The 57,671-nt window shown below is 36.6% G+C and carries 64 protein-coding genes, 1 pseudogene and 1 other annotated feature (1 of these 66 only partly in view); of the genes and pseudogenes, 58 read left to right on the forward strand and 7 right to left on the reverse strand.

The window, feature by feature from the left end; genetic code table 11:
- On the forward strand, positions 1 to 1,380 hold the 3' portion of the coding sequence (gene lepA, locus BM137_RS04410) for a translation elongation factor 4 (RefSeq protein ID WP_092479953.1). The gene continues 444 nt to the left of window position 1, outside the view; the window shows 1,380 of its 1,824 coding nt (coding positions 445-1,824); the start codon falls outside the window, past its left edge; its stop codon occupies positions 1,378 to 1,380.
- Positions 1,381 to 1,552: 172 nt separating this feature from the next.
- Here the strand turns inward: lepA and BM137_RS04415 are convergent, their stop codons facing one another.
- The gene (locus BM137_RS04415; protein ID WP_092479954.1) at positions 1,553 to 1,789 is read right to left on the reverse strand and encodes a DUF1883 domain-containing protein; all 237 of its coding nucleotides are present in this window, start codon (positions 1,787 to 1,789) and stop codon (positions 1,553 to 1,555) included.
- Between the two features lie 371 nt (positions 1,790 to 2,160).
- Here BM137_RS04415 and BM137_RS04420 point away from each other — a divergent pair, with 371 nt between their 5' ends.
- The 7 genes from BM137_RS04420 (at position 2,161) to dtd (ending at position 8,675) form a co-directional block, all read left to right on the forward strand.
- On the forward strand, positions 2,161 to 2,772 hold the full coding sequence (locus BM137_RS04420; protein WP_092479955.1) for a DNA-3-methyladenine glycosylase: 612 nt from the start codon (positions 2,161 to 2,163) through the stop codon (positions 2,770 to 2,772).
- A gap of 45 nt (positions 2,773 to 2,817) precedes the next feature.
- Complete coding sequence (locus BM137_RS04425; protein ID WP_092479956.1) at positions 2,818 to 3,306, forward strand: DUF3013 family protein; 489 nt, start codon at positions 2,818 to 2,820, stop codon at positions 3,304 to 3,306.
- Positions 3,307 to 3,339: 33 nt separating this feature from the next.
- Positions 3,340 to 4,287 (forward strand): 50S ribosomal protein L11 methyltransferase, encoded by a 948-nt coding sequence (gene prmA, locus BM137_RS04430; protein WP_092479957.1) that lies wholly within the window; start codon positions 3,340 to 3,342, stop codon positions 4,285 to 4,287.
- A gap of 3 nt (positions 4,288 to 4,290) precedes the next feature.
- On the forward strand, positions 4,291 to 5,046 hold the full coding sequence (locus tag BM137_RS04435) for a 16S rRNA (uracil(1498)-N(3))-methyltransferase (RefSeq protein WP_092479958.1): 756 nt from the start codon (positions 4,291 to 4,293) through the stop codon (positions 5,044 to 5,046).
- 74 nt (positions 5,047 to 5,120) lie between these two features.
- Complete coding sequence (gene deoC / locus BM137_RS04440; protein ID WP_092479959.1) at positions 5,121 to 5,804, forward strand: deoxyribose-phosphate aldolase; 684 nt, start codon at positions 5,121 to 5,123, stop codon at positions 5,802 to 5,804.
- A 108-nt stretch (positions 5,805 to 5,912) separates the two neighbouring features.
- Positions 5,913 to 8,126: a RelA/SpoT family protein gene (locus BM137_RS04445; RefSeq protein ID WP_092479960.1), complete on the forward strand. Its 2,214-nt coding sequence runs from the start codon at positions 5,913 to 5,915 to the stop codon at positions 8,124 to 8,126.
- 102 nt (positions 8,127 to 8,228) lie between these two features.
- Positions 8,229 to 8,675, forward strand: a complete 447-nt coding sequence (gene dtd / locus BM137_RS04450) for a D-aminoacyl-tRNA deacylase (protein ID WP_092479961.1) — start codon at positions 8,229 to 8,231, stop codon at positions 8,673 to 8,675.
- 42 nt (positions 8,676 to 8,717) lie between these two features.
- Here the strand turns inward: dtd and BM137_RS04455 are convergent, their stop codons facing one another.
- A complete protein-coding gene (locus BM137_RS04455) occupies positions 8,718 to 10,040 on the reverse strand; it encodes an N-acetylmuramoyl-L-alanine amidase family protein (protein WP_092479962.1) in 1,323 nt (440 codons plus the stop codon).
- 255 nt (positions 10,041 to 10,295) lie between these two features.
- Positions 10,296 to 10,509 (forward strand) — a binding site (T-box leader).
- Between the two features lie 68 nt (positions 10,510 to 10,577).
- Between BM137_RS04455 and hisS the strand changes: the two genes are divergently transcribed.
- The 3 genes from hisS (at position 10,578) to BM137_RS04470 (ending at position 14,705) form a co-directional block, all read left to right on the forward strand.
- Entirely contained in the window at positions 10,578 to 11,906 is a 1,329-nt protein-coding gene (hisS, locus tag BM137_RS04460) for a histidine--tRNA ligase (protein WP_092479963.1), read from the forward strand.
- Positions 11,907 to 11,941: 35 nt separating this feature from the next.
- Entirely contained in the window at positions 11,942 to 13,732 is a 1,791-nt protein-coding gene (gene aspS, locus BM137_RS04465) for an aspartate--tRNA ligase (RefSeq protein ID WP_092479964.1), read from the forward strand.
- Positions 13,733 to 13,802: 70 nt separating this feature from the next.
- Positions 13,803 to 14,705: a deoxyribonuclease IV gene (locus BM137_RS04470; protein ID WP_092479965.1), complete on the forward strand. Its 903-nt coding sequence runs from the start codon at positions 13,803 to 13,805 to the stop codon at positions 14,703 to 14,705.
- A gap of 104 nt (positions 14,706 to 14,809) precedes the next feature.
- Here the strand turns inward: BM137_RS04470 and BM137_RS04475 are convergent, their stop codons facing one another.
- Positions 14,810 to 15,661, reverse strand: coding sequence for a pyruvate, water dikinase regulatory protein (locus tag BM137_RS04475; RefSeq protein ID WP_425248174.1), 852 nt, complete (start codon positions 15,659 to 15,661; stop codon positions 14,810 to 14,812).
- Between the two features lie 158 nt (positions 15,662 to 15,819).
- Here BM137_RS04475 and BM137_RS04480 point away from each other — a divergent pair, with 158 nt between their 5' ends.
- From BM137_RS04480 to BM137_RS04625, 31 genes are all read left to right on the forward strand, one after another.
- On the forward strand, positions 15,820 to 16,242 hold the full coding sequence (locus BM137_RS04480; protein ID WP_092479967.1) for a Fur family transcriptional regulator: 423 nt from the start codon (positions 15,820 to 15,822) through the stop codon (positions 16,240 to 16,242).
- Positions 16,243 to 16,424: 182 nt separating this feature from the next.
- Positions 16,425 to 16,598, forward strand: a complete 174-nt coding sequence (gene rpsU / locus BM137_RS04485; protein ID WP_092479968.1) for a 30S ribosomal protein S21 — start codon at positions 16,425 to 16,427, stop codon at positions 16,596 to 16,598.
- Between the two features lie 35 nt (positions 16,599 to 16,633).
- Positions 16,634 to 17,077, forward strand: coding sequence for a GatB/YqeY domain-containing protein (locus BM137_RS04490; protein WP_092479969.1), 444 nt, complete (start codon positions 16,634 to 16,636; stop codon positions 17,075 to 17,077).
- A 306-nt stretch (positions 17,078 to 17,383) separates the two neighbouring features.
- Positions 17,384 to 18,361: a PhoH family protein gene (locus BM137_RS04495; protein ID WP_092480201.1), complete on the forward strand. Its 978-nt coding sequence runs from the start codon at positions 17,384 to 17,386 to the stop codon at positions 18,359 to 18,361.
- Positions 18,362 to 18,380: 19 nt separating this feature from the next.
- Positions 18,381 to 20,570, forward strand: coding sequence for an HD family phosphohydrolase (locus BM137_RS04500; protein ID WP_092479970.1), 2,190 nt, complete (start codon positions 18,381 to 18,383; stop codon positions 20,568 to 20,570).
- Positions 20,571 to 20,607: 37 nt separating this feature from the next.
- The gene (gene ybeY / locus BM137_RS04505) at positions 20,608 to 21,087 is read left to right on the forward strand and encodes an rRNA maturation RNase YbeY (protein ID WP_092479971.1); all 480 of its coding nucleotides are present in this window, start codon (positions 20,608 to 20,610) and stop codon (positions 21,085 to 21,087) included.
- The gene (locus tag BM137_RS04510) at positions 21,068 to 21,463 is read left to right on the forward strand and encodes a diacylglycerol kinase family protein (protein WP_092479972.1); all 396 of its coding nucleotides are present in this window, start codon (positions 21,068 to 21,070) and stop codon (positions 21,461 to 21,463) included. The genes ybeY and BM137_RS04510 overlap by 20 nt, the downstream gene beginning before the upstream one ends.
- A 50-nt stretch (positions 21,464 to 21,513) precedes the next feature.
- On the forward strand, positions 21,514 to 21,924 hold the full coding sequence (locus BM137_RS04515) for a cytidine deaminase (RefSeq protein ID WP_092479973.1): 411 nt from the start codon (positions 21,514 to 21,516) through the stop codon (positions 21,922 to 21,924).
- A complete protein-coding gene (era, locus tag BM137_RS04520) occupies positions 21,924 to 22,829 on the forward strand; it encodes a GTPase Era (RefSeq protein WP_092479974.1) in 906 nt (301 codons plus the stop codon). Before BM137_RS04515 ends, era begins: the two co-directional genes overlap by 1 nt.
- Positions 22,830 to 22,854: 25 nt before the next feature.
- On the forward strand, positions 22,855 to 23,655 hold the full coding sequence (recO, locus tag BM137_RS04525; RefSeq protein WP_092479975.1) for a DNA repair protein RecO: 801 nt from the start codon (positions 22,855 to 22,857) through the stop codon (positions 23,653 to 23,655).
- Between the two features lie 296 nt (positions 23,656 to 23,951).
- Positions 23,952 to 24,860, forward strand: a complete 909-nt coding sequence (gene glyQ, locus BM137_RS04530; protein ID WP_092479976.1) for a glycine--tRNA ligase subunit alpha — start codon at positions 23,952 to 23,954, stop codon at positions 24,858 to 24,860.
- Position 24,861: 1 nt separating this feature from the next.
- The gene (glyS, locus tag BM137_RS04535; protein ID WP_092479977.1) at positions 24,862 to 26,931 is read left to right on the forward strand and encodes a glycine--tRNA ligase subunit beta; all 2,070 of its coding nucleotides are present in this window, start codon (positions 24,862 to 24,864) and stop codon (positions 26,929 to 26,931) included.
- Between the two features lie 90 nt (positions 26,932 to 27,021).
- On the forward strand, positions 27,022 to 27,387 hold the full coding sequence (locus BM137_RS04540) for a DUF488 domain-containing protein (protein ID WP_244887649.1): 366 nt from the start codon (positions 27,022 to 27,024) through the stop codon (positions 27,385 to 27,387).
- Between the two features lie 30 nt (positions 27,388 to 27,417).
- Positions 27,418 to 29,133 carry an ABC transporter ATP-binding protein gene (locus BM137_RS04545; RefSeq protein ID WP_092479978.1) on the forward strand — a complete coding sequence of 572 codons (1,716 nt, stop codon included), beginning with the start codon at positions 27,418 to 27,420 and terminating at the stop codon, positions 29,131 to 29,133.
- Positions 29,134 to 29,224: 91 nt separating this feature from the next.
- Positions 29,225 to 29,755: a transcription repressor NadR gene (locus tag BM137_RS04550; RefSeq protein ID WP_092479979.1), complete on the forward strand. Its 531-nt coding sequence runs from the start codon at positions 29,225 to 29,227 to the stop codon at positions 29,753 to 29,755.
- An 87-nt stretch (positions 29,756 to 29,842) separates the two neighbouring features.
- A complete protein-coding gene (locus BM137_RS04555) occupies positions 29,843 to 30,415 on the forward strand; it encodes a hypothetical protein (RefSeq protein ID WP_092479980.1) in 573 nt (190 codons plus the stop codon).
- A 227-nt stretch (positions 30,416 to 30,642) separates the two neighbouring features.
- Complete coding sequence (gene dnaG / locus BM137_RS04560; RefSeq protein WP_244887650.1) at positions 30,643 to 32,517, forward strand: DNA primase; 1,875 nt, start codon at positions 30,643 to 30,645, stop codon at positions 32,515 to 32,517.
- Positions 32,518 to 32,592: 75 nt separating this feature from the next.
- Positions 32,593 to 33,699 carry an RNA polymerase sigma factor RpoD gene (gene rpoD, locus BM137_RS04565; RefSeq protein WP_092479982.1) on the forward strand — a complete coding sequence of 369 codons (1,107 nt, stop codon included), beginning with the start codon at positions 32,593 to 32,595 and terminating at the stop codon, positions 33,697 to 33,699.
- A gap of 617 nt (positions 33,700 to 34,316) precedes the next feature.
- Positions 34,317 to 35,549: a S41 family peptidase gene (locus tag BM137_RS04570; protein WP_092479983.1), complete on the forward strand. Its 1,233-nt coding sequence runs from the start codon at positions 34,317 to 34,319 to the stop codon at positions 35,547 to 35,549.
- 25 nt (positions 35,550 to 35,574) lie between these two features.
- On the forward strand, positions 35,575 to 36,321 hold the full coding sequence (locus tag BM137_RS04575; protein WP_092479984.1) for an alpha/beta fold hydrolase: 747 nt from the start codon (positions 35,575 to 35,577) through the stop codon (positions 36,319 to 36,321).
- A 69-nt stretch (positions 36,322 to 36,390) separates the two neighbouring features.
- Entirely contained in the window at positions 36,391 to 36,942 is a 552-nt protein-coding gene (locus BM137_RS04580; protein WP_092479985.1) for a GNAT family N-acetyltransferase, read from the forward strand.
- 101 nt (positions 36,943 to 37,043) lie between these two features.
- Positions 37,044 to 37,493, forward strand: a complete 450-nt coding sequence (locus BM137_RS04585) for a GNAT family N-acetyltransferase (protein ID WP_092479986.1) — start codon at positions 37,044 to 37,046, stop codon at positions 37,491 to 37,493.
- 32 nt (positions 37,494 to 37,525) lie between these two features.
- Positions 37,526 to 37,969: an ASCH domain-containing protein gene (locus BM137_RS04590; RefSeq protein ID WP_092479987.1), complete on the forward strand. Its 444-nt coding sequence runs from the start codon at positions 37,526 to 37,528 to the stop codon at positions 37,967 to 37,969.
- Between the two features lie 15 nt (positions 37,970 to 37,984).
- Positions 37,985 to 38,830: a GNAT family N-acetyltransferase gene (locus BM137_RS04595; RefSeq protein ID WP_092479988.1), complete on the forward strand. Its 846-nt coding sequence runs from the start codon at positions 37,985 to 37,987 to the stop codon at positions 38,828 to 38,830.
- A 60-nt stretch (positions 38,831 to 38,890) separates the two neighbouring features.
- A complete protein-coding gene (locus BM137_RS11375) occupies positions 38,891 to 39,235 on the forward strand; it encodes a hypothetical protein (RefSeq protein WP_244887651.1) in 345 nt (114 codons plus the stop codon).
- A 44-nt stretch (positions 39,236 to 39,279) separates the two neighbouring features.
- Positions 39,280 to 39,453 (forward strand): hypothetical protein, encoded by a 174-nt coding sequence (locus tag BM137_RS11380; RefSeq protein WP_244887652.1) that lies wholly within the window; start codon positions 39,280 to 39,282, stop codon positions 39,451 to 39,453.
- A gap of 130 nt (positions 39,454 to 39,583) precedes the next feature.
- Positions 39,584 to 40,063 carry a hypothetical protein gene (locus BM137_RS04605; protein ID WP_092479989.1) on the forward strand — a complete coding sequence of 160 codons (480 nt, stop codon included), beginning with the start codon at positions 39,584 to 39,586 and terminating at the stop codon, positions 40,061 to 40,063.
- A gap of 66 nt (positions 40,064 to 40,129) precedes the next feature.
- A complete protein-coding gene (locus BM137_RS04610; RefSeq protein ID WP_092479990.1) occupies positions 40,130 to 41,377 on the forward strand; it encodes a S41 family peptidase in 1,248 nt (415 codons plus the stop codon).
- A 159-nt stretch (positions 41,378 to 41,536) separates the two neighbouring features.
- Entirely contained in the window at positions 41,537 to 43,435 is a 1,899-nt protein-coding gene (locus BM137_RS04615; protein ID WP_092479991.1) for a S41 family peptidase, read from the forward strand.
- A gap of 32 nt (positions 43,436 to 43,467) precedes the next feature.
- Entirely contained in the window at positions 43,468 to 43,950 is a 483-nt protein-coding gene (locus BM137_RS04620; protein WP_092479992.1) for a GNAT family N-acetyltransferase, read from the forward strand.
- Between the two features lie 89 nt (positions 43,951 to 44,039).
- A complete protein-coding gene (locus tag BM137_RS04625) occupies positions 44,040 to 44,507 on the forward strand; it encodes a hypothetical protein (protein ID WP_092479993.1) in 468 nt (155 codons plus the stop codon).
- A 149-nt stretch (positions 44,508 to 44,656) separates the two neighbouring features.
- Here the strand turns inward: BM137_RS04625 and BM137_RS04630 are convergent, their stop codons facing one another.
- Positions 44,657 to 45,418 (reverse strand): hypothetical protein, encoded by a 762-nt coding sequence (locus BM137_RS04630; RefSeq protein WP_092479994.1) that lies wholly within the window; start codon positions 45,416 to 45,418, stop codon positions 44,657 to 44,659.
- A gap of 336 nt (positions 45,419 to 45,754) precedes the next feature.
- Between BM137_RS04630 and BM137_RS04635 the strand changes: the two genes are divergently transcribed.
- Genes BM137_RS04635 through BM137_RS04645 form a run of 3 tightly spaced genes read left to right on the forward strand, consistent with a single transcriptional unit; the run spans position 45,755 to position 46,759 of the window.
- Positions 45,755 to 45,982, forward strand: coding sequence for a hypothetical protein (locus BM137_RS04635; protein WP_092479995.1), 228 nt, complete (start codon positions 45,755 to 45,757; stop codon positions 45,980 to 45,982).
- Positions 45,983 to 46,015: 33 nt separating this feature from the next.
- A complete protein-coding gene (locus tag BM137_RS04640; RefSeq protein ID WP_092479996.1) occupies positions 46,016 to 46,309 on the forward strand; it encodes a hypothetical protein in 294 nt (97 codons plus the stop codon).
- A 39-nt stretch (positions 46,310 to 46,348) separates the two neighbouring features.
- The gene (locus BM137_RS04645) at positions 46,349 to 46,759 is read left to right on the forward strand and encodes a hypothetical protein (protein WP_092479997.1); all 411 of its coding nucleotides are present in this window, start codon (positions 46,349 to 46,351) and stop codon (positions 46,757 to 46,759) included.
- Positions 46,760 to 46,838: 79 nt separating this feature from the next.
- On the opposite strand, the gene BM137_RS04650 is transcribed toward BM137_RS04645, so the two are convergent.
- A complete protein-coding gene (locus BM137_RS04650; RefSeq protein WP_177192497.1) occupies positions 46,839 to 47,603 on the reverse strand; it encodes a helix-turn-helix transcriptional regulator in 765 nt (254 codons plus the stop codon).
- Between the two features lie 579 nt (positions 47,604 to 48,182).
- Here BM137_RS04650 and BM137_RS04655 point away from each other — a divergent pair.
- The 5 genes from BM137_RS04655 (at position 48,183) to BM137_RS04675 (ending at position 52,132) form a co-directional block, all read left to right on the forward strand.
- Complete coding sequence (locus tag BM137_RS04655; RefSeq protein ID WP_092479999.1) at positions 48,183 to 49,130, forward strand: nucleoside hydrolase; 948 nt, start codon at positions 48,183 to 48,185, stop codon at positions 49,128 to 49,130.
- 86 nt (positions 49,131 to 49,216) lie between these two features.
- Positions 49,217 to 50,452: a NupC/NupG family nucleoside CNT transporter gene (locus BM137_RS04660; protein WP_092480203.1), complete on the forward strand. Its 1,236-nt coding sequence runs from the start codon at positions 49,217 to 49,219 to the stop codon at positions 50,450 to 50,452.
- 189 nt (positions 50,453 to 50,641) lie between these two features.
- The gene (locus BM137_RS04665; protein ID WP_092480000.1) at positions 50,642 to 50,923 is read left to right on the forward strand and encodes a type II toxin-antitoxin system RelE/ParE family toxin; all 282 of its coding nucleotides are present in this window, start codon (positions 50,642 to 50,644) and stop codon (positions 50,921 to 50,923) included.
- Positions 50,924 to 50,988: 65 nt separating this feature from the next.
- Positions 50,989 to 51,279 carry a helix-turn-helix transcriptional regulator gene (locus BM137_RS04670; protein ID WP_092480001.1) on the forward strand — a complete coding sequence of 97 codons (291 nt, stop codon included), beginning with the start codon at positions 50,989 to 50,991 and terminating at the stop codon, positions 51,277 to 51,279.
- A gap of 196 nt (positions 51,280 to 51,475) precedes the next feature.
- On the forward strand, positions 51,476 to 52,132 hold the full coding sequence (locus BM137_RS04675) for a DNA alkylation repair protein (protein ID WP_092480002.1): 657 nt from the start codon (positions 51,476 to 51,478) through the stop codon (positions 52,130 to 52,132).
- Between the two features lie 321 nt (positions 52,133 to 52,453).
- On the opposite strand, the gene BM137_RS04680 is transcribed toward BM137_RS04675, so the two are convergent.
- Positions 52,454 to 52,705 carry a hypothetical protein gene (locus BM137_RS04680; RefSeq protein ID WP_092480003.1) on the reverse strand — a complete coding sequence of 84 codons (252 nt, stop codon included), beginning with the start codon at positions 52,703 to 52,705 and terminating at the stop codon, positions 52,454 to 52,456.
- A 224-nt stretch (positions 52,706 to 52,929) separates the two neighbouring features.
- Between BM137_RS04680 and BM137_RS04685 the strand changes: the two genes are divergently transcribed.
- Both BM137_RS04685 and BM137_RS04690 read left to right on the forward strand, forming a co-directional pair.
- Positions 52,930 to 53,370, forward strand: coding sequence for a LytTR family DNA-binding domain-containing protein (locus tag BM137_RS04685; RefSeq protein WP_092480004.1), 441 nt, complete (start codon positions 52,930 to 52,932; stop codon positions 53,368 to 53,370).
- 14 nt (positions 53,371 to 53,384) lie between these two features.
- A complete protein-coding gene (locus BM137_RS04690; protein ID WP_092480005.1) occupies positions 53,385 to 53,777 on the forward strand; it encodes a hypothetical protein in 393 nt (130 codons plus the stop codon).
- Here the strand turns inward: BM137_RS04690 and BM137_RS11385 are convergent.
- A pseudogene (locus tag BM137_RS11385) lies at positions 53,778 to 53,978 on the reverse strand (hypothetical protein); the annotation flags it as partial.
- A gap of 151 nt (positions 53,979 to 54,129) precedes the next feature.
- Here BM137_RS11385 and BM137_RS04695 point away from each other — a divergent pair.
- The 6 genes from BM137_RS04695 (at position 54,130) to BM137_RS04725 (ending at position 57,507) form a co-directional block, all read left to right on the forward strand.
- The gene (locus BM137_RS04695; RefSeq protein ID WP_092480006.1) at positions 54,130 to 54,549 is read left to right on the forward strand and encodes a MarR family winged helix-turn-helix transcriptional regulator; all 420 of its coding nucleotides are present in this window, start codon (positions 54,130 to 54,132) and stop codon (positions 54,547 to 54,549) included.
- A gap of 2 nt (positions 54,550 to 54,551) precedes the next feature.
- Complete coding sequence (locus BM137_RS04700) at positions 54,552 to 55,181, forward strand: nitroreductase family protein (protein ID WP_092480007.1); 630 nt, start codon at positions 54,552 to 54,554, stop codon at positions 55,179 to 55,181.
- A gap of 17 nt (positions 55,182 to 55,198) precedes the next feature.
- Positions 55,199 to 55,486 (forward strand): putative quinol monooxygenase, encoded by a 288-nt coding sequence (locus tag BM137_RS04705; protein WP_034537162.1) that lies wholly within the window; start codon positions 55,199 to 55,201, stop codon positions 55,484 to 55,486.
- Between the two features lie 3 nt (positions 55,487 to 55,489).
- Positions 55,490 to 55,849, forward strand: a complete 360-nt coding sequence (locus BM137_RS04710) for a DUF1304 domain-containing protein (RefSeq protein ID WP_092480008.1) — start codon at positions 55,490 to 55,492, stop codon at positions 55,847 to 55,849.
- A gap of 610 nt (positions 55,850 to 56,459) precedes the next feature.
- The gene (locus BM137_RS04715) at positions 56,460 to 56,822 is read left to right on the forward strand and encodes a hypothetical protein (protein WP_092480009.1); all 363 of its coding nucleotides are present in this window, start codon (positions 56,460 to 56,462) and stop codon (positions 56,820 to 56,822) included.
- Positions 56,823 to 57,222: 400 nt separating this feature from the next.
- Entirely contained in the window at positions 57,223 to 57,507 is a 285-nt protein-coding gene (locus BM137_RS04725; RefSeq protein ID WP_092480011.1) for a DUF5316 family protein, read from the forward strand.
- The last annotated feature ends 164 nt before the right edge of the window (positions 57,508 to 57,671 follow it).

The following is a 57,671-nucleotide window of genomic DNA, read 5'->3' on the forward strand; positions in this document are numbered from 1 at the left end:
CCTGAAAAAGTACGTACACAAATCGAAGATGTTATCGGTATTGATGCCAGTGACGCAGTATTAGCGAGCGCAAAATCTGGAATTGGTATTGAAGATATATTAGAACAAATCGTTGAACGTGTACCTGCTCCATCAGGCGATGTTGATAATCCATTGAAAGCAATGATTTTTGACTCAGCTTATGATGCTTACCGTGGGGTTGTTTTGAACATCCGTGTGATGGAAGGAATGATCAAACCAGGCGATACGATGCAAATGATGAGTAACGGTAAAACGTTTGAAGTTTCTGAAGTTGGAATCTTCTCACCAAAACCAATCAAACGCGATTACTTGATGGTTGGAGATGTTGGTTATGTAACAGCTAATATCAAAACAGTTCAAGATACACGTGTAGGGGATACGATCACATTAGCGAATAACCCTGCTGAAGAAGCTTTAGAAGGTTACCGTAAATTAACTCCGATGGTATTCTGTGGAATGTATCCGACAGAATCATCACGTTTTGGAGATTTGCGTGAAGCCCTTGAAAAATTAGAATTAAACGATGCTGCATTGCAATTCGAAACAGAAACCTCTCAAGCTCTTGGATTTGGTTTCCGCTGTGGATTCTTAGGAATGCTGCACATGGACGTTGTTCAAGAACGCTTGGAACGTGAATTCAATTTAGACTTAATCACTACAGCTCCGTCTGTTATTTACCATGTTAACTTAACAAATGGTGAAGAACTAGTGGTATCGAACCCATCGGAAATGCCAGAACCAGTGAAAATCGAATCCATCGAAGAACCATATGTAAAAGCTAATATTATGGTGCCGAACGAATACGTTGGAGCGGTAATGGAGATTTGCCAACGTAAACGTGGAAACTTCCTGACAATGGATTATTTAGATGAAATCCGCGTTAATGTGGTTTACGAATTGCCATTGTCTGAAATCGTCTTTGACTTCTTTGACCGATTGAAATCAAGTACTAAAGGATATGCTTCTTTAGACTACGAGATCATTGGATACAAACAAAGTAACTTATCTAAGATGGATATCTTATTGAATGGCGAACAAGTCGATGCTTTGAGCTTTATCGTCCACAAAGACTTTGCTTACACTCGTGGTAAAGGTATCGTAGAACAGTTGAAAGGAACTATTCCTCGTCAAATGTTTGAGATCCCAGTTCAAGCAGCTATCGGACAAAAAATTGTTGCCCGTTCAACCATCAAAGCCTTCCGTAAAGATGTTACGGCTAAATTGTATGGTGGAGACCCAACGAGACGTCAAAAACTATTGAACAAACAGAAAAAAGGTAAGAAACGTATGAAACAAGTGGGATCAGTAGAGATTCCTCAAGAAGCGTTCATGTCCGTTCTGAACATTGATGAAGACTAGAAAGTTTGTTAGATTAACGTTTTCAACCATGAATTAAATTTTTGATTTAAATAATTAATTAATTTTTTCTTACATTTTGCCTACCAAAGTCATTTTTCATGACTTTGGTAGGCAATTTTTGTTTTATCTCAATTGAGTAAGTTCTTTGCTCTTATGAATGACTTTTTAACAATTAAGAAAAACCATATTGATAATCGCTGCCCTCTACAATCAAGTAGTATCTTCCATGACCATTAACTGAAATAATCACAGGATTAGTTTTGTAATGACCACCATAGTATTTAAAACTCTTTCCACTATTGTATTTACGATAGTTTAATTCATCAACTAAAAAGACGTTTGCAGCATTTTTTAGTTGGACTCTAACAGAAAGATTTCCATTTTCAATCTTATATGGAATTTTGACCATCTTATCACCTCGCTTTCTATAGTTAGTATAGCGCTTTCTTTTATAAAAAAACATTCATTTTTTATTACTTTTTATGTACAGACGCCAAATAGAAAAAGAGTAAAATAAGCAATTTATCTGTGTTTAATAACTACCAGTAAGCAAAATACATTATATGATGTAAATAAATTACAAGTAAGCTAAATATTGAAGAACTTACAGATCTAGGTTGATGAATTTAAAATGAGATGTTCATTGGATCAAAAATATTTAACCAGATAAGTATAATTAAACTAATTTAATTTTCTTCGTAAGAGTATTTAGGTATAAATTTTGCATGAATATAAGGTATACTGGAGAAGAGACAAAAATATGTATGAGTGAGGGATTGAATGTCATTTTGGTTTAATACAGATTTACCTACTGAAGAACTTGCACAGCAATTATTAGGATGTTTATTGATCAAAGAAACTGAAGAAGGCGTGACTTCTGGTTGGATCGTTGAAACAGAAGCTTATTTGGGAGAAATCGATCAAGCAGCACATAGTTTTGGTTTGCGAAAAACGCCTCGATTAGAGGCTATGTACCAATCGGCAGGAACGATCTATATCTACCACATGCATACACACACCATGCTGAACATCGTCGCTAAGGAAGCTGGGAATCCTCAAGGGATCTTGATTCGTGCTTTGGAACCACATAGTGGAGTAGAATTGATGGAGCAACGACGAAACATGTCAGGTCTTGGGGTGACGAATGGTCCTGGAAAGCTGACTAAGGCCATGGGAATCACAAGAGAGGACTACGGAACGTCTATTTCTGAACCACCTTTGTATTTGTCTTCTGACCAGAGACGCATACCAAAAAACATTATTGCCAATCCAAGAATCGGCATCCCAAATAAAGGGAAATGGACAGATGAGCCGCTTCGCTTTACAGTAGGCGGAAATCCCTATGTTTCCAGAAAAAAAGGAACAGTCGATCTTGATCTAGGATGGCAGTAATCCAACTTTAAAACAAACAAAAAGAGTGAAAGAGGGGATAAATAAATGAATACAGATATCGTTGAATACTTAATAGAGAACCTTGAGAAAACTGAAGCGCCCTTTGATTGGGAAGTAAATTGGAACAAAAGACAACACGTCATCGAATTGTTTGTAACGATTTATGCAGAAACTTCAGAAGATATGGTTATCGAAGACGTTGAAGGAACTGTCAATGAAGAGGAAGGCATTCAATTTGAAGATGCGATTTGTTTTTACGATCCAGAGAAATCTAAAATATTGTTGGATGACTATCTTAAAGCTTTTCCATTTTCAATCAAAAAAGGAATCGAACAAGGCTATTTGGACGCGGTCTTAAAAATCTTGCGTTTAGTGGTCAGTGAAGGACAAACCAATTTAAATGAATTCGCGCAAAATCCAGAAATCGAAACGTTTGAATTGAACTGGCAAGAAAATAACTTCGATCAAACGATCGCAACATTGAAAGATACAAATCGTTACGAAACCAAAACGCTTCCTTATCCAAAGTTTTAATGCAAACATCTATCAGACAGGAGTCAATCGATTATGAAATGGACTGAAGTAAGTGTACACACTTCAAATGAAGCTATCGAAGCTGTTTCGAATATTTTTATTGAAGCAGGTTCAGGCGGTGTAGCTATTGAAAATGTACAAGATTTTTTATCAACACCAGATGACGGGTTTGGAGAAATCCGTATTTTAGAAAATCAAGATTACGTTTCGGAAGGGTCTTTAGTAAAAGCCTATTTCCCTGAAACGAAAAACTTGATGGAATTGATTCCCGAGATCAAGCAACGCATCTTAGCCTTGGAATCGTATGGATTATCTATTGGACCTAATACATTCAGCATTGAAGATGTCCAAGAAGAAAATTGGGCTTCTGCGTGGAAAAAATACTATCACCCGCAGCAAATCACTCGTTACTTGACAGTGGCGCCACAGTGGGAAGAATACGAACCAAAATTGGATGGGGAAATCGTTATTCGACTAGATCCAGGTTTGGCATTTGGTACAGGGACGCACGCGACAACTCGTTTATCTTTACAAGGACTCGAAACGTATATCAGAGGCGGAGAAACAATCTTAGATGTGGGAACAGGTTCAGGTGTGTTAAGCATCGCCAGCAGCGCTTTAGGAGCTGGAGAAATTCATGCTTTTGACTTGGACGAAGTAGCAGTCAGATCGGCTAAAGAAAACGTAAAAATGAACGCTTACGCTCAGAATGTTTCTGTTTCTGCGAATGATTTGCTGAAAGGAATCGAGATCCCAGCAGATATTGTAGTGGCGAATATTTTAGCGGAAATCATTGTGCCTTTAATTCCAGATGCTTGGAGACTGCTGAAACCGAATGGCATCTTTATTACTTCAGGAATCATCGAAGCGAAGAAAGAATTGATTTTAAGTGAGCTGGAAACACAAGGCTTTACGATCTTGCAAGTTCTTCAAATGAAAGACTGGTTTGCGATCGTCGCTCAAAAAGTGGAGGAGGACTAGATCGTGCAACGCTATTTTTTGGCTGAATCTTTAGAGGACTACCGCTCAGCGGAGATTGTTCTCGAAGGTGAACAGTTCCATCACATGATTCGAGTCATGCGAATGGAAGAGGATGATGAAGTTATACTGGTCTTACCGGACCAAACGGCTTTTAAAGCAGCAATCACTGCTGTGTCAAAAGATGAAGTTCATTTGAAATGGACGGCAGATGAGGACCAAAGTAAAGAATTGCCTGTAGACGTAACAATCGCCAGCGGTCTGCCTAAAGGGGATAAACTAGAATGGATCGTTCAAAAGGGAACAGAATTGGGTGCGCACGCTTTCTTACCTTTTAAATCAGATTTTACGATCGTGAAGTGGGACGCAAAAAAAGCTGCAAAAAAACAAGAGCGTTTGAGCAAAATCGCCCAAGAAGCTGCTGAACAAGCTCATCGGACAAAGGTGCCAGAAGTACATTCCATCGCAACTTTTAAAGAATTGCTTCAACAAAGCGGTACGCATGATTACTGTATCGTAGCATATGAAGAGAATGCTAAAAATGGAGAAATGCAGAATTTTCGTTCTGTATTGAACCAACTCCAACCTGGTCAGTCTGTTTTGATTGTGTTTGGACCTGAAGGCGGTTTGTCGCCAAAAGAAATTCAATTGCTGGAAGAACAACGTTTTGTAGTGTGTTCTTTAGGGCCGCGTATTTTACGTACGGAAACGGCTCCATTGTACGCGTTGTCGGTTATTTCTTACATTACAGAATTAAATTAATGATAAAATGTGTTTTTTTAACCGTTGAAGTAAGGTATACTATTAATGGAATATGATGAAAAGAGGGATGTATTGTGATAAACGATTTAAACAAATATGTTGACCATACATTATTAAAAGCGGATGCGACTGAAGAGCAAATCAAAGTATTGTGTGAAGAAGCAGCAGCTCATCATTTTATGTCAGTATGCGTTAACCCTACATGGGTCAAAAAAGCAGCGGCATACTTAACAGGATCAGATGTAGCAGTATGTACAGTAATCGGCTTTCCTTTAGGAACAACAACTCCTGAAGTTAAAGCATTTGAAGCAAAAAATGCTATTCAAAACGGCGCAACAGAAGTAGATATGGTTATCAATATCGGTGCGTTGAAAGATAAAGACGACGAGACTGTAGAACGCGATATCGAAGGCGTTGTAAAAGCTGCTGAAGGCAAAGCGTTGACAAAAGTAATCATTGAAACAAGTTTATTGACCGATGAAGAAAAAATCAGAGCATGTGAAATCGCGAAAAAAGCTGGAGCAGATTTCGTTAAAACGTCTACTGGATTCTCAACTGGCGGTGCAACAGTAGAAGACATCAAATTGATGCGCAGTGCTGTTGGTCCTGAACTAGGAGTGAAAGCAAGCGGCGGCGTTCGTACCACTGAAGATGCTGAAGCTTTCATCGAAGCAGGAGCAACTCGTTTAGGTTCTTCTAACGGAATTGCTTTGCTTGGAAAATCTTCTGATCAAGCAGACAGTTCTTCAAGCTATTGAAATAGAAATACGTAAAGAGTATAATTAATCTAAGATTAGACAGTTGGATAGCACTCGCTTCGAGTGCTATTTTTATACACCTAGTTAAATTAAAGAGAAGGTGACAAAATGCCTAAAAATAAAGAGTATACCGCCAAAGAAGTTATTGCGTTAACATTGACTTATATGAATAGCAACCATGTGGCGTTTGTCAAAAAAGCAAGTGATTTTGCCGAAAGAGCTCACGAAGGTCAATTTCGTAAATCTGGCGAACCGTACTTTACACATCCGATTCAAGTTGCAGGCATTCTGGCAGAATTGAAAATGGATCCGGTAACTGTAGCAACAGGATTCTTGCATGATGTAGTAGAAGATACTGATTTTACATTTGATGATATCGCGAATGAGTTTTCTCAAGAAGTCGCTGAATTGGTAGATGGAGTAACCAAGCTTGGGAAAATCCAATTTCAATCCTTGGAACAACACCAAGCGGAAAACCATCGTAAAATGCTGTTGGCAATGGCCAATGATTTAAGAGTGATCATGGTCAAATTGGCTGACCGTTTACACAACTTGCGTACGTTAAAATACCATCGTCCTGAAAAACAACGTCGTATCGCTAATGAGACGTTGGAAATTTATGCGCCGTTAGCTGATCGATTAGGGATCAATCGGATCAAATGGGAACTAGAAGATACTTCTTTACGCTATTTGAATCCGCAACAATATTACCGCATCGTGCATTTGATGAGCTCGAAACGCGAAGAGCGCGAAGGGTATATTGCAAATGCGATTGAAGAGATCCAGCATTCAGTAGACGATTTGAATATTGATGCTGAAATCACTGGACGTCCGAAACACATTTATTCGATCTACCGGAAAATGAGAGATCAAAAGAAACAATTCAATGAGATCTATGACTTGTTGGCTATACGGGCCATCGTAGATTCCATTAGGGATTGTTATGCTGTTTTAGGGGCGATCCACACTAGATGGAAACCAATGCCTGGAAGATTCAAAGATTATATCGCAATGCCAAAAGCTAACATGTACCAGTCGTTGCATACGACAGTCATTGGTCCTGGCGGCAATCCTGTAGAGGTCCAAATCAGAACCAAAGAAATGCACCATATTGCTGAATATGGGGTCGCAGCACACTGGGCTTATAAAGAAGGCATTACCCAAAAAGTCGAAGGACCACAAATCAACGACACAGTTCCTTGGTTTAGAGACATCATTGAATTGCAGGATGAGTCGGATGATGCCGGCGACTTCATGCAAAGTGTAAAAGACGACATCTTTAGAGATAAAGTGTATGTCTTCACACCAAAAGGCGACGTTACGGAACTTCCTTTAGGTTCAGGTCCTTTGGATTTTGCTTACAGCGTGCATACCGAAATCGGAAATAAAGCTGTAGGAGCCAAAATCAACAGCAAAATCGTTCCCTTGAATTACAAGTTAAAAACAGGGGACATTGTTGAGATTTTAACGTCGACCAATTCATACGGTCCTAGTAGAGACTGGTTGAACTTCGTTTCGACTTCAAAAGCCAGAAACAAAATCAAGAGATTCTTTAAACTGCAAGACCGTGAAGAAAACATTATTAAAGGAAAAGATTTAGTCGAAAAACAATTGCTGGAAATGAATTTTCAGCCAAAAGAATATTTGACTAAAGCGAACATGAAAATGCTTTTGGATCGATTCAACTTCAGCAGTGAAGAAGATTTATTAGCGGCTATTGGGTATGGAGAGCTGACGGCTTTAGTGGTAGCCAATCGCTTGACCGAAAAAGAACGTCGTGATCGTAAAAACGATGAGAAGTTCGCTGAAATGGATACCATTGAGCTGAAACCTAAGAAACCTGAAACTGAAAAGATGAAGATCAAGCACGAAGACGGTGTCGTCATCCAAGGAGTAGACAACTTGTTGACTCGCTTGAGTCGTTGTTGTAACCCTGTTCCTGGAGACGAAATCGTGGGCTATATTACAAAAGGTAGAGGAATCTCTATTCACCGTAAGGACTGTGCCAATGTGAACTCTTCTTCCGAGGTAGAGGATCGGTTGATTGATGTGGAGTGGGAAGACACTTCTAACGCCAAAAAAGAATACAATGCGGAACTTCAAGTTGAAGGATACAACCGTACTGGTTTGTTGAATGAGATTTTACAAGTAGTGAATACACAAACAAAAAATCTCAGCAACGTCAATGGCCGTATAGACAATAATAAAATGGCGACCATTACGTTAACAATCGGGATTGTCAATCTGAGCCAATTGGAAAAAATCGTGGATAAGATCAAGAATATTCCAGATGTATATACCGTAAGAAGAATCACTTCTTAACAAAAACAATTGAAGCACATTTCATCAAAGCGACAGAAGAGCAAAACTTCTCTGCTTAATGGAATGTGCTTTATCTAATGAAACAAAAAAGGAGTTCATAAAGTGAGAGTAGTTATTCAACGTTCAAAAAAAGCATCCGTTTCAATCAATCAAGAAATAGTAGGAGCTATCGATCATGGCTTTGTCTTGCTGGTTGGGATAGGAGAAGAAGATACTCAAGAAGATGTAGAGTACTTAGTGCGCAAAATCAGCAAAATGAGAATTTTTGAAGATGGGGAAGGAAAAATGAACCTTTCTTTAGCTGATGTAGGAGGAGAGATCCTGTCTATCTCTCAATTTACATTGCATGCCAACACAAAAAAAGGCAACCGGCCAAGTTTTATCGAAGCTGCCAAACCGGACCGGGCTATCCCTCTGTATGATGCATTCAATCAACAACTGAGAGAACAAAGTTTTAAAGTTGAAGTCGGACAATTTGGTGCCGACATGCAAGTCTCTTTAGTGAACGACGGTCCAGTCACGATTTTGATCGACAGTAAACAGAAATAAACGAAAAAACAGTTGAGTCGCTGGACTCAACTGCTTTTTGTTTTAAGGTGCAAAATATTGATTTAATGCTTGATAGATACCTTCGACTACTTGAGAACGGTATTGGTTCGTATTAACGATTTGTTGATCTCTGTCGTTGTTCAAATACCCTAATTCCAACAATACAGCAGGTTGGTAATTTTCTCTCAAGACATAATAGTCGCCTCGTCGGACACCATTATTTGGAAGAGGTCCGTACTGACTTAAGTTTTGATTGATTAAATCCGCCAGACCTTTTTCATCTTCATGATAGTAATACGTTGTTGTACCGCTGATCTCATTGCGAACTTCAGTTGAATCGTAATGGATACTGATGAAGGCATCGGCATGAGCATTGTTACTAATGTATGCACGATCACGCAGCTCAATAAATTCATCGGATTCCCGTGTCAAAATGACATTTGCCCCGGCATTCCGTAAGCGGTTGGCTAATAGGATAGCTGTTGCCAAAGTGGCATCTTTTTCATAGAAAGAACTTGCTAAAGCTCCGGAGTCTTTACCGCCATGTCCGGCATCAATAACGATCGTAGCTTCGGAAATATTGGTTATCGTCGCTGTCGGTGCGGCTTCACTGTTGGCTGATAAATCGACTACCCAGTTTGCAACATAACCTTGCGAGCCATCAGCCAGTTCTATAATGTACCAGTCTCCGACAGCTTCTACAAACGCAAATGTTTCTCCTTTAGAAGCGGAATGTACTACACCTTCTTCAATAGAAGGGCCGCTGCGGATATTAGTACCGTTGGAACGAATCGTTACTTTTTGTACAGGTGCTGCAGCATTTTCTTTTGTCGCTACTGTAGAAGGAGCTTCTTGCTTAGGTTGTACACTGACTTCAATCAAATCAGAACTGATCCACGCGACTTGGCCATTGTACTGTACTTGAGTCCAGCCTTCTTGTTGGAAGAGGACTGTCAATTGAGTCCCTTCAGGTACGACACCCAATATAGCACTGTCTGTGCTGCTTTCAGCTCGCACATTCGCTTCGGTATACGTAATGGTTCCGACTGAATTGGTTGCTGCACTGATCTCGCTATTGTCGACCAACCAGCTGGCTATCCAGCCGACCTGGTCATTACTAATGCGTACTTTGTACCATTCATTTTCTTCAGAAATGACTTGTACTTTTTGATCCTGAACTACTTGAGACATAACGTCATAAGACAGTCCAGGTCCTGTACGAACGTTTACTACACTGGCATTGATCGTTACGGTACTTGTCTGAGCCATTGCAATAGTAGCGTAAGTGGTCAATAAAAGAAATAATCCCATAATAAGGAGTATCGTTGTTTTTTTAGGTTTATGTATTGTCGTGGAATCGGGCATAAAAATCACTACTTTCTCAACATATCTTATGTAAAAAAGATTATTTTTGTCATGATTAAGTATAACAATTGTTTCGACCATTAAGCAATTAAAATCTGAAAGAGAAACAGGAATTATAGAAGCAAACATGGAAAAATGAAAAAATAATATCTTAAAAACTCATAATTTGGCACTGGATAAGAACATTTAACGGCTCTTAGAATGTGTCTTGACAATTTATAGGCTTTCTAGTAATCTAGAGCTAATACAATAGATCTGAACCCGTTGAAAGAGAAAGTAATATTATTTTCCGTATCCTAAGAGAGAATTTTCGTTGGCTGAAAAAAATTCTGCGTGAAATAATATGAAAGACACTCCGGAGGGACAGTAGTGAAAAGCTGCTGCGTCACGAGCGTTAATCGTAAAGGAAAGCTACCCAGCTTTCAAAACAAGGTGGTACCACGTGCTGACAAGTTCACTCGTCCTTATTTTGCTTATGGCAGAATAAGGACGAGTTTTTTTTGTATAAAAATGTGATTGATAAGAGGAGAGAAAACTATGAGATTCCAAAAACCAAAAGGAACAGCTGATTTATTACCAGAAAATACAAAACAATGGCAATATGTAGAAGATACATTTAGAGCCGTATTTGCAGATTACCAATTTGAAGAAATCCGTACACCGATTTTTGAAAGCAAAGATTTATTTTCAAGAGGTGTAGGAGAATCCAGTGATATCGTTTCGAAAGAGATGTATATCTTCAAGGACAAAGGAGATAGAGAATTAGCATTACGTCCTGAAGGAACCGCATCGGTTGCTAGAGCTTTTGTTGAAAATAAATTATTTGGTCCAGAACATACTAAACCGTATAAAGTTTATTACCAAGGTCCAATGTTCCGTTACGAGCGTCCTCAAAGCGGAAGAATGCGCCAATTCCACCAAATGGGTGTAGAAGTGTTCGGCAGTAAAAATCCTGCAACAGATGTAGAAACGATTGCATTAGCGATGGATCTATTCCAAGAGTTGGGACTGGAAAGCTTAAAACTAGTGATCAATTCATTAGGGGATGTAGAAAGCCGTTTAGCTTATCGTGAAGCTTTGATCGCTTATTTAGAACCTCATTTTGAAGAATTGAGTGAAGATTCTAAAACTCGTCTACACAAAAATCCATTACGTGTGTTAGACAGTAAAGACAGAAGAGACAAAGAAATCGTAGCGAATGCACCATCGATTTTGGACTATCTGAATGAAACGTCTAAAAAACATTTCGAAGTCGTTAAAGAAATGCTGGACGCTTTGGAGATTCCATATGTTATCGACAGCAATATGGTTCGTGGATTAGATTACTATAACGATACTATTTTTGAAGTCATGACAGAATCTGAAGCGTTTGGAAGTTTGACAACGATTTGTGCTGGTGGACGATACGACGGTTTAGTAGAAGAAGTCGGCGGACCAGCTACACCAGGTTTTGGATTCGGTATCGGAATGGAACGTTTATTAATGATCTTGGAAGCTGAAAACATTGAACTTCTTGAAGAAGAAGAGTTGGATGTATATGTGATCGGTATTGGAGAAGAAACAAACTTAGAAACATTGAAAGTTGTACAAGCCATCCGTGCTGCAGGAATGTCTGCTGACCGCGATTACTTGGACCGTAAATTGAAAGCTCAATTCAAAGCAGCCAACAAGAAAAATGCTCGTGTAGTATTGACGCTTGGTCAAAATGAATTGGAACAAGGCGTGATCAACTTCAAAGTAATGAAAACAGGAAAAGAATCTGCTGTTGAACTAGAAGAGATCTATGATGGCGATTTTGAAAAAATCTTCAATTTAAAAGTTGCTGATATGACTGCATTTAACGAATTTTTCAAAAAAGAAGACTAAGAACGAATTAAAGAAGAATAGAAGGGTTGATTAAAATGGCTAAACGAACAGTATATTGTGGCAAAGTCACTGAAGAACTAGTTGGAGAAGAAATTGTCTTAAAAGGTTGGGTACAAAAGCGCAGAGATTTAGGTGACTTGATATTTGTTGATTTGCGTGACCGTGAAGGAATCGTTCAAATCGTTTTTAACCCTCATTTTTCTAAAGAAGCTTTAGAGATTGCTGAATCTATTCGTAACGAATATGTCATCGAAGTAAAAGGAGCTGTAGTGAAGCGTTCGGCTGGAATGGAAAACGATAAATTACAAACAGGGCGTGTAGAGATCGAAGCTCATGAAGTCACTGTTTTGAACGAAGCAAAAACTACTCCATTTTACATCGAAGACGGAGTATCGGTTTCTGACGAAAAAAGAATGGAATACCGTTACCTTGACTTACGTCGTCCGGAAATGACAAAAAACTTGATTTTACGTCACCAATTGACTAAAACAGTTCGAAACTTTTTAGACAACCAAAACTTTATCGACATTGAAACACCGTATTTAACGAAATCAACTCCTGAAGGTGCAAGAGACTATTTAGTGCCTTCTAGAGTACATCCAGGACATTTTTATGCTCTTCCTCAATCACCGCAGTTGTTCAAACAATTGTTGATGGGAGCAGGATTTGACCGTTACTACCAAATCGTTCGTTGTTTTAGAGACGAAGATTTACGCGGAGACCGTCAACCAGAGTTTTCTCAAATCGATATCGAAACGAGTTTCCTGGAGCCTGAAGAGATCCAAACATTTACAGAAGAAATGCTGGCTAAAGTAGTTAAAGAAACTAAAGGAATCGATGTAACATTGCCGTTCCCTCGTATGTCTTATGACGATGCAATGAATCGTTACGGAAGCGACAAACCAGATATCCGTTTTGGGTTGGAATTGATCGCGCTAGACGATGTTGTAAAAGATTCTGGATTCAAAGTGTTTAGTGGAGCAGTAGCCAATGGCGGTATGGTAAAAGCGTTGAACGTTAAAGGAGCAGCAGATAACTATTCTCGTAAAGATATCGATGCTTTAGGTGAGTTCGTCGGTATTTACGGTGCTAAAGGTCTTGCTTGGTTGAAAGTCGACGAAGAAGGATTAAAAGGACCGATTGCTAAGTTCTTCAAAGAAGACGCAGAAGCATTGATGGAACGCACTCAAGCTGAACCTGGAGACTTATTATTGTTCGTAGCAGATAAATCATCTGTTGTATATGACGCTTTAGGAGCTTTACGTGTGAAATTAGGAAAAGAATTGAACTTGATCGATCAAAGTCAATTTGCTTTCTTATGGATCGTTGACTGGCCTTTAGTAGAATACGATGAAAACGAAGACCGTTATACAGCTGTTCACCATCCGTTTACTATGCCGGAAGCAGATACTCTGCAATACTTGGAAGACCAACCAGATAAAGTAAGAGCTATTGCTTACGATATCGTATTGAATGGTTACGAATTGGGTGGAGGATCTATTCGTATCCACAAACGTGACATCCAAGAAAAAATGTTTAAAACATTAGGTTTCACTAAAGAACAAGCAGAAGAGCAATTTGGATTCTTGTTAGATGCTTTGGAATACGGATTCCCACCACACGGAGGAATCGCTCTAGGATTAGATCGTTTTGCTATGCTGTTGGCTGGGGAAGAAAATATTCGTGAAGTGATCGCATTCCCTAAAAATGGTCGTGCGGTTGATCCGATGGCTAAAGCGCCAAGCATTGTAGAAGTAAAACAATTAGATGAACTGTCTATTCAAACCGCTCAAATCGAATCAGATGAAGAAGCAACGGAAGAATAATAACGAAGTTCTTTTTCGTAATCAGTCTCTTATAATAGAAATAAGTGTTTAGAAAAGGCAGGAGAATAAAATGGTTTTGATTGGATCACACGTTTCAATGAAAGGAAAAGAGATGTTGCTGGGAGCTGCCCAAGAAGCAGCCAGCTACAATGCCTCTACTTTCATGATTTATACTGGAGCACCTCAAAATACGCGTCGTAAAGCTTTAGACGAGATGAACATTCCAGCTGGAGAAGCCTTTTGCAAAGAAAATGGACTCTCTGATATTGTTGTTCATGCTCCGTATATTATCAATTTAGGCAATACCATAAAACCTGAAAACTTTGGGTTTGCTGTTGAGTTTTTAAGAGCAGAGATCGTGAGAGCAGAAGCATTAGGAGCTACTCAAATTACGATGCACCCAGGAGCTCATGTCGGAGCAGGAGCAGAAGCTGCTATCCAACAAATTGTTAAAGGATTGAATGAAGTATTGCATCCTGGACAAACAGCTCAAATCGCTCTAGAAACAATGGCGGGTAAAGGAACTGAAATTGGACGCTCGTTTGATGAGATTGCTAAGATCATTGATGGCGTCACATTGAATGAAAAACTATCCGTTACTCTGGATACGTGTCACACGAATGATGCAGGGTATAACGTGAAAGAAGATTTCGATGGAGTATTGAATGAATTTGACCACATTATCGGATTGGATCGCTTGAAAGTTGTCCACGTCAATGACTCTAAAAATCCAATGGGCAGTCATAAAGACCGTCATGAAAATATCGGTTTTGGAACGATTGGATTTGAAGCATTGAATAAGATCGTTCATCATGAAGCATTGACTAAAGTGCCGAAAATTTTGGAAACACCTTTTGTTGGAGAAGACAAAAAGAACAAAAAAGCCCCTTATGGACATGAAATCAATATGTTCCGCAAACAAGAATTCAATCCAAACGTATTGGATGACATCTTAAACGGAACAGCTTACTAAATCTTTAATAGATACTAAAAACTCAGATGATTGCACCGGCTTTATCTAAAAGCGCGGGCAGTCGTCTGAGTTTTAGTTATCTCTCTTAGTTGTCCAAATAGGAATTAGTTATACTCTTCTAAATGATTGAGTTTCTTTTTGTCGAGTTTCAACGTGCTGACGATAATCGCGGCTGTTTCTTCAATTGATCTTTTTTCTACGTTGATAACGAGACAGCCTAATTTTTCATACAGATCATTTGAAAATTCCAATTCTCTTTCAATGCGTTCTTTATTGGAATAAGGAGTTTCTGGATTCAATCCGTAAGAAATCATCCGTTCTTGACGAATAGAGTTGATCATATCTAGATTATTTGTCAAACCTACGATTTTTTTAGGATCCACTTGCCATAACTCTTCAGGGATATGTGATTCCGGAACAAGTGGCAGATTAGCTACCTTATAATTCAAATTAGCTAAGAACATGCTTAAGGGAGTTTTAGACGTTCTCGAGATTCCCAGCAATATGATATCTGCTTCTAAAAATCCTTTAGGATCTCTTCCGTCGTCATACATTACAGCGAATTCAATAGCTCTGATACGGTCAAAATACGTTTCATCCATTTCATGCAAAGCACCCGGTTTATTTGCAGGCTGCACGCCGGATCTCTTTTGAATCTCTCGAATGATTGGGCTCAGCAAATCGACACAATAAATTTCGTGTTTGGAGCAATATTCTTGAGCTACTTTTGTTAAGTCATCAGATACCAAGGTATGCAGAACCATCGCATTCTCTTCAGCTGCTTTTTCGAGAATTGAAATCAAGGTATCTTCACCTCTGATAAAAGGGTATCCGTGTAATTTAATATTGGCGGAAGGGAATTGAGACATAGCAGCTTTCCCTAGTGAATTGGCTGTGCCGCCTACTGAATCTGAAACAATATAAATATTTACTGGATGGTTATTTTCCATATCCATCTCTCCTTTTTCTGTCTACTATAGTAGTAAGCCTTATTTTCTATACTCTTTTAGTATAACGGATAAATGATATAAAGCACAGAAAGAACTTGATTTCCTAATAGAGAGTGGTATAATTCAAATCGAAACGAGTACGTTTTAAAGGAGGCAAGTATCCTGTGAACGAAGTAGAAAATGCAATTGGAATTTTAAAAGATAATGGGTACAAATATACGGACAAAAGAGAACGTATATTAAGCTATTTTAATCAAGAAAATCGTTACATTACGGCTAAAGAAGTCCAACAGACGTTAAAAGTCAAATACCCTAATATCAGTTATGACACGATTTACCGCAATTTATATACATTTGTGGAATTAGATATTGTAGAAGAAACTGAACTGAACGGAGAAAAACTGTTTCGCTTAAACTGTTCTCATTCTGGTCACCATCACCATTTTATTTGTACAGTATGTGGTAAAACCAAACGCATTGAGATGTGTCCAATGAATTTCTTTGAAGACCAGTTAAACGGTTGTCAGATAAACTCTCATCGATTTGAAATTTTTGGTCAATGCGAGCAGTGTCTGCAAGCTAGTTAACAATTGATTGGGAATAACGTCTGATTCAGAAAATAAAAGTGTGTTTTTTGTTGAATATAGCTAAAGTCATATTGACGTAGCGAAAACGTTTAGATATAATGTAGTAGGACAGTTTGTTAATTATGCATGTTATGCATATGAAATAACGGTTACTTAAATAGCACGGAGGGGGGTAATTGAATATGTCAAAAACAGTCGTTAAGAACAATGAATCTCTTGATGATGCTCTTCGTCGCTTCAAACGTTCCGTTTCTAAAACAGGTACTATGCAAGAAGCTCGCAAACGGGAATTTTATGAAAAACCTAGCGTAAGACGTAAGAAAAAATCTGAAGCAGCTAGAAAACGCAAGCATTAATCCTTGCAAGTCTTTAGAATTGAGGTTGAAGAAGCGTGACTCTATTAACTACGATCAATGAAGATGTTAAAACAGCAATGAAAGCTAGAGATAAAGAAAAGCTTTCTGTATTGCGTATGTTGAAATCTGCATTGCAAAACGAACAAATCAAAAAAGGTACGGAATTGAATGAGGAAGAAGAATTGTCAGTTCTTTCTCGTGAAATGAAGCAAAGAAGAGACTCACTAACTGAATTCAAGAATGCAGATCGTCAAGATCTGGTCGAGAAATTGGAAAATGAGATCGTCATTGTGGAAAGCTACCTGCCTAAACAGTTAACTGAAGAAGAACTTCAATCGATCGTTCAAGAAGTAATTGCTTCTGTGAACGCAACGTCCACCAGCGACTTTGGGAAAGTTATGGGTGCCATAATGCCCAAAGTTAAAGGCAAAGCTGATGGCAACGCAGTAAATCGAATCGTGAAAGAACAACTTTCTTAGGAAAGCTTTGTATCAGCGATTTTAAAAGATGGTTTCGAATAACTATTCGAAGCCATCTTTTTTTGTGCAATGAAAGAGTGTTTCTTATTGAAAAGGTTTTCTTTCTTAAGAAGACGAAATCCATACATTACCTTGATAATACCCGTTAAGAGAACACGATTTTACGATAAAGGCATCAAAACATTCGTTGAAAACTCTTGATATAGTTGCTAGATAGCTTCTTTTTACCGTTAAAATATGCTATGATTTGTATAAATAAAAAAAGGAAGTGTTTGCCGATTGTCTGAACTTACAAATGAAACTCGTATGCTAGAACTAAAAAATCCTGATAAAGCCATTAATCTTTTCGGTTCACAAGATCGGAATTTGACATTGATCGAAGAATCTATGAATGTGGTCATCCATACCCGCGGAGATAAGTTAGAGATTGTAGGATCTAAAGAAAACGTAGATTTAGTAAGTGAAATGTTTATCCAGTTGCAAGAATTATTGAAGACAGGTATACAAATCGGACAAGCCGATATCGTTACAGCTGTGAAAATGGCCAATCGAGGTACATTATCGAAATTCATCAGTATGTATGAAGAAGAGATCGGCCGAGACCATGATGGCAAACCGATTCGGATAAAAACCTTTGGTCAGCGGCAATATGTCCATTCTATCCAAAAGAATGATGTAGTCTTTGGGGTTGGACCAGCCGGGACAGGTAAAACTTACCTGGCAGTTGTTATGGCTGTTTCTGCTTTGAAAAAAGGGGAAGTTAAACGAATCATCATCAGTCGACCTGCTGTGGAAGCTGGAGAAAGTTTAGGTTTTTTACCAGGCGATTTGAAAGAAAAAGTCGATCCATATTTGAGACCGATCTATGATGCCATGTACAGCATTTTCGGTTCTGAGCATACAGCTCGTTTGATGGATCGCGGAGTCATCGAGATTGCTCCTTTAGCTTACATGAGAGGGAGAACATTAGATGACGCATTTGTTATCTTAGATGAAGCTCAAAATACAACTGTTCCACAAATGAAGATGTTCTTGACTCGTTTAGGATTTGGCTCAAAAATGATCGTCAATGGCGATGTGACCCAAATCGACTTGCCAAGAGGAACGACAAGTGGTCTAGTTCATGCAGAACGAGTATTGCGTTCTGTTAAGGGCATTAAATTCAGCACCTTTGATGCTGCGGACGTTGTGCGTCACCCTGTAGTAGCAAGCATCATTGAAGCCTACAGCGAAGAAAAGACTGAATCGTTGCTGAACCAAGACAAAGAAGAGAAGAAACAATAAACAACAGAGGAGAATACACATGATGAAAGTGTTCACTATAGTGAAAAACAAATTAGGAAAGTTTTTTATTCCTTTGATCATGTTGTTGTTCTCCTCTGTTTTGTTTGCCTTAATGTATTCAGGATTGAAGCCGGATGTGTTGGATATTCAGTTGTATGAAGTAGCAGACACAACCATACGAGCAAATTCAACCGTTGAAGACACTGCTCAAACAGAAATCAATCAAAAAATTGCTGCAGAAAACGTTGCACCTGTTTATAGTTTCAACTCGGAGTTGAAAAATAAACAACTGTCAAAGGTCCAGCTGTTATTTGTTACTATTGAAGAGATCCAAAAACTGGAGAAAGCTCGCACAACTAAACCTGAAGGTAATGATGGAGAAAATGATCCTGCCGCTGTGGTAGAAGAAGAGCCATTAACGACAGAAGAGAAATACAGTCTTTTTCAAGAAAAAACCAACAACTTAGAACAAGCTGCACAAGATTTTATAGCGGAAATTCCTGAGTGGATCATTGTAGAGTTATTAAATACTCCTTCTGATACGCTAACTAAACTAAGTGATTTGGTCACTACAATCACTTCCGAAAAAATGTCTGAACCTATACGAGCGGATCAATTAAAAGAAACGATTGAAGACGCCCAAGACACGATCCAATACAGCGATCTTGATAATTCGTATCAACGAATAGGGTATTTGATTGTGGATCAAGCTATTGTTGAAAATAATATCTATAATGATCAAGCAACCGAACAAGCTAGACAACAGGCCATGGATAACGTACAGCCGGTCATGATCTTGCAAGGGCAAGTAATCGTTCAAGAAGGGCATGTGGTAGACAGTACAGATATTCACCACTTAGAACTGTTAGGCATGCTGGATAACGAACCATCCTATCAAATGTTGTACAGCTTACTGGTTTTACTAGCTGCTCAAATTACTGGAATCTATTACATCACTAAGATCGAAACCACGTCTTCTGAGAAAATGACAAAAATCATTGTACTGTACAGTTTATTGGTGATTGTCAGTGTAGCGATAATGAAAGGCTTGCAGCTGCTGCAATTAGCTGGAATCAACAATATTGCTTTTCTTTATCCTGCAGCCTTAGCGCCAATGCTGGCAAATGCATTTCTATCCAGTCGGTTCAGTTATTTCTTAAACAGCTTCTTGCCCGTTTTTTCGATTTTTGTTTTTGCAGATTACAAAGGAACCACTAGCGCATTGATTATTGCTGTTGTTTACAGCTTGAATGGCTTGTTTGGTGCCTTTACGAAACAGCGAAAAGAGCAGATAATATCCGGCAGCTTACTTTGGTTAATGATAATAGGAAATGGTATAGTAATGTTATCAATGATTCTTTATCTAAACCAACCTGTATTTACGGCCCAAACGCTTATGATGCTTGTTTATTCGATTTTAGGCGGAATATTGTCTTATGTATTTTCCATTATGTTGATTCCTTATATTGATGTTTACTATGACGATAAAGCTGTATTGACTATGAATGAGTTGTCTAATCCGAATCAGCCATTATTGAAATTGCTGCTCACGAAAGCTCCTGGAACCTATCACCATAGTTTGATGGTGGCTAATCTAAGTTCCAACGCAGTGAGTGCGATTGGCGGGGATTCGTTATTCACTCGTGTGGCGTGTTATTACCATGATGTCGGGAAGCTGACGCATCCATTGTTTTTTGTAGAGAATCTGCCAAGCGGTATGGATAATCCTCATCGGCTGTTATCGCCATACGAAAGCAAAGACATCATTTTAGGACATGTCTCTGAAGGTGTGAGGATATTAAAAGAAGCCAATATGCCTGAGTCGATCATTGATATTTGTGCGCAACATCATGGAACAACACTGGTCAAATATTTTTACGCGGAAGCTAAAAAAGAAAATCCAGATGTAGATGAAAGCGAGTTTCGCTATCCTGGTCCTAAACCTCAATCAAGAGAAGCAGCGATTATCAACATCGCTGATAGTGCCGAGGCAGCATGTCGTTCAATGTCCAACCCGACGAAAAAATCGATTGAAGACTTTGTACACTCTTTGATTGCCGAGCGTTTTAGAGAAGGTCAATTCAATGAATGCTCAATTACTATGGAAGAGCTGCACATTGTTGAAAATTCATTAGTCGAAAGTTTAGTGGGAACGTTCCATAGTCGGATCGAATACCCAAAAATGGAACCTCACAATGAAAAATCTTAAAAAATGAATGAAAAATTTAAGGAGTTGGTCAAGTTTTATGGAATTAGATTTATTTGATGAAACAAATACGGTATCTTCAGAACAAACAGAACTAGTCCGTACATTGTTGGAGTTTGCGGCAGGAAAGCTGGAACTGCCGGAAAATACTGAGGTCTCTGTTACCTTTGTCACGAATGAACGGATTCAAGAGATCAATCGCGAATACCGGGACAAAGATCAGCCAACAGATGTCATCAGCTTTGCGTTAGAAGACGAAGTGGATGATGAGCCGGATTTCTTCTTAGGAGATTTTGAAGGTCTTATTCCTAAAAATATCGGGGATATCATTATTTCGATCGATAGAACAAAAGAGCAAGCTATCGAGTATGGACACTCATTCCAAAGAGAACTTGGTTTTCTAGCCTTACATGGATTTTTGCATTTGAATGGTTACGATCATATGGAGCCGGAAGATGAGAAAGAAATGTTCGGTCTGCAAAATGAAATACTAAAGGAGTATGGTCTTGGACGAGAATAAAAAAAGCACTAAAAACCGAAGATACATTGATTCTTTTAAATATGCTTTTATAGGAATCACCACTGTATTTCGTGAGGAACGAAATATGCGTACACATGTAACGTTAGGTTTGACAGCTATTTTATTGAGTCTATTTTGCAATCTTACCACGATAGAATGGCTTTGGATGTTGCTGTGTGTGTTTCTAGTCTTTGTGATGGAAATTTGGAATACAGTTATTGAAAATGTCGTAGATTTGGTAGTAGATCACCATTTTCACCCTATAGCTAAAAAAGCTAAAGATATGGCAGCGGCGGCGGTATTGTTAACGTCACTGTTTTCACTGATTGTCGGCGGAACCATTTTGCTGCCTAAGATTTTTAGTTGGTTTGTATAAATTTACGTTTAATCCTATAAAAAAATACTTATTCAAGGAGCTATTATTTCATGAAACCAAATGACACTGTAATCGAAACACTTATCCATGATGCAACTGCTATGCTGGACCGTGCATATGTACCTTATTCTAAATTTCCAGTGGGAGCTGCTTTAGTCACAAAAGAAGGAGAAATTTTTTCCGGCTGCAATATTGAAAATGCATCTTACGGACTTTCCAACTGTGCTGAAAGAACAACGATTTTTAAAGCTGTATCTGAAGGTAAGAAAGAATTCGACTACTTAGTAGTGACGGGTGATACTGACGGCCCAATCTCACCATGCGGCGCGTGTCGTCAAGTGATGGCTGAGTTCTGTCATCCGGATATGCCTGTCTTACTAACCAATAAAAAAGGAAATAAACACGAAACCACCATTAAAGAATTATTACCAGGTGCATTTCGATCGGAGGATATGGATTAATGAGTAAAAAAAGTTATAAATCAGGTTTTGTTTCTATTGTAGGAAGACCTAACGTAGGGAAATCAACATTTTTAAATCGAGTTGTAGGTCAAAAAATCGCGATTATGAGTGATAAAGCTCAAACCACTAGAAATAAGATCCAAGGTATCTACACAACAAAAGAAGAGCAGATTATTTTCATCGATACGCCAGGGATTCATAAGCCAAGACACCGCCTAGGAGACTTTATGGTGGATTCTGCGTTGAGTTCTTTCAAGGGTGTAGAAGTGATTCTCTTGATGGTTAATGCAACTGAAAAACGTGGTCCTGGAGACAATTTCATTATTGAAAAATTAAAAGACAGCTCAACTCCAGTATTTTTAGTGATCAACAAAATCGATGAAGTTCATCCCGATAAATTATTTGCGATTATTGAAGACTACAAAACCACTATGGATTATGCGGAAATCGTTCCAATTTCTGCCAAAGAAGGAAACAACGTTCAAACGTTGCTAGCCCAAGTTAAGAAATACTTGCCTGAAGGACCTCAATTCTATCCTGAAGACCAAGTTACGGACCATCCTGAATACTTTATCATTTCTGAATTGATTCGTGAAAAAGTATTGGAATTGACTCGTGAAGAAATACCGCATTCTGTAGCAGTAGTGGTAGAAGGTATTGAACGCAATGAAAACGACAAAGTCCAAGTTCACGCAGCGGTCATTGTAGAACGTTCTTCTCAAAAAGGCATTATTATCGGTAAAGGCGGTAAAATGCTGAAAGATATTGGGATCCGTGCGAGAAAAGATATCGAAATACTGCTTGGAGATAAGATCTATTTGGATTTATGGGTAAAAGTGCAAAAAGATTGGCGAGACCGTCAAACCAATTTGCAAGATTATGGATACAGAAAAGACGACTATTAAATTGAGTTAAAAGGGAGTGGATGAATTGTCTCAAATTGAAGAATTTGAAGGCATTGTTTTGTCTGTTAAAAAACATCGAGAGCAAGACCATTTAGTAAAGATTTTTACAGATCGGTTCGGCAAGTTGATGTTTTTTACTCGAGGAACAGGGAAGAGAAACAACAAACTAAAGACAGCTATCCTCCCTTTTACAAAAGCAACTTATATTGGAGACGTTCGAACAACGGGGCTTTGTTTTTTGAATGACGCTAAAGACCAGCAGCAGTACCAGAGCATGCAAACGGATATCTTCTTAAATGCATATGCCACTTATTTGTTGAATCTGACAGATGTCGCATTAGAAGACAGACAGCCTAACCCTGCTCTATATCATAAGTTAGCGGCCAGTTTACAAGAAATCGATGAAGGATCTGATCCGGAAATCATCATGAATATTTTTGAAATCCAGCTGCTGCCTTATTTTGGAGTTGCTCCAGAGTTAAGAGGATGCCGGGTTTGCGGCAATACGGAAGGTCCTTTTGATTATTCTCAGACATATGGAGGACTGTTGTGCCAGAAACACTGGCATATGGATGAACACCGATATCATGCGACTCAAAGGAGCATCTACTTCATTCGTTTATTTTCGAGGGTTTCCTTAGATCAAATTGGGTCTATCAGTGTGAAAGAAGAGACAAAAAAAGAGATTCAATCTTTGGTGGACCATATATACGACGATTCCGTTGGGATCAAATTAAAAAGTAAAGGGTTCATCAAGAAAATGGATAAGTGGGGCAGCGTGTTGAAAGATGCCCGCAACCCTGAAAAAAATGACAGAAAAGATTGACAATGAGTTAGCAAAGAAGCTATTATAATAAAGAATTGAAGAAACAGCGTTGAAGGAAGAAGTAAAGATCTGACCCTTGTTTAAAGCGATTTTGGGATAGTGCGAGCCAAATAACAAGAAGATTTTGAAAGGCATCTGGAGCTGAGACCAACAAAGATGCTAGTAGTGTTTCGATAACAATACTAGAATTAGGGTGGAACCGCGGTTAGTGTATATAATCGTCCCTATGCTTAACGAACAGTGTTGAGCATAGGGACTTTTTTTATTTTCAAAAAAATTCTAGGAGTGAATCAAAAATGAAAAAAGACAGTTTAACTTTTCAAGAGATCATTTTGACATTGCAAAATTTTTGGTCTGATAAAGGTTGTATGCTGATGCAAGCATACGATACAGAAAAAGGTGCTGGAACGATGAGTCCTTATACGTTCTTACGTGCTATTGGTCCAGAACCATGGAACGCGGCTTACGTTGAGCCTTCAAGAAGACCAGCAGACGGCCGTTATGGAGAGAATCCAAACCGTTTGTTCCAACATCACCAATTCCAAGTTGTGATGAAACCATCTCCTGAAAATATCCAAGAGTTATATTTGGAAAGCTTGGAATTATTAGGCATCAATCCTTTAGAACACGATATTCGTTTCGTAGAAGACAACTGGGAAAACCCTTCTATGGGATGTGCAGGACTAGGATGGGAAGTGTGGTTGGATGGAATGGAAATCACACAATTTACTTACTTCCAACAAGTCGGCGGATTAGAGTGCAAGCCTGTTACCAGCGAGATCACATATGGTCTTGAGCGTTTAGCTTCTTACATCCAAGAAGTAGACAGTGTATACGATATTGAGTGGACTCAAGGCGTAAAATATGGAGAAATCTTTATTCAACCAGAAAATGAACACTCTCAATATGCGTTTAACAACAGCAATCAAGAGATGTTGCTGCACTTCTTTGAAGAGTACGAAAAAGAAGCTCAAAAACAAATCGATGCTGGGTTGGTACATCCAGCTTATGATTACGTGCTTAAATGCAGTCACACATTCAACTTGTTAGATGCACGAGGAGCTGTTTCGGTAACAGAGAGAGCTGGTTACTTAGCACGTATTCGTAACATGGCTCGTTCGATCGCAAAAGCCTTCGTCAATGAGCGTGAAAAATTGGGATTCCCATTATTGAAAGAAGACATTACAGTGGAGGGAGCTGAATAAGATGAGTCACAATGTATTGCTTGAAATCGGATTAGAAGAAATGCCCGCTAACGTGATCACTCAAAGCCGCATCCAGTTAATGGAGCGCGTGGAAAAATTTCTGACAGAAAACCGCTTGTCTTTTGGACAAGTCAAATCTTATTCTACACCGCGCCGTTTGGCCGTTTTGATTCATGATGTAGCTGAAAAACAAGAAGATCAAGAAGTAACCGCTAAAGGTCCAGCGAAGAAAATTGCTTTAGATAACGAAGGAAACTGGTCAAAAGCAGCTCAAGGATTTGTTAGAGGTCAAGGATTAACGCCAGAAAATATTTATTTCAAAGAGTTGAAAGGTGTAGAATACGTTCACGTAGACAAATTCATTCCTGGAAAATCTGCTATGGATATTCTTCCGCAATTGTCTGAAGTCGTGACATCAATGACTTTCCCAGTGAGCATGCACTGGGCAGATCATTCGTTAAAATACATTCGTCCTATCCACTGGATCGCTGCTATGGCAGATGAGAAAGTGATTCCTTTTAAAGTGTTGGATGTAGAAACGTCAAATACCAGCCGCGGACATCGTTTCTTAGGTGAAGATGTTGTCTTCGAAACGGCATTAGATTACGAAGCAGCTCTAAGTGAGCAATTTGTGGTAGCCGACAACGAAAAACGTACTGCTTTGATCGTTAGTCAAATCAATGCGTTAGCTGAAAAACATCAATGGACGGTTCCATTAGACGAAGAGTTACTAGAAGAGATCACTAATATCGTAGAATACCCAACGGCTTTCTACGGAACATTTGATGAATCTTACTTAGCGATTCCAAATGAAGTCTTGATGACTTCGATGAAAGATCATCAACGTTATTTCTACGTGATGAATCAAGAAAAAGATATCTTGCCGTACTTTATTTCTGTACGTAATGGAAATGCGGACCACATCGAAAACGTAGCTAAAGGAAATGAAAAAGTATTAGTTGCTCGTTTAGATGATGCTCAATTCTTCTTTGAAGAAGACAAAAAATTGTCTATCGATGCATGCCTAGAAAAATTGAAATCTGTTACTTTCCATGAAAAAATCGGTTCATTGTATGAAAAAATGCAACGGACTGGACTATTCGCTGAAGTGATCGGGAAACAAATCGGGTTGACTGAACAAGAAATGACCGACCTGAAAAGAGCAGCCGACATTTATAAATTTGATTTGGTAACGAACATGGTAGATGAGTTCCCTGAACTTCAAGGAATCATGGGCGAGAAATATGCCTTATTATTTGGTGAGACACCAGCAGTTGCTCAAGCGATTCGTGAGCATTACCAACCGATTTCTAGTGAAGGTGCATTGCCAACTAGTCGTGTAGGGGCTGTTCTAGCTGTTGCGGACAAATTAGACAGTGTAATGAGTTTGTTTGCTGCTGGAGTTGTTCCAACAGGATCAAATGATCCGTTTGGTCTAAGAAGACAAGCTTACGGAATGATTCGTATCGTTGTCGACAAACAATGGTCATTCCCAGTCCGTACGATTTGGGCAAACATTTCTTCTCAGTTACATGAAAAGCCAGAATTGATGTTGAGCGGATACGCTGAGACACAAGCTGATGCATTAAGCTTCATCAAAGGCAGAATCCGTCAATTATTGACAAGTCTTCAATTGAATTACGGGGTAGTGGATGCTGCTTTAGGTTCTACTCAAGACGATATCTTGCAAATCATTGAGATCGCTCAAGTATTAGAAGCTGAAAGCCAATTAGAAACCTTTAAATCAACTATCGAGGCTGTCCAACGTGCAATCAATTTAGCTGAAAAAGCTTCTGATGAGACTTCTATCGAGACCGATAAGTTCGAAACAGCCAGTGAAAAGAATCTATACGACGCTGTTCTTTCTGTTAAAGAGCGTTATGCTGACTTCTCTGTAAGAGAACGATACGCTGCTTTATCCAACTTAGCGCCTTCCATCCATGAATTCTTTGAAGAAAACATGGTCATGGCAGAAGACGAAACAGTACGAAACAATCGTTTGTCTATGCTTCGTGAGATCGCACAATTTGCATTATCTTTTGCTGATTTAGATAAATTAGTGATCAAGTAAGTTGAATTACCTGCTCCATTAGGAAGAGTCATTTCTAGTGGAGTCCTTTTTTTAACTATCGTACTTGAATAAGGAAAAGGAGCTGTTCATATGTCTCATAAAGTGAAAATGAAACGAGTATATGAAGCTGCATCGTCGACAGATGGGTACAGGATTTTAGTAGACCGTATTTGGCCTCGAGGGATAAAAAAAGAAGCAGCAGCTGTTGACGAGTGGAACAAAGATATCGCACCTACTACAGAAGCGCGGAAATCTTTCCAGCATGATCCGGAAAAGTTTGATTCTTTCAAAGAGAAGTACCTTCAAGAATTAGACGCCAATCCAGAAACACCGACTTTTATTCAACAACTAAACGACTGTTTAAAGACACAAGATGTGACATTGGTGTATGCGGCAAAAGATGAAGTGTATAATCATGTTGTGATCTTGAAAGAATACATTGAGAAAAAACTATAGCGACTAGGGATCGTTCATTAGGGGGATATTATGTTAACACGATTTTTTGATTACTACCGACCGTATAAAACACTTTTTACCATCGATTTCATTTCCGCTGTAGTGGTAGCTGTCTTGGAACTGGCATTTCCAATCGTTGTCAGTCAAGTAACAGATGAACTGCTGCCGACTGCCAATTGGACTTTGATCGTGGCAGCTTCTGTAGGAATGCTGTTATTGTATATCATTACCACATCACTGCAGTTTGTAGTGACGTACTACGGACATAAATTGGGAACGAATATTGAGACTGATATGCGTAGAGACTTGTATTCTCATTTGCAGCGGCAATCTTTTCGATACTTCGACAACCGTGAGACAGGCCAGCTGATCACAAGACTGACTTCTGATCTTTTTGAGATCGCAGAAGTCGCTCACCATGGTCCGGAAGATATTTTTATTACGATTTTCACCTTAACGGGTGCTTTTTATATGATGCTTCAAATCCATACCGGATTAGCGATCGCAACCATTATCTTGGTTCCGTTTATTGCTTTGGCATTAGCTTTTTTCAATAAGCGCATGACGAAAGTCAATACAGATATTTACAACAGCTTAGGGAACTTCAGTGCTGGGATTGAATCTGCTGTTGGCGGTATCCGCGTGGTTCAAGCCTTTGCAAATGAAGCTCACGAAAGTTCTCTATTTGAAGGATTGAACCAATCGTACCGCAAATCTAAAATTTTGTTTTTCAAAATGCTGGGCATCAGTCATGCCTACAATTACTTACTGATTCGTTTAATTAGTTTGTTTGCTTTGTTTTTTGGAGCATACTATACGATCCAAGGAGAAATCAGTTATGGTGACTTCATCGGTTTTATTTTATTAGCGAACGTCTTCGTTAGACCGATAGAGAAAGTCAACAATATGATCGAAAGTTACCCCAAAGGTATAGCAGGATTCAAGAGATTTTCTGAAGAATTGGATCTGGAACCTGATATCAAAGATAAACCAGGTGCAGTAGAAGTCAGTGGTCTCACTGGGAAGATCGAATACAAAAATGTGTCCTTTACTTACGAAGGCAAAACTCCTGTATTAGATGGAATCAATTTAACGATCCATCCTGGAGAGACTGTTGCTTTCGTCGGACCGAGTGGAGCCGGGAAATCAACAATTTGCAATTTGTTGCCGCGCTTTTATGAGATCGATTCAGGTGAAATTACGATTGATGGATACAATATTCAAGATATCACGTTAGATTCTTTGCGTAATCAAATCGGTGTCGTCCAACAAGATGTGTTTTTATTCCCAGGAACGATTCGTGAAAATGTTCGTTATGGGAATTTAGAGGCTACAGATGAAGAAGTTTATAGAGCTATCCGTTTGGCACATTTAGAAAGTGTAGTTCAAAATATGCCTGAAGGTCTCGACAGTGTTGTCGGAGAAAGAGGCGTCAAGCTTTCTGGAGGTCAAAAACAACGATTGTCTATCGCACGGATGTTTTTAAAGAATCCGCCGATTTTGATTTTGGATGAAGCTACTTCAGCGCTGAATACAGAAACAGAGAAAGTGATTCAAGAGTCCTTGAATTCATTAGCAGAAGGGCGCACAACATTGATCATTGCCCATCGTTTAGCAACGATCAAACATGCGACTCGTATTGTGGTAGTCAATGAAGACGGGATTGCTGAAGAAGGAAACCATGAAGAGCTGATGGCTTTGAATGGAGTTTATCGTAACCTTCATGATGCACAATTTGCTTCTTAAACAACAAAATATAAAAGGATCCTCCGTTGTATTATGGAGGATCCTTTTTGTATAATGAATACATTAAGGACAAAAAAGGATGGATAAGATCATGGATGCTGCTCAAAGAAGAGAATCGATTATTGCAAGATTAAGACAAGAAAGCGAACCATTCAGCGCGTCAAAGCTGGCTAAGCAGCTTGGTGTCAGCAGACAAGTGATTGTAGGGGACGTTTCTTTACTGCGTGCTTCTGGAGTAGATATTATTGCAACCCCGCGCGGTTATGTGTTAGACGCTGCTGCCCGGTCGAAAAATACACACCGGCAATATACCGGTACCATAGCTTGTCAGCATACAGGCAACCAGACGAAACAGGAATTGTATGCCGTGGTCGATAAAGGTGGGGAATTGTTAGACGTCATTGTCGAACACCCAATTTATGGAGAGTTGGCCGGGCGGTTGAACATTGCTTCTCGAAAAGACGCAGACCGATTTACGAAACGGGTGCTAGAAACGGAAACAGGATTGCTTTCAGACTTAACCAATGGAATCCATTTACACACCATTGCCTGTGAAGACAGTGAAACGTTTGAAGAAATCAAAGAAGAACTGAAGCGACTAAATATATTGTACGTAAGCTGATTTTATATTGACATTTTTCGGATAACTTATATAATTGTTTTACAGGTGTCAAGACACCTGTAAAAAACCTATAAGGATCGTGAAAAAATGAAAACAAAAACAAATCAGACATTAAAATTAACGTTAACAGCTATATTGATCGCTATCGGGATTTTGATTCCGATGATCAGTCCGGTAAAGATCATTTTAGAACCAGCCTCATTTACTTTAGCGAGTCATGTTGCTATATTTATTGCTATGTTCATTTCTCCAGGAGTGGCGCTGACCGTTGCACTTGGAACAACAATGGGCTTCTTTTTAGGCGGTTTCCCAATAGTGGTAACATTAAGGGCACTGACGCATGTAGTATTTGTAGTCCTCGGTTCTCAACTATTGAAAAAGCGCCCATCTCTACTGAATAATAAAGGTCAATCTCTTCTTTTCTCATTAGGGATCGGTATTGTTCATGCTGTAAGTGAGATTGCAGTAGTTTCGTTGTTTTATTTCGGAGGGAACATGACAGAAGGTTATTATGCACAAGGGTTTATGACTTCAGTATTATTGCTAGTGGGATTAGGCACAGTCATACACAGTATGATTGATTTCACTATCGCTCAAGTCATTTGGTTAGGACTTGAAAAACGGACGAATATCGGTAAAAAAGTAGCCTCCATTCAATAATGAGGATTCGATTCAGAATAGTCTATGAATCCTTAGCAAATGTACGCCGAAAAGCGGATCATATAATATTTTGACTTTGTAATTTAAAGCCTTACATGCTATAATACATTATGTATTGTTGCGTGTAATAATAAATGAAAAATAATTGAGTCGCACTTATTTGATGAGTGCGACTCTTAGATACTTTTACTGTTTATTTAGTAGACAACAGTCTTGAATGGATTGAGGTGGAGTATTTGGCAGTAAGGATTCCTGAAGAGACAATTAATGAGATTCGGCAAAAAACCAACATCACGGATGTCGTAAGTCAGTATGTGCAATTGAAAAAACAAGGAAAGAACTTGTTTGGATTTTGCCCATTCCACGAAGAACGAACACCATCATTTTCCGTTACAGAAGAAAAACAAATTTATCATTGTTTCAGTTGCGGGCGTGGAGGGAACGTCTATTCATTTTTAATGGAAGTAGATGGATTATCTTTTCCAGAAGCGGTCATTAAGACAGCTGAATTGGCTAATATCCCTGTAGATAATGAGTTGTTGCCGCAGCAGAATGGTTTTCAAGCAGCAGGAGACTCGAAAAAAGATCAATTGATCCAAATGCATGAAGATAGTGTGGAGTTATACCACCATATCTTGGTCAATACGACTGCTGGTGAAGAAGCGTTACAGTATTTACTGGATCGCGGATTGACTATGGAGACAATTGAAACCTTTAAAATCGGTTTTTCTCCTAAAGAACGAACAGTGTTGCTGCAATATTTACAAGGAAAAGAATATACAGAGCAGCAGATGGAAGAATCTGGACTCTTTATCACTCGTGAGAATGGGGATAAAATGGATCGATTTTCTAACCGGATCTTATTTCCGGTAGAAAACCAGCAAGGAAAAGTCGTGGCTTTATCTGGCCGGCTGTTCAAAGTGACTGAAAATCCGCATTTCAATGAACCTAAATACCTGAACAGTCCAGAAACGTATTTGTTCAATAAACGAAAAGTATTGTTCAACTATAAGCGGGCACGTTCAACGATCCGAAAAGAAAAAGAAGCAATTCTATTTGAAGGTTTTATGGATGTTATTTCGGCTTATCAAGCCGGTGTGACCAATGCCTTGGCTACCATGGGAACCAGCTTAACGAATGAACAGATTCATATGCTGGATCGAATCACAGATAAAATCGTAGTAGCTTATGATGGGGATAATGCCGGGATTGAGGCAACCAAAAGAGCTACGGATCTTTTGACGGAAGAAACACATTTTGATGTAGAAGTAGTGAGTTTTCCAGAAGGTCTGGATCCTGATGACTACATCAAGCAAAAGTCTCCGGAATCATTTGTTGAATTTGTCCGTCATGGACGAGATACGTTATTCAACTTCAAGATGCGCTATTACCGAAAATCGCTCAATTTAAACAATGAGAGCGAACGGTTGGGGTATATTGAAAAAATTCTCAATGAGATGCTGACAATTCCTTCAGCAGTAGAACGAGAAGTGTATCTGAAGCAGTTGTCTGAAGAGTTCGATTTGACTCTCGAGACACTGAAAGAGCAGTTCCAACAGACGTTCTATGCGTACCAAAGCAAGAAAAACAAAGGGAAACAAACAGAACAGCAAGAGCCGCCCAGAAGAGCAGTCGCTCCTCAAGTTCAACAGCAAAGGCGAACGATTGGGCCGATTGAACGGGCAGAAAGATTATTGCTGAATCGCTTGTTCCATTTTGAAGCTGCTTGGGTACAGCTGAAAAGCATCGATGAACACTTTCACTTTCTTCACGATGAGTACCAAATGCTGTATGTGTTGTTTGAGAGTTTTAAAGAACAGACAGATAATCAAGGAACTGTAGAAGCTTTTATGGATTTCGTAAAAGAACCTGAATTACGGAACCATATTGCGGAACTTGAATTGATGTCTGTGAGTGAAGAAATGTCTAACCAGGAAATTATCGACTGTGTAGATGTTATTTCTAGAAAATCCACTTTAGAAAATCAGCTCAAAGAAAAGCAGCAGCAAATAAAAGAAGCTTCCAGACAAGGAAATCGAGATGAATTGCGTATCCTAATGAAGGAAGTCGTGGATCTATCTCGCTTATTGAAAAACAAGTGAGGTATGGTAAGATCATAATTAATGGATTTAAGTATTTTTTAAATCATTCAGTTGGAAAAGGGGAGGCATTTTTTGATGGCAGAAAAACAAACTGCAAATAAAGAAACGTATGAACAAGCGGTAAAAAGAGTTATCAGCGAGTACAAGGCAAAAGGGATTATCAAGTACAATGAATTAGCTGATCAAATTGCAACGCCTTTCAGTTTAGACGCTACAGATATGGATAATTTAATCCAACGCGTTGAAGATGCTGGAATTGGTGTTGTCGGAGAAGATGGAAATCCTACTGAACGACAACTGAAAAAAGAAGAAGAGGAAGAAAAACCAGAAGATCTGACTGCTCCTCCAGGCGTTAAGATCAATGATCCTGTTCGTATGTATTTAAAAGAAATCGGTCGTGTAGATCTATTGTCTGCCGGCGAAGAAGTTTCTTTAGCTAAACGAATCGAAGAAGGAGATCCTGAAGCGAAACAAAGTTTGGCTGAAGCCAACTTGCGTTTAGTAGTAAGTATTGCAAAACGTTATGTAGGACGTGGAATGCAATTCTTAGACTTGATTCAAGAAGGTAACATGGGATTGATGAAAGCTGTTGAGAAATTCGACTATACTAAAGGGTTTAAATTCTCTACGTATGCAACTTGGTGGATCAGACAAGCAATCACTCGTGCTATCGCTGACCAAGCGAGAACGATCCGTATTCCAGTGCACATGGTTGAAACCATCAACAAATTAGTGCGTATCCAACGTCAATTATTACAAGATTTGGGAAGAGATCCTACACCAGAAGAAATCGGTGCTGAAATGGATTTGCCAACTGAAAAAGTACGTGAAATCTTAAAAATCTCTCAAGAGCCTGTTTCATTAGAAACGCCTATTGGTGAAGAAGATGATTCTCATTTAGGAGACTTCATCGAAGACCACGACGCAACTAGTCCTGAAGACAATGCTTCTTACGAATTGTTGAAAGAACAATTAGAGGATGTATTGGATACTTTAACAGACCGTGAAGAAAACGTATTGCGTTTACGTTTTGGTTTAGATGATGGCCGTACAAGAACACTTGAAGAAGTAGGTAAAGTCTTCGGTGTTACTCGTGAGCGTATCCGTCAAATCGAAGCAAAAGCTCTACGCAAATTACGCCACCCAAGCAGATCTAAGCAATTGAAAGATTTCTTGGAATAAAAATTTAAGCTGTTCATTACATGAGTTTAACTCATGTAATGAACAGCTTTTTTGTTTTTGAAATATGACTAAAGAAAAGTTCTTCATCAAATGAGGTTGATGAGAAAGTTTGAGAGTTTTATGTTCTCACGTTGACAAACTATTTCCTTCGGATAATGTGATGTCTTAAGAATAGCCGTGAGACCGCTTTGAGCCAAATACCGTCTCAAGGCTTGCAAGCTTCAAACTTAGTGTAACGGCTAAAGCCGTACATTAAGTAATTCACATTGCCTCCTTCTTCATGGCTATAAGCCATCCCGTATTCCTACAGAAATAGTCAGTATTACTTTTTTAAAAGGATAGACTTCAAAAAAATTCTTCCGGAATCAGGGCTGCTGAGGAAAAATTATAAAAATTCAGTTAATGACTTAGAATAATTGATAAAAGCAGAAATGATTACTCATAAAGATTCTCTTACTAAGGTTGCCTTTTAGTAAAAGAATTTTTTAACTAATAACATAATGTATACAATAGGCTACATCTTATATGATACAATGATTAAAATAAGATGAAATAAAAATGATATTAAATAAGGGGTTAAAGAATAATTGGGTTGCAAGATCAGAAAGGATTTAAATATGTTTACAAAGGAACAGATTTTTGAAGATATCCAAAAAATTATGGGTGAAGACTATGCAGGATACATAGACTGCAAGCCATTGAATCATCCTGAAAATTATAAGGTATCCAATGACATGAGTGATCAAGAATTTGAAGAAATGATTCAAGATTATTTATTGGATTTTAATGATGGGCATTTATGGCTCTCTGCAAAGAACAGTAAAGTACCATTCATTGGGTTTTCTGTCAGACGGTATGAAGAAGTATTGTATGTTACCAGTAATCAGCAAGAACAGCGCTTAAAAATCGGTGATAAGATTACGATGATTGACGGAGTCAGTATTCCAGAATTAGCCATTACTTATAATAAGCTATTGGAAGATGACATCCCAGAACGCCAACTATGGAATGCTGTTTTGAGTAAATTGAAAACGGTAAAAGTGATCAGTGAAGAGAATTCATACGTATTGACTCTGGCAGATTACGAAAGACTCCCTTATACACCTGAATATTCATTCCAACAAATCAATTCGGACATTGCTTATATTAAGCTGACTGATTTTGCTCAAGAAGCGCCAATTAAAAAGCTTCTGAACAAGAATCAAAAAGCTTTAGAAAGCAGTGATAACTTGATTATTGATGTAAGAGTAAATAAAGGGGGAAACGATTCATTTTACTTTTCTCTATTGGACTACATGTTTGCTGAACCCACTTGGTTTTCAAGTTTATTTGCAGAAGATCAGCAAATGTCTACCAATCATACCGAACGAAATTATCAGCTTTGGATTCCAGTATTGAAGGACTATTTAGAACAAGAGTTGGATGACCTTACAACAAATATGTTGAAAGAAGAAATTGCATTATTTGAGGAGAATAAAGGAAAAGGGTTAATCAAAATGATAGATGATGACGACTACCTAATCAAAGGAAACGCGACACCAGCAAATGTTTATGTATTATCAGATGTTTATTGCGGAAGCTCTGGAGATACGCTTGTTGCAAATGCAAAAAAATCGCCTAAAGTTACGGTAGTGGGACGCTCTACAATGGGTACCATCGATTACGTAAATGTGGTTACTATGGATTATGGGAAATACGAATTCAATTACAGTATTGCGAAGATGGATCAAAAATACGCGACAAATGGCAAAGGAATTGCACCCGACATCTATATTCCTTGGACACCCGAACATCTGAAAGAAGACGTTGATTTAACTTATGTACTTGAATTGATTGAAAAGCAAAGATAACCATATCATCAATAAGGAGGATGTAATGATTTTACATACAGATGTGCGTGGAGAAGGGACGCCTTTAATGCTGTTTCATTCATTTGGCAATACTGGCTCTTCTATGAATGAAGAAGTCATGCAGTTTTTTGTCGATAAAAAGTATCAAGTCTTTCGTCCAGATTTAAGAGGACACGGCGGATCTGTGGGAGAGATAAAAAATTATTTTAGTTATGCGGCAGATGATGTGAAAGATACATTAAATTTTTTTGGAATTAAAAAATGTCATATAGCAGGTGTTTCTTATGGCGGTATTGAAGCACTGTTGTTTGCACAAAAATATCCTGATTACGTGAGTTCACTGACTGTATCAGGCATTTTTCCAATCAAGCCTACAGGTTGGGAGCAAAGCGAACAAGAAGAAGCTGAAGGATTAAAGAGTATTCGATCCAATAGCGATATAGCGTCTATTTTAGACGAGATGCATGGTGATGGTGATTGGAGAAGTTTATTTCAGTCTGTGATTGAAGGTGGAGAAGATTACCCATTTGATCAAGTAAGCAACGTTTCCGATATTAGTGTACCAATGCTCTGTATTTCCGGCGGCTCTTCTAAAAAGGAAGTAGCTAATGCGTTAAATTTCAAGAGACTCAATCCTGATATCCACATTTCTGTCATTCCTTTTGCAGGGCACTTAGTTTCTGAAGATCAACCTTTGATATATGCGCAGACCCTTCATTGCTTTGTAGGCGAAGTAGAGAGAAATAAAAAGAAGGGAACTGATTTGTCGTAGATTATTTTATACATACGACTGGACATTCTAAGTGTCTCAAGACTTGATTTGTTAGGAGCTGCTATATTAATGGATATTGAAATTAGAATGAAAGATAATTCAACGATAACAGACGAAGAGCTGAAGGATATTGAACAGTTGTTTAACAATGAATACACTGATGAAGATGATGTCTGGGAGAAAAATGCTCCTTATGGATTCTCACCGTCAGATATTCGGGCCATGGCTTACATGAATGGTAAATTAATTGGGCATATTGGTGCAGACAAAAGATGGATAGCCGTAGGAAAAAGCAAGGTAAAAGTTGCAGGTATTGGTGGTGTATTAGTAGAAAGAGATTATCGTGGTTTTGGGATAGCTAAAATGTTAATGCATCAGTTGATAAATAACCTGCAACAAAAGGAATATGCTCACTTTGGATACTTAGGTTGTAGAGAAGAAGTTGTTTCTTTTTATAATTCATGCGGATTTGAAAGAATTGACCGAACTGAAACGGTGAAAAAAAACTACTCTAATGAGTATATGACGAGAACCGGTTTTCCTATTCTTATCTGCTCGATTACAAAAGATGTGAGTACATTTCCAACTGGTAATATTTATTTGCATGGTACGGCATGGTAATACTAGGAATGAATAGTGATACATAGATAGAATCAACTTAATTCTTTCAAATCACAAAACTATTAAAGCATACATTAACTTCACTAAGGAAGTGATATGAGATGATTGAATTTGTACCAGTTAATGAAGAAAATTTTAAGGATGTAATCCATTTAGAAATTGCTGAGAAGCAGAAATATTTTGTTGCTCCTAATGTCCATTCTTTAGCGGAATGTTATTTGTATCGCAATAATAATGATGTATTTCCCTATGCTATACAGGACGGAAATAAGGTTGTAGGTTTTCTATTGTTAGATATAGATGAGGATGAAAAAGAAATCATGATTTGGCGTATGATGATTGGAAAACAATATCAAGGGAAAGGCCATGGCCGAGCAACGATAAGAAAAGTTATACAAATGAGTAAAGAAAAAAATAAATACACTGTTTTAATTGCAGATTATGTTAAAGGTAATGAAGTAATGGGAAATCTATTGCGTTCAGAAGGATTTAGAGACTATTCTTTTAATAAAGAAGATAACGAATATGTTTTACATTATGAACTTAAATAATTTTTTAATCTATAGAATGAGAGGGAATATGAATGAAAGCAACAGAATTATGGGAGCAATTTATTAGGGACTATCCAGAACAAAAGAATGCTAACTATGAAGCTTGGAGTTATGGTGCGTATCCTGACGAATTAGCTGAATTAACTTTACAAGGAGTTAAAACGGCTACGACTTCAGGATATGAACTGTATGAAATAGAGGATGAAGCGATACCGCAAGAAAATGAATTAAGCATCATTTTAGATGGAAATGGCAATGCTGTTTGTATTATCAAAATAACAAATGTCTATGTGACTTCTTTCAATAAAGTATCAAAAGATCATGCATTTAAAGAGGGCGAAGGCGATAGAACTTTGGATTATTGGAGAAAAGTGCATATTGACTTCTTTTCAAAAGAATATGCAAATAACAACCGGGTTTTCGATGAAGAAGCTTTAGTAGTGTGTGCAGAATTCGAGGTTGTCTATAAACCTTAGTTAGGAGTGGGCACTATGTTTATTCTATATAAACCAACCTTCGATGAAGCAATAAATCAACTATTAAAAACTACTTCTTACTCTTTAATTTGGGGTAAGGAAGCAAAGATAACTTTTCTATCTATAGAAAACGAAAATCTTATAGGGATAGGAAGCTTATGGAAAAATTCAATTCACCCTTACAGAGAGTACATAGGAATTTATATTCACCCAGACTATCGCAAGAAAGGAATCGGGAGAGAACTTTTTGATCAGTTGTATCTAACTTCAGATACTAAAAAGCTTCAAGTCTCCGTTAAATCAACAGATCATGCAGCTACAAATTTTTTAATCAAGTGTGGATTCGAATTAGTACGGAAATGTTATACACCCAATTTAACGGGAGCGAAAATCAGCAACCTAGAAACATCTCAAGTAAATGGAGAGATCTATTCATTAGGAATGGTGACTGATAAAATTCAGGATCAAGCCTTTAAATTGCAATTGAAAAATTATATAGATTTTCATAAAAGAATCAATCCATTACGAGAAGACATCACAACGGCTCAGTGGAAGGAAATAATAATCGATGATTTAAATTTCCAGGAGTCTAAATTACTTATAAAGAATAAAGAAATTAAAGCTTATGTATTTTGTTACAGTACAGAAAGTGATAACGAGATAGAAATAGGATATATTGGCGGAACTGACATTTACGATATCAAAAACTATATGCAATTTTATAAAAAAGTAATCGATGATCTGATAGCTCAATTTGAGATAGTAAACATTGAAGCTGATGACGTAGATCCTTATGCTTTTGCTACATTGAAATGTTTTAAGTATGATGCTAGTTTGTCATTAGATGCTTATATTTTGTAGAAAGGAACAATGATTTTTTCATCCATTTCAAAAAGTTAAGACAGGGAGAATCTGTTGCTTATGAATAAGGCAATAATTTGGGATCTTTTAGGTACTTTAGGTGCAGATAGTCAGACTCTAATAAATAATAATTTTAAATTCTTTGACCAAGCTGTACTAGCGTTGCAAAAAGCTGACGAGAATGGTTTTCTAAATATAATAATTACGAATCAAAGTCATATCGCTCATGAGCGAATGACACTGGAAGAATACAATGATTCTCTAGGAAAATTATTGAATAAATTAGAAAATGAAGGGGTTAAGATAGCAGAAGTCTATACTTGTCCTCATGCTAGAAAAGATAACTGTAATTGTAAAAAGCCTCTGCCTTTTTTTGTTAGGGAAGCTATAAAAAATATGATTTAGACTCGAAAAAATGTTATGTAGTAGGAGATTCTGGGGAAAATGATATGCTCCTTGCTAAAAATTCCGATATGAAAAGCGTTCTAGTCTTAACAGGTGAAGGAATTGAAAGTTTAACAAAAAATAGGCACTTATGGAATGAAACAAAACCAACTCATATTGCAGAAGATTGTTTAGATGCTATAGAGAAAATTCTTTTTAAACAAATCGAGGATTTATGAAATCTTTTATTCTAGCAGGAGAAAATTCGCCCATTTCTAAAGAACTTTTGCAAAATACATTCAATGAATCTATTGAAGAACCTAATGTAATCTTTGGGGTTATTAAATAAGATGGGGGAGAGGTGATACTGTGAGGAAATTTAAAGATTTAGAATTTGAAGACCAATTACGTTTTTATGAACGGCTATTCAAAACTCCTGTGCTGATAGTTTTAATTTCCTTAATCACATATGAAGCAAATTATGTCCTGATAGGTTATTTACTCCTGATAAATATAATTGCAGACTTAATCTTTTTTGGCATTTTAGATTATCAAAAAAATTATCATTACTATAATTTGATACGAGATGCTGGTTGTTTATTTATAGCAAATTATCTGACAACATCTTTTATGGTTCCAACTATTCTTTCTTTGATGAACAAAGTTGGCCTTTTACCTGCTACTAGCTTTTGGGTGAATTCTGTAGCTGCTATGATATCTGTATGGGTGTTATTTTTACTTTGGTATATAATAATTTGCATTCAAAGAAAAATGTCTCCAAATTTTGAGAATTGGAAGTGGAAGCAATCAGGACTTTTTAGTTCAACATACGGACTTAAGGCGAGATGAAATTCGGAAGAATTAACTATTAAAATTATAACCTATCAGTCTAGGATACTGTAAGAGGAGGCTATTATGCATACAAAAGAAGAAATATTTAAAGATATACAAAAAATTATGAATGAGGATTACGCGGGTTACATCGATAGTCAGGATTTAAATCATCCTGAACTCTATACTGTAGCTAATGACATGAGTGAAGAAGGATTTTTGAACACTATTGAGGAATATTTACTAGACTTTAATGATGGGCATTTATGGTTCGAATCAAAAAAGAAAAATCCAACTTATGTTGGTTTTTCTGTAAGACGCTATGAGAATACTCTATATGTAATAGACGTTTCTAAAGAGAGTAAATTGATAGTTGGAGATGAAATTACTCTCATTGATGGAGTCAGCATTAAAGAATTAGGTGAAATACATCAAAAACGTCTAAAAGATACTATTCCGGAAAGACAGAATTGGAATGCAATTCTAAATAAATCAACTAGTGTACAAGTTATGAGAGGAGATCAATCTTTTGTACTAAATCTTTCCAGTTATGATAAAGAGTATACAAGTGCTGAATATTCATTTAAGCAAATGGATTCAAACACTGCATACATCAAATTAACTGATTTTGCTCAAGAGGCTCCTATCAGAGAAATAATCAAAAATAACAAAGAAACCTTAGAAAAAAGTGAAAACTTAATTATTGATGTACGAGTGAACGGGGGCGGAAATGATTCTTTCTATTTTCCTTTATTAGATTACATTTTTGATCAACCGGTTCATTTCAAAGATTTGTTTGCCGAAGATCAAAATGTGTTCACGAATCATACCGAACGAAACTATCAACTTTGGATTCCAGAATTGAAAGACTACTTAACGCAAGAATTAGATGATTATACAAGAGCTATGTTAGAAGAAGAAATAACCATTTTTGAAAAAAACAGAGGGAGGGGATTGATAGAATTATCTGACGATGACGATTATCTTATTAATGGGCACTCAATGCCTGAAAATGTTTATGTGTTATCAGATGTCTATTGCGGTAGTTCTGGAGATACATTTGTAGAAAATGTTAAAAAATCACCTAAAGTTACGGTAGTAGGACGTTCAACGAGGGGGATTATTGATTATATAAATGTTGTTACAGTAGACTACGGAGAGTACGAGTTTGTTTATAGCATCGCTAAAATGAATCAAAAATACGCAACCAATGGCATAGGTATCTCACCTGACATCTATATCCCATGGACTCCAGAACATTTGAAAGAAGATAAAGATTTAGCATATGTTCTTGAGTTGATTAAAAGTAATTCTTTGAAAAGACAAAAATAGTTTTTAGCCATTCTATCCATTAAATAGCAGCAAGGGATAGAATTTTTTAACAGGCATCAGTAATCTTTAACTATAGTACTCTATTTTTGAAATTACATATGAGAAGGCGAGTACGTAAATTTATTTATCATTAACAATATTGTTTCCGGAGGGCAATCGATGAATAAACCAAAGTATAGACGAATACTTAATGTAAAAACGTGGAAAACTATTTTATGGTGCTTTATTTTCTTGTTTTTAACAGCTTGTCAAACTGAACAAGAATCATCACAGAAAGAAACTTCAGAAGAGAGACTTGGGAAAAATCAAATTGTTGAAAATGAGTATGCTTTCAGCAAACTATATGGATACATTCGCTTTTTTCATCCGAGTGATGAGGCAAGTGATATCAATTGGCACAATTTTGCTATTTATGGAGCGGAAAAAGTTCATAGTTCCCAAACCAATGAAGAATTGAGAGAAACGTTAGAAGAACTGTATTTACCTATTGCACCAACCGTCGTTTTCTATGATCCATCGACGGAAGAGGTTCCTGATATTGATACGACAACTGATGAACTTATTGCTTGGCAACACAAAGGGTTGGCGATGGATGACTTGGCAGGCCCATCTATTTACAGTAGTGAGCGTGTGGAGGCAAAGATAGAGAATGGTGAATTAATATTGAGTGAAAATGCCTTGTTTAATGATTATCCTAGTAAGGAAGATGTTATAAACGTTCAGTTAACAGACGAACTGGCTGTTAGCATTCCTCTAACACTCGGAACTGAGAAGATTGAAGGAGAAACAATCAATAACTTAACGCTGAAAGATACACGAACTCTTGGAGGGACCAAAGATAGTATAAATGCCTTTAAAAATTTACAAAAAGAGTTATCTCGAGTTTCAGAAGACTTAGATGACAAACAAGTTCAATTTGCTGCTACAACAGTCGTATGGAATAATTTCCAACACTTTTACCCAAACTTTCATGTTATGGACACCGATTGGGAAAAACAATTGATAGCTTACTTAGAAAAAACTTATGAGGCTAGTACAAATGAAGATTATAGGAATGTGTTAATGGAATTACTAGAAAAAACAGGAGATGGGCATGCAAATATCAGCGACACTCGGATTCCTTTCACCAGCTCATTAACTTTAGAATCGAGAGAATATTGGCCATTTCAGGTAGATGTTATAGATAGTGAAGTTATTTTGACGGTCACAGATGAGGAGTCACCTTTTGAAGAAGGCGACCGATTGATTTCTATTGGAGATAAGAATGTAAAAAGTTGGTTAGAAGACGTTACGGATTTTATTCCTGGGTCATCACAGTTGAAGGAATATCGATCACTTCAATACGTTCATGAATTATCTGGAGAAGAGATTGTGATTGAAAGAGACGGAACTAAACACACTTTTACAGAGATTGAAAAGTCTAAGGTATCATTAGACGAATTTAAACGAGACAGTCCTTTAAAAGAATTGGAAGACAACATATGGTATGTAAATCTTACTCAACCAGTTTTAGATGAAATAAAAGAAAATAGAACGAATTTGAATGCTGCAAAAGGTATCATTTTTGATTTACGTGGGTACCCATACTCATTTGAAGAAACGTTAGAAATCATTCAACTTCTGACAGACCAAACACTAATTGGACCGATTTTTCGTTTTCATGGAGCAATTTATCCAGATAGAAAATCTCCAATATTAATTGATGAACAAACTGGATTTGAAGCCGGCAAAGGAACTATTAATAGTGAAATTGTATTCTTAAGCTATTCAGGGTCTATGAGTATGCCTGAGTACTTCTTAAAGTATGTAAAAAATAACCAATTAGGAACGATTATAGGAGAAGCTACTGCAGGTGCGGATGGCAATATGTACACATACTCTATACCTGGAAAATTGCTTGGCGGGATTACTATGGCTGAAGTACTCAATACAGATGGTTCTCAAACACATTTAGTGGGGGTAGAGCCTGATATCTGGGTAGATAGAACTAGAGACGGTATAAAAAGTAAACAGGATGAGTATATTAATAAAGCCCTTGAATACATTCGAGCCAAATAGAAAGGTGAAAAGAAAGGAGTTTGTGAAACTATATGGAAAACATCCTTCTTTACCCAGTTCAAGAAAGAAAAGATCTACCGAAGATATTGGAAATCCAAAAAGAAGCCTTTAAACAATTCTACTTAAAATACAGAGACAAAGAAACATCGCCTTATAAAGAAATCTTGCAGGATATCGAAAGAAAATTCGCTATGGCGAATAGTCGATACTATCTTATTCAAGTAAATTTCATTAACGTAGGATTTATTAGGATTATTACAAATAGGAATAAATCAGCGGCTCGAATTTCTCCAATGGCTATACTGCCTCAGTTTGAAAACAGAGGGTATGGAAAACAAGCAATATATGACATTGAAAGTAGATTTCCAACCATAAAAGAGTGGAATTTAGATACCATAAAGCAAGAAACAAAGTTGATTAATTTTTATTTGGATTTAGGCTATAAGTGCTTAGATAAAGAAGTTGTCATTCATAAAGGTATGCACATTTCTTATTTTAGAAAAACCATTCAATAGTAAGTTTACTTTATTAATTAAAATACTTGAAACAAACCTTTATGCGAATATCATTTTTAATTGAATTAAATTTAGGAGGAGAAAACTATATGAATCTACTCTTAATCGTTATTGTTGTTCCCATTAGCTTAATGCTGCATGAAATTGGTCATGGTATTGGGACTGCATTGACTTCTAAAACTCATCATGTACATATTTATTTAGGAGATGTTGGAGACAATAATAAAGAAAACTTTCAAGTAGGGCGATTTCACTTCCATCTTCAATGGGCTTTTAATGGTCGTTGTAGATGGGGAGGGGGATTAAATAAGCAGCAGGCTTTTTTCAGCTTACTTGGAGGACCGATAATGACTGCACTCATTATGATACTATGTGTGTTTCTCCTTAAACTTGATATAGAAGGTTGGCTACGAATTATTTTGATCGCATTTGCGGAGATTAATCTCTATATTTTAATTTTTACTCTTGTTCCTAACCAACTTCCTCGCCGTCTAGGTCCCAATTGGAGTTTTCCTTCAGACGGGTTGCAAATAGTACGCTTATTGAGAAATGAATAAATATATAGGTATATTAAAGAATTTAAAGTAGTTTACAAATCATAAATCAATAAAAATAAACTTCTAGAAAAAGAGCTTGAGGAAGATGACAAGCAGGTTTTTTGGAAGTTTTTTTATTGTTTAAGTGATGACAACTTTTAAACCGGTTATTATTCTTTCTCTAAGTACTGGTCCAATCTTTTTCTAAGGAAATCTTCCTCTTGTTCATTGTAAAATCCAGTTAAAGGAAAATACACTACGTGTCCGGTATTATTCAAGATGCGATGATGGACATATAGATTAAAGCGTATTGCTGCCATAAATATTTTTTTATTTTTTGTTAATGGTTTTCGATGTTTTGTGTGTGATTCTTTGAAAAAAGGAGTCATGGAAAGGACAAGAATATAGCCATCCTTAAAGGGAATAGAACGAATAATATCTTGTTCGATATAAGACACATGGAGCGGAGTGTTTTGCGTAGGAAACTGAGTGTTAAATTGAAAATAATAATTTTGTGGATCTACACTGACTTCTAAAACAGTATCCTGAACAGCAATGTTCTTGGCAGGACGTTTTACTGCGCGTTCATTTGACAGCCAAATAGCATAAAAAAAGACAATTCGGAGGATGAAATAGCCAACCAACAGAGTACTTAGAACAGTTAATAAATTGGATGTGAATGCAGACAATTCTTCAGACGTCAAAAGAAGCTTAGGCAGAGTGTCTTCGTAATAAAAGTTATATTCTTTTACATATTCAACAGCGATAGCTAACAGATAAATCAATCTATATGATAAATAAGCAGCAAATATAGACAAAGCTCCAACTAACCATGTTTTGATATGCACCCAAGGTTTAATTGGTCGAATCAGTTTAGCGAACTCTTTACGATCGTCATTGTTTAATTGATAAGCAATGATATGTTTGTTCATGGATATCCTTCTTTCTAAGGTTTTGAAAAAATGCGAAATGGAAATAATATTTGGAAATTAAGTCCGTATAAAAAACAAAGTAATTATAACATAAGAATTACACGTGGATATAGATAAATAATGACGATTACTTTATTGTAAAGTGAAGTGGCGTACTGATGATTAACTTTTCTATTTATGTTATACCCTTTAGTATTAAGATAATACTAATAGTGTTGGACCTGGTAAAAACCGAATGAATAAAAAAACTTCATTTAGATTGTTTACCATCCCAACTATTCTATCACTGTAATCATTCTCATTATTGATACATATACCAATAAGGCGGCTATATACATGAAAAATTTTATTCCTTATATTACTAAATTTATTTTGACCATCATGTTTTTTTACCATATCAATCAAGTAATCAGTTGCTTTTTTGGTTCTGTTATACCAGCACCGGAGGAAATGAAAGGTGCGATTTTGATTTATTTCTTAATCTTTATCGTTGAAATTGTATTGGCTAATTTGTGCACGTATTTAGTGTTTCGAGTGGCTAAAAAAAAAAATAGTTTAAATTAATAATAGACGATTAATTCTTAAAGGGGGATTTTCTTGAAAAAGCCTAATTACAATAACAGCATCGAGAATAATAAAAGAAATGAATTTAATGCGAATATAAAGAAACATTTCAAAGCTAAATTAGAACAAATATTTAAGGAAAACTTGAGAGTTGTGCCTAAAGTAGCCATAATATTTTCTAGTGCAAATATTATAGGCCAATACCTCGTTAATAGGGAAATCGATCTCAAATCAGTTTTGCTTTCAGCAGTAATGTTTTCAGTTTTGGCTTTATTAGGATTTTTTCCTAAAAGCTCCAAAAAAGAAAAAGCGAAAATTGAACAGTAGTTTTTATACTACTGTATCCTATCAAACAGGGGTGAGACTATGTCAGTAACAATCAAACGTAAGACTGATTTGTCAGGTATAGCATCAAAATTGTCTATTAAGGTTAATGGAGAAAAGGTCACGAAAATCGCTAATGAAGAAGTGGTGAATATTGACATCGATGCTGAAAGCACATTACTGAGAGTGACCCAATTCGGGACTCGAAGCAACCAAATCGAAGTAAAAGATGGAGACGTTGTTGAAATCAACACAACAAAAATCTATTACATCATATTCTTATTTCCTTTTATTTCTCTCTTCGTAAGCAATTTTCTCAAAGATCAACCTTATACGCTAAACACTTTTTTAATGCTATTCCTAGGCATGTTGCTTATTTTATTCTTATTTGAAGGTTATCATTTGAAAAAAATAGATAATAAATCGAGTGAGAAAACTATACCTCAATCATAACTATCTTGTCCATATGGGAAAAACGATACTGCAAATAAACCAACAGCATCATCCTGTTGGTTCATTTGCATTTCTGGATTTACTCAGTCATTAATTCTGCTAAAGAATAAAGATCGTCGTGAGTATTGTTTGAGGAGACTTTGAAGTATTCTATTCCATTGGAATCTTGAATGATTGTATCACTTAATTTTTTGAACTCTTGACTATAACCATAAGCAGAAACAATATAAGTATCTCCTTTTACTTCAATAGTGACATCTTCATACGTAGCAATACCTTCTACTAAACCCATTTCCAACCAACGTCCATGTATTTCACTTATTTCTTCATCTTCCATGTCCAAGGTAATATTTGCCATATAATTCCGGTTGTTCCAAAGAACCAGGCTTTTTTCGTCAAATGACAGAATAGATTGTTGTAATTCGTCGAGTGGAGTGTAATTCATCTCCCATGTGGAATTCAATAGGTCATTTGGCTTCAAACCTTCTTGATTTATATGTGCATTCAATTGGCTATGCTGGTACTGTTTGATGCCATAAATAATACTTGTACTGGTTACGATCAGAAGAAGCACAGCTAAAATGATGCTGGTGATTTTTCTTCGTTCACTTTTCTTCACTTTTTCGGAAATATCTTTGATCACTTGCGAATCCTCCTTTAACAAATCGTCCAGAGGAGTGGCAAACAATTCACTGATTTTTACTAGAGTCTCTAGATCAGGATAAGTTCTGCCGACTTCCCAACTAGAAATCGTTTGCCTTGAAACAAACAAAAGGTCTGCTAATTCCTTTTGAGTTAAGTTGGCTTCTTGTCTTTTTTGTTTCAATCTTTTTCCGATGTCCAAGTCTATTCCTCCTTTTTTCAAGTATACTTTACTGTTGTTTTTCCAGCTAGCAACAAGTTGAAGATTGATTAAAAATGATTGATTTAGTTATGCTACACTTTGTAGAGCCTTGAAACTAAGCCTTTTTAAAGCTTTGAAGCAACTAGTATTGCAAGCCAGATCAGAAATGTTTGATTATAAAAAAACTATCTAAATTATATCATAGAATACTAATGCTGTTTTAATGCTCTAACAACTTAGAAAATATATTTTATACTGCTAAACTTTCAAAACAAATAGTATAAAAAAAAAGAAAGATTGATGTAACAGAGATCCTATTGAAATTAAATTGAAAATTCCGTGTTCATTATTAATAGACAACCTTGAAAACGGCGTTGACATTTTCAGAAAACAACTACATAATCAATAAGAACTAATTCAGCGTTTTAATACAGTCCTGTGAGGCTGACAAGGAAGAATTATGCAAACGGATAGTCTACACTTTTGTACATAAAAGCGGAGGGTCCTTTGTCATATTCATGACAAAGGGTCTTTTTTTTGGACATAAATACTGAATAGTCAATCAAAGGAGGAGTTACTATGCAACGAATAATCATTGACACAGATACCGCTGGAGATGACGTAAACGCCTTATTGACAGCTCTTCATTACTTCAAAGTTGAAGGAGTCACTATTGCTGGAGGAAATGTAGCATTTGACCAAGAAGTAGAAAATGCTCTTTACACCATCCAAGTGGCAAATCCTGGGTATAGAGTACCGGTCTATAAAGGTCACAACAGTCCAATGCTGTCATTTGCGCAAAAAGAGCATAAAACTGTTGAAAATATTCATGGCAATTACGGGATGGGCGATGCGGAATTTGAAAAGGCAGAACAGAGGCCTGAAGAACAGCATGCTGTTGATTTTATCATTGAGACAGTAAAAGCCAATCCAGGTGAAGTTACGTTGTTGGCTATTGCACCATTGACAAATATTGCTATGGCTTTGAAAAAAGACCCTACAATAGCAGCAGATATTCCCCACCTGTATGTTATGGGCGGCACTAACAATACCCTAGGGAACATCACGCCTTCTGCGGAGTATAATTTTTACGTTGATCCTGAAGCCGCACGAATCGTTCTGCATGCTGGTATCCCAATCACCATGATTAGCTGGGATATATGTACTAAGTATTCGGTGATGTATGAGGATGATTTAAACGAAATCGAAGCTTTAAACACAAAAGGTTCTCGATTCTTTATGGAAATCAACAATTTCGTGCGCAGAGCTAATAAAGCGACACACAACATTGACGGGTCGACTCATCCGGATGCTATATTAGTTGCGATAGCAGCCAATGAAGCTCTAATGACTCAGTCGAATCAGTACTATGTCGATATTGAAACTGCCGGAGAACTAACTCGAGGCTACAGCTTAGTTGATACCAATAACGTGACAGGCAATACGCCTAATGTGCGAGTATGCGAGGCAGTTGATCGTGCTGGATTTAAAGCCGCATTAATCGAAGTTTTAAATGCACTAGTGTAAAAAAGCGAACAAACAAAAGACCTCTTTGATTGGTTTCTAAAGAAGTGATTTAACAATATTCGTTGGAGTAAGAAAGGTTGATAAAAGTGTCAGTAGTAAATGTATTATGGGGTATTTTGGGAGTTATCACAGTATTAGTATTAGGATTCATTTTAAGTGTAGATCGGAGAAACATTCAAATCCGAACAGTTCTGGGTGCTTTAGCGATTCAATTTGTCTTTGCTTTTATCACTTTAAAATCTGAAGCAGGAAGAGCTGCCTTACTTTGGGTCAGTGAAGCTTTAGGTGGAGTAGTTGGCTATGCCAATGAAGGAATAAAATTCTTATTTGGTCCATTGGTAGGTAATGGAGCAGTCTTTGCTCTTGAAGTATTGACCATCATTATTTTCTTTTCAGCCTTGATTTCTATTTTTTATTATTATGGCATTATGCAAAAAATCATTGATATTTTAGGCGGAGCTTTATCCAAGTTTTTAAAAACTACCAAAGTAGAGTCCTTATCTGCTGCAGCAAATATTTTTCTAGGGCAGACAGAAGCACCACTTGTGGTAAAACCTTACTTAAGTTCTATCACTGAATCAGAACTCTTTGCGATCATGGTCGGCGGTTTTGGTTCTGTTTCTGGGACAGTTCTAGTCGGTTATTCTCTTTTGGGAATCCCATTGGAATACTTATTGGCGGCCAGTTTCATGTCCGCTCCATCAGCGTTATTGCTGTCTAAAATTGTTTATCCACTTTCAAAAGAAACTTTAGTACAAATGGAACAAAATGAATTAGATGTTGATTTTGAAGAAGATCCTGAAGAAAAAGCTACGAATGTGATTGATGCCGCAGCTTCAGGAGCCATCACTGGTTTGAATATGGCTGTTCAAATTGCTGCAATTCTATTAGCTTTTGTTTCTCTTATTGCTTTACTGAACGGTATGCTTACAGGTGTTGGAAATTGGTTCGGAATCGATAACCTGACAATGGAAAGTATTTTAGGAATCGTCCTTTCGCCATTAGCCTTTCTAATTGGTGTACCTTGGGAAGAAGCTGCTACAGCAGCCCAGTTCATTGGTCAAAAAGTGGTCGTGAATGAATTTGTAGCTTTCAGCGGTGTAGGTCAAATTATGGATACTATTTCAGAAAAAACATTGATGATCTTAAGCTTTGGGTTGGCCGGATTTGCAAATATCGGAGCCATTGCTTCTCAAATCGGAGGACTAGGAGCACTAGCACCGAATAGAAGAAAAGATATTTCTCGCTTAGGTGTGCGCGCGATGATTACTGGTACCTTGGTATCATTATTGAATGCTGCAATAGCTGGAATGTTCATTTAATTTATAGCAAAGCCAAATCTATTTATACAATAGGTTTGGCTTTTTTGTGTGGTGAAATTAATCATAGCAGCTATATTCTTGAAAGAAATCACTTAAAATTTAAACTATTTTATGCAATAGTCTAGTAAATATTTTACAAAGTGTAGCGTACGTGCTACACTTTGTTCATAAAGAATAATGGGGTGTGAAATGGTAAAGCCTGAATTCGACTGGGGAAAAGACTTTGATGAATATCTTGAATCTTTAAGTTTGAAAGATGAAGCAAAGATAAGAGCTTTGATAGATCGAATTGAAAATAATGAATTGCAGGATTCTATTCGTAAAGATCGTGTAAAAAAATTAAATGATACCATTTATGAAATTCGCGCACAAACAGATGAGCATTGGCTCAGAGGTTGTTATTTTCAAATTAAAGGCACGCATTATTATATTACACATGGATTTAATAAAAAAAACGAACAAAACACCTAGTAAAGAGATAAGTAGAGCTAAAAGATTAGACAAGACTTTCTTTCTCAAAATAGGAGGAATGAAAAATGAGTAAAAATAGCGAAGCAATTAAAAAAAGAATGTTAGAAAGTACAGAATTTAAGCAAGCTTTTGAGGAAGAAAAAAGTAAATTAGATTTAGCGGATCTTATATTTGATTTGAGAAATCAAACAGGTTTGAATCAAACAGATTTTGCCAAGAAGGTAAACAAGTCTAGGTCTACTATTGCAAGAATTGAAAGTGCTAGAATAGAGCCATCGCTTTCTACAATAGAGGATATAGCACATTCTTTAGGTAAGAAAATTGAAATCAAAATAGTTGATAATGTTAATGTATGAAAAACGTTAAATTAGTTGGGAATTCTTTGGTAATTTAATGACAAATGTAATAAATCCTAGAATATTATATTTTTAATATTCTAGGATTTTTTATTTTGTACTCGATTTCTAAGGTATACTTGAATGGGACATTGTTCTTTTACGTAATGAGTTAATAAGTATAATATACGAGAAATTAGTTTTTAGGAGGTCTAGTATGTGGTACAAAGAAATATTTGAGCAGTTAGAAGCGCTAAGAGACCCGGTTCGCGCAGCGCAAATGGAAGCTTATATGCGGAATCAATTTCCTTTTCTAGGGATACCGGCTGCTCCTCGAAAAGCTGTTTATCAAAAAGCGTTTCGAAACGCACTAAAAGAAAAGAGAATTGATTTTGATTTTGTAGAAACTTGTTTTTCTAAACCAGAAAGAGAATTCCATTACGCTGGTGTCGACTATCTGTTAGCCATTCAATCGCTCCTTATACCTCAGCATTTACCAAAAATCAAGGAATACATTCAAAAAAAATCTTGGTGGGATACAGTAGATGGACTTGACGGGTTAGTAGGATCTCTCGTACTTCGCTATCCAAATTTGAAAAACACAATGATTGAGTGGAGTTTAGAAGACAATATTTGGTTGCGTAGAGTCGCCATTGATCACCAGTTATTGTTCAAAGAGAAAACAGACACAGATTTATTAGCTGCGATCATCAAAAACAACTTGAATGATACCGAGTTTTTTATCAATAAAGCGATTGGATGGAGTCTACGAGATTACAGCAAAACGAATCCTAAGTGGGTGGCAAATTTTATTCAAGAAAATCAGTCAGCTATGTCTACATTGAGCATTCGGGAAGGTAGTAAGTATTTATAGTAATCCTGGAACAATTCTTTTAGCATTTGCTTAGATTGCTAAGATATATTTCAAAAACAAAAAATATATCAAAGAGATTTATCCAGAGGTAGTTGAAAGAACTGAGTGAAGTATAGAATAAGATATTGCACTTTCTTATACAGAAACCTGCATCAGCCTAAAGAAAAAAACTCTTTTAGTTGATGCAAGTTTTTTGATTCTATTTGTATAAATTGTATGTTATGCCTTATTCGTTATTAAAATACTAGTAAATAGTTTAGTTTGTTTAGCATCACAATAAGCTAGAAGGACTATTTTGTTTTAATAAGACGATAGAAAAAGTTATTCAATTTCTGCAGAAATAATAGTGATTTCTCCATCGGGCGAGACTTTGCTTGTTCCTCTCTCTTTATTTTCTGTATTTTCCCATTGAATATAGTAGTCATCGTTTTCTTTTTCTGTTGAAATGATTTTAGCCGTTCCTAAGTGATTGCTGTACTTTTCAATAACCATCTTTTCAGCTTCGGTTTTGGAGATAGAAGAACATTCTGCTAATAAAGAGAACAGAGAAAATAGTAACGTGATTTTTTTCATGAGAGAGCCTCCGCATCTAATTTTTTGGTAAAAAAATCTAGTATTATTTATTTTGATTAACAAACGAGTTGTATCATTCTTTACAAGAGAACGCTTTAATATTTACAGAAATTTTTATTTTTATGTAACTAAGTAAGCTATAAATGCAGGATACAGAAATTAGATTGAATCACTATAGACTACTCCTGTAAACTAAATTTAAATAATAAGAAAGGAGAACTTACATGAAAATAATTTTAAAAGAAGATAAAAGTTTAACAGAGTCTATTATTGATATTACTTACAATATTTTCGATCAAAGAATAAAAAGGGTAGTGGAGTTAGTAAAAACAAATGGGGTTCAACTGAAGGGAGAAAAAGAGGGCAGTATACACTTGATGCCTAGTTCAGACATTTACTATATTGAAAGCGTCGATAATGTCTCGTTTCTGTATTCCGAACTAGATGTTTTTGAAAGCCGGGAAAAATTATACTCTTTAAACAATCAGCTAAAGAATACTTCATTTATCCAAATCAATAAGAGTACTATTTTAAATATGGATTATTTAAAGGATGTAAGTCCGTTGTCTAATTATCGGTTAGAAGGCCAGCTGGATAACGGTGAAAAAATAATCATCAGTCGACATTATATGAAGAATGTAAAACAATATTTAGAAATTCAATGAAGGGTGGTTTAGCCATGAAACAATTTTTTTCCGCAAATTTAAGCAATATGACCTTTATTTTCTCATTTATTATCTTATTGAATGCCATACTTGGTAATTTAGGAGACTTTAATAAGTTAGTCTTGTATTTAGCCGCTGTCACTTTGATTCTCACTATTCTTTCGTACGGCATCTCCTATATTAATTTTCATTTAGAATGGACCTATCATATTGTTCAATTGAGTTTTCTGTTTAGTGCATTTCTGTTATTGGGACATGTAATGAAACTAATATCATTTTCTCTCGAGAATATCTTAGTGAATGGTATTGTATTTTCAATCGTATACTTTTTAACTGTCAGACTAAGAAAACAGCAGCTCAATCAATTGGCGGATGCCATAAATGAACAATTAGGAGATAGAAAGTAATTATTTCAATAGATGATTAGTGGGAGCGTCAATAATTTTGTGTAAATAACTCGTCCTTCTGCAAAATAATGAGTTACTCATTAAAAACATTGAAGATAATTTCTGAAAATCTTTATAGCTTCTGTTTTCAAAATTTTGATTATATGTTTCAAAGATGGATACCAGGAAAAACTTTAATGTTTCTTCATTTTGAAACTGCTTTTAGACAGATGTATGTTTCGATTTACTTATTTTGTATGTCTAACTTAATTTGATAAACGAAATCTTTATTGTTTACAAAATGATTTTTTTGGATTATCATTGACTAGTCAATTGTTGACGCGTCAACAATACCCTGGAAAGGAGGTATATTTTGAATCTTAGAGAATTTAGTGGTCTTCTTTATCAGATAAAGATTGCTAACCAAGAAATGACATCCAGATTTGAGGAAGTAACAGGATTTAGCTTGACCAGATATGAATTAATGATGCTTCTTAATGAAACAGGAAAATGCTCACAAAAGCAAATACAGCATAAGCTACGAATAGATAGTGCTGCTGTAACGAGACATTTAAAAGTTCTAGAAGAAAAAGAATATGTAATTCGAGAAAGAAATAAAGAAAATAATCGAGAAATTTTCGTAGAAATTACTGAGAAAGCAAAAAAAGATCTTGAAATCTGTGAAAAAGAACATGATGAACTACAAAATCCTTTATATCATCTACTTAGTTCGGCAGAAGGAGAACAGTTACAACTATTACTTAAAAAATTTATCAAACAAGAAGAGGTTTAAAAATGACATTAAATAATGATTTTTCAGATATCGCTTATAATAGAAAATCTATCAGATTGTACGATGAGAGTGTCAAAATTTCTAAAGAAGAAATGCTTGAAATGATCCAGAAATCAACTGTAGCACCGTCGTCAGTAAATATGCAGCCTTGGCGTTTCGTAGTCGTCGAGAGTGCTGAAGAAAAACAAAAATTGAAACCATTAATTCGTTTCAATACAAGACAAAATGACACATCTTCAGCAATGATACTTATATTTGGAGATATGGAATGTTATGAGTATGGGGAAGCGATTTATAATCAGGCAGTAATTGAAGGTAAAATGTCTCCAAAAGTGAGAGATGAACAATTAGATGCAATCATCCCTTATTACAAAAATTTCACTAGAGAAGAAATGAATGATGTCGTAAAAATTGATTCCAGTTTAGCTGCTATGCAATTTATGCTTGTTGCACGTGCTCATGGATATGATACGAACCCTATTGGTGGATTTGAAGCCGATAAATTAGCAGAAGCATTTGGATTAAAAAAAGACCGTTATGTACCGGTCATGATTCTATCCATTGGTAAAGCATTAGAAGAAGGATATAATTCTATTCGACTGGATGCAAAAGAATTCACTACTTTTAAATAAGAGAGGAAGCTGATCAAATGAAAGTTATTAATGCCTCATTTTTTATCAAAGGGAATCAACGTGAGAATTTTCTATCAGACACCAAAGAATTAATTTCAGAAACTAGAAAAGAAGAAGGTTGTTTAGCCTACAATCTTTACGAATCCCTAGAAGAAAGAAATACCTTCATTATGGTAGAAAATTGGAAAGATCAATTTGCAATTGATATCCATAATCAAAATCCTTTACTACAAAATTTTATTAGTAAAGTAGCTGATTACAGCATAAAAGCACCTGACTTAAAAATTTTCGAATTTGGAGGATAAGTGATGACTATATGGTCTATTATTTTAACAGTAGTCGTTGCTATTGAGTTTTTTTATATCATGTATATCCAAACAATTATTACAACTTCTAGCAAGACAAGTCGTATATTCAATATTGATCAGAAAGAATTAAGTCAAAAGTCACTTAATGTGTTACTCAAAAACCAAGGAGTATATAATGGATTAATTGGGTTCGGATTGCTCTATGGTGTATTTTTATCACCAAATTCTCTTGAAGTCACAAGATTACTACTAGTTTACATTATAATTGTTGCTTTATATGGTAGTGTCACAAGTAGTAAAAAAATTATTTTTATACAGGGTGGTCCAGCTCTAGTAACCTTAATTTCAACACTCTTCTAATTTTATAATTATGCTGCTGTGAAAGCTCTAGTGTAAAAAAATTCCGTATTATAAATATACAATATACCGCGATGTAGTCCCTTAATATAAACTAAAACTAGTTAACATGGGCTTGGTTTCAAAGGCAATAAAAAAGAGGATTAAATAGAAGACTAAGAAGCTGATTCCAGTGCTGTACTGGTGTCAGTTTTTTTTATTTCCATTGCCCCCTTCATTAAGTGTAGTATTGTATATAGTTTTATCAATATAAGTCTTTAATTCTATTAAATTACTGTAATTATTCTAAGAAAATTTATCTTTAAACTAACCAAATGGCTAATCCTTTTATGCAGACAGTTCGCCTTTAAAAGTATGTACACAGCAGATAGAAGCAGCGGCAACACCAAAATCACTTTTCTTAACAATTAAACAAACATATGTAATTTATATATCTTTTTAGTCAAAACACGAGTATAGTTGAGTTAATAAAAAAGGTGTTTTTAAATTTAATCTTTTGAAAATAAGGATAAGAATGAATTTTACAGCAAGTGGTAGTTACTACTGTAGTCAAGAGGAGATGATTATTATAAAACGTATAAATGTAATCGCTATTTTTTTAGGAGGTATTCTTTTGTTTACATTAGGACATTTTTCTACATACACGTTTGAGGAGCCCGGTCCGAACTTAAGAGGAAACTACCAAGCCGGTGGAGGTGCTGCTTACGGACCTGGGAGTTATCAATTGATTTTTCATGAGGGAAAGCTTTACGAGTACTCTGATGACGAGTACACAGATACCGGGGAATATGTAGAAATTGAAGACAAAGTATATGCATTAAGCAGTGAAACGATAGAAGACTATATTGTACTGCAAGAGGATGACAGTTTCTATTTTCAGCCTGAAATCGGTGCAGATAAACCTGTTTACCACATGATTTCGGTCAGTAAGGTACCAACCTTTAATACTATGGACTACACCTCCGAAACAGATTAACTTTCATGAATTCATTGTGCTACTATTGTAGTAGTTATTATAGGGGGAGGCAGACAAAGTGTTTTTTGAACTTTTATTGATAGTAGGAGTGTTAACGATCCCGATTTGGGGAGTTGTCTTTTGCCTTAATCTGATTTCCATTATAGAAAAAATTCAGTATAAAAAAGATTTTACAAAAAATAAAGTATGGTTTACTATCTCATTTGTTATTATGGTCTCAACCATTACGTATGGTCTTGTAGCAAGTAGTTGATCAACACCAGCATGGATTCATCATTTTATTTTCTTACATATTCATTGTGTTTGTCTGATTCAAATTCCCTTCTTCTTAAAAGGGGGCTAAGTTTCTTAAAGTGATGTATAGCGCTTGTATTTAAAATAAAAGAGAAGAGGGATATACATGAAAAAGGGATACTTATTGGTCGGTTCAATTGGATTAATTTTGTTGAGTTACTTGGGGAGTATGTTATTCGATTATTCTTTTTATGCAGCCGTTCAGTGGATCGCTGGAGCTTTGACAATCGTGGCGATCATTTTATCAGGCGCTTTAACAAATGGCGACCGGGTAAGGTCTAATTATGCAACTAATCAAGAACGGACGAAAACAGGCATTTTTACTGGATGGAATATTTTAATTTTTGCGATTCCGTTTTATTTAGTCATGATGTATATTGAGTTGTTTTAGGGAAGTCAACAGTATAAGAGAAATTCATTAGAGAGCAGCAGTCATTCTGGGACTGTTGCTCTTTTAATTTAGTAAGTATTTTACTGTATTTTTTTGAAGACCATGAACAACTCAATGAAGAAAAAACTTTTATTGAGAAATGAAAAAGGGTTATACTTTTTATA

The organism is Desemzia incerta (assembly GCF_900115825.1).
GTDB lineage: Bacteria > Bacillota > Bacilli > Lactobacillales > Carnobacteriaceae > Desemzia > Desemzia incerta.

What these genes read in the sequence shown, in the direction of transcription:
- BM137_RS04415 (WP_092479954.1), bottom strand. Translation starts at nt 1,789, where the DNA reads ATGGTCAAAATTCCATATAAGATTGAAAATGGAAATCTTTCTGTTAGA.
- BM137_RS04420 (WP_092479955.1), top strand. Translation starts at nt 2,161, where the DNA reads ATGTCATTTTGGTTTAATACAGATTTACCTACTGAAGAACTTGCACAG.
- BM137_RS04425 (WP_092479956.1), top strand. Translation starts at nt 2,818, where the DNA reads ATGAATACAGATATCGTTGAATACTTAATAGAGAACCTTGAGAAAACT.
- prmA (WP_092479957.1), top strand. Translation starts at nt 3,340, where the DNA reads ATGAAATGGACTGAAGTAAGTGTACACACTTCAAATGAAGCTATCGAA.
- BM137_RS04445 (WP_092479960.1), top strand. Translation starts at nt 5,913, where the DNA reads ATGCCTAAAAATAAAGAGTATACCGCCAAAGAAGTTATTGCGTTAACA.
- BM137_RS04455 (WP_092479962.1), bottom strand. Translation starts at nt 10,040, where the DNA reads ATGCCCGATTCCACGACAATACATAAACCTAAAAAAACAACGATACTC.
- hisS (WP_092479963.1), top strand. Translation starts at nt 10,578, where the DNA reads ATGAGATTCCAAAAACCAAAAGGAACAGCTGATTTATTACCAGAAAAT.
- aspS (WP_092479964.1), top strand. Translation starts at nt 11,942, where the DNA reads ATGGCTAAACGAACAGTATATTGTGGCAAAGTCACTGAAGAACTAGTT.
- BM137_RS04470 (WP_092479965.1), top strand. Translation starts at nt 13,803, where the DNA reads ATGGTTTTGATTGGATCACACGTTTCAATGAAAGGAAAAGAGATGTTG.
- BM137_RS04475 (WP_425248174.1), bottom strand. Translation starts at nt 15,661, where the DNA reads ATGGATATGGAAAATAACCATCCAGTAAATATTTATATTGTTTCAGAT.
- rpsU (WP_092479968.1), top strand. Translation starts at nt 16,425, where the DNA reads ATGTCAAAAACAGTCGTTAAGAACAATGAATCTCTTGATGATGCTCTT.
- BM137_RS04495 (WP_092480201.1), top strand. Translation starts at nt 17,384, where the DNA reads ATGCTAGAACTAAAAAATCCTGATAAAGCCATTAATCTTTTCGGTTCA.
- BM137_RS04500 (WP_092479970.1), top strand. Translation starts at nt 18,381, where the DNA reads ATGATGAAAGTGTTCACTATAGTGAAAAACAAATTAGGAAAGTTTTTT.
- ybeY (WP_092479971.1), top strand. Translation starts at nt 20,608, where the DNA reads ATGGAATTAGATTTATTTGATGAAACAAATACGGTATCTTCAGAACAA.
- BM137_RS04510 (WP_092479972.1), top strand. Translation starts at nt 21,068, where the DNA reads ATGGTCTTGGACGAGAATAAAAAAAGCACTAAAAACCGAAGATACATT.
- BM137_RS04515 (WP_092479973.1), top strand. Translation starts at nt 21,514, where the DNA reads ATGAAACCAAATGACACTGTAATCGAAACACTTATCCATGATGCAACT.
- era (WP_092479974.1), top strand. Translation starts at nt 21,924, where the DNA reads ATGAGTAAAAAAAGTTATAAATCAGGTTTTGTTTCTATTGTAGGAAGA.
- glyQ (WP_092479976.1), top strand. Translation starts at nt 23,952, where the DNA reads ATGAAAAAAGACAGTTTAACTTTTCAAGAGATCATTTTGACATTGCAA.
- glyS (WP_092479977.1), top strand. Translation starts at nt 24,862, where the DNA reads ATGAGTCACAATGTATTGCTTGAAATCGGATTAGAAGAAATGCCCGCT.
- BM137_RS04540 (WP_244887649.1), top strand. Translation starts at nt 27,022, where the DNA reads ATGTCTCATAAAGTGAAAATGAAACGAGTATATGAAGCTGCATCGTCG.
- BM137_RS04545 (WP_092479978.1), top strand. Translation starts at nt 27,418, where the DNA reads ATGTTAACACGATTTTTTGATTACTACCGACCGTATAAAACACTTTTT.
- BM137_RS04550 (WP_092479979.1), top strand. Translation starts at nt 29,225, where the DNA reads ATGGATGCTGCTCAAAGAAGAGAATCGATTATTGCAAGATTAAGACAA.
- BM137_RS04555 (WP_092479980.1), top strand. Translation starts at nt 29,843, where the DNA reads ATGAAAACAAAAACAAATCAGACATTAAAATTAACGTTAACAGCTATA.
- rpoD (WP_092479982.1), top strand. Translation starts at nt 32,593, where the DNA reads ATGGCAGAAAAACAAACTGCAAATAAAGAAACGTATGAACAAGCGGTA.
- BM137_RS04570 (WP_092479983.1), top strand. Translation starts at nt 34,317, where the DNA reads ATGTTTACAAAGGAACAGATTTTTGAAGATATCCAAAAAATTATGGGT.
- BM137_RS04575 (WP_092479984.1), top strand. Translation starts at nt 35,575, where the DNA reads ATGATTTTACATACAGATGTGCGTGGAGAAGGGACGCCTTTAATGCTG.
- BM137_RS04580 (WP_092479985.1), top strand. Translation starts at nt 36,391, where the DNA reads ATGGATATTGAAATTAGAATGAAAGATAATTCAACGATAACAGACGAA.
- BM137_RS04585 (WP_092479986.1), top strand. Translation starts at nt 37,044, where the DNA reads ATGATTGAATTTGTACCAGTTAATGAAGAAAATTTTAAGGATGTAATC.
- BM137_RS04590 (WP_092479987.1), top strand. Translation starts at nt 37,526, where the DNA reads ATGAAAGCAACAGAATTATGGGAGCAATTTATTAGGGACTATCCAGAA.
- BM137_RS04595 (WP_092479988.1), top strand. Translation starts at nt 37,985, where the DNA reads ATGTTTATTCTATATAAACCAACCTTCGATGAAGCAATAAATCAACTA.
- BM137_RS11375 (WP_244887651.1), top strand. Translation starts at nt 38,891, where the DNA reads ATGAATAAGGCAATAATTTGGGATCTTTTAGGTACTTTAGGTGCAGAT.
- BM137_RS11380 (WP_244887652.1), top strand. Translation starts at nt 39,280, where the DNA reads ATGCTCCTTGCTAAAAATTCCGATATGAAAAGCGTTCTAGTCTTAACA.
- BM137_RS04610 (WP_092479990.1), top strand. Translation starts at nt 40,130, where the DNA reads ATGCATACAAAAGAAGAAATATTTAAAGATATACAAAAAATTATGAAT.
- BM137_RS04615 (WP_092479991.1), top strand. Translation starts at nt 41,537, where the DNA reads ATGAATAAACCAAAGTATAGACGAATACTTAATGTAAAAACGTGGAAA.
- BM137_RS04620 (WP_092479992.1), top strand. Translation starts at nt 43,468, where the DNA reads ATGGAAAACATCCTTCTTTACCCAGTTCAAGAAAGAAAAGATCTACCG.
- BM137_RS04625 (WP_092479993.1), top strand. Translation starts at nt 44,040, where the DNA reads ATGAATCTACTCTTAATCGTTATTGTTGTTCCCATTAGCTTAATGCTG.
- BM137_RS04630 (WP_092479994.1), bottom strand. Translation starts at nt 45,418, where the DNA reads ATGAACAAACATATCATTGCTTATCAATTAAACAATGACGATCGTAAA.
- BM137_RS04635 (WP_092479995.1), top strand. Translation starts at nt 45,755, where the DNA reads ATGAAAAATTTTATTCCTTATATTACTAAATTTATTTTGACCATCATG.
- BM137_RS04645 (WP_092479997.1), top strand. Translation starts at nt 46,349, where the DNA reads ATGTCAGTAACAATCAAACGTAAGACTGATTTGTCAGGTATAGCATCA.
- BM137_RS04655 (WP_092479999.1), top strand. Translation starts at nt 48,183, where the DNA reads ATGCAACGAATAATCATTGACACAGATACCGCTGGAGATGACGTAAAC.
- BM137_RS04665 (WP_092480000.1), top strand. Translation starts at nt 50,642, where the DNA reads ATGGTAAAGCCTGAATTCGACTGGGGAAAAGACTTTGATGAATATCTT.
- BM137_RS04670 (WP_092480001.1), top strand. Translation starts at nt 50,989, where the DNA reads ATGAGTAAAAATAGCGAAGCAATTAAAAAAAGAATGTTAGAAAGTACA.
- BM137_RS04675 (WP_092480002.1), top strand. Translation starts at nt 51,476, where the DNA reads ATGTGGTACAAAGAAATATTTGAGCAGTTAGAAGCGCTAAGAGACCCG.
- BM137_RS04680 (WP_092480003.1), bottom strand. Translation starts at nt 52,705, where the DNA reads ATGAAAAAAATCACGTTACTATTTTCTCTGTTCTCTTTATTAGCAGAA.
- BM137_RS04685 (WP_092480004.1), top strand. Translation starts at nt 52,930, where the DNA reads ATGAAAATAATTTTAAAAGAAGATAAAAGTTTAACAGAGTCTATTATT.
- BM137_RS04690 (WP_092480005.1), top strand. Translation starts at nt 53,385, where the DNA reads ATGAAACAATTTTTTTCCGCAAATTTAAGCAATATGACCTTTATTTTC.
- BM137_RS04700 (WP_092480007.1), top strand. Translation starts at nt 54,552, where the DNA reads ATGACATTAAATAATGATTTTTCAGATATCGCTTATAATAGAAAATCT.
- BM137_RS04705 (WP_034537162.1), top strand. Translation starts at nt 55,199, where the DNA reads ATGAAAGTTATTAATGCCTCATTTTTTATCAAAGGGAATCAACGTGAG.
- BM137_RS04710 (WP_092480008.1), top strand. Translation starts at nt 55,490, where the DNA reads ATGACTATATGGTCTATTATTTTAACAGTAGTCGTTGCTATTGAGTTT.
- BM137_RS04725 (WP_092480011.1), top strand. Translation starts at nt 57,223, where the DNA reads ATGAAAAAGGGATACTTATTGGTCGGTTCAATTGGATTAATTTTGTTG.